A 56,356-nucleotide genomic window follows, 5' to 3' on the forward strand; every position below is an offset into this window, starting at 1 on the left:
TTGGCGACGGTCGCCGCCGTATGGGCCAGGTGCTGACCCAGGGCCTGCATCATTCGCGGGTCGCTCAGCGCTTCACCGAAGGCGGCGAAGCTGCCGATCAGCCACAGCGGGCGGAAGGCCTGGCGACGCAGGATGTAGAGCGCGCGGTGGCGGTGCGGGCCGTCGAGTACGGAGAAGGCAATCACGCAGATCGCCGAGAAACAGGTGCCGACCACCAATGCGTAAGCCAGCACCATCGCCAGGGATTTGCCCAGGGACGAGGGCAGCACATAGCTCAGGTAAACTGTGATGACCAGGGCAATCAGCCATGGCCCCAATTTGCGCAGGGCGAAGCGCAGCATGTCCCAGGTGCGTGGGTGTTGCGGCAGTTCCTCGGGCAAGCCGAAACGCTCGCGTACGCGGTGGCTGAGCCAGATCAGGGCGGCGGCCAGCAGGCTCCATACCGCCAGGATCACGGCAAAGCCGAAAATGATCGGCAGCCATTCACTGGCCGGCATCATCAGCGCGCCGAGTTCATCCTTGGCCAGGTCAACTTCGTTGGACCAGCGCCCCAGCGGGCTGTCTGCACCGGAAAACTGTGCCTCAAGGCCGGCCAGGGTGCCGCCGATCAACCCGAGAACGCCTTGTTCGGCGGCGGGTTGGGCCTTTTGCGTGGCTTCGCGCAGCTTCTTTAAATCGCTCAGCAACTGGGTGCGCTGCCGGTCGTTTTCCAGGGTTTTGATGACCTCGTCCAGCGACTGTCCCAGCGGCACATCGGCCTGGGGTTGGGGCTTGTTGGTGCTGCCCAGCAAGCCGGGCAAGCCCACGGCTTGGGCAGGCGTGAGCGGCAGCAGCATCAGCAGGGCGATCAGGAAACAGCAGGGCAGGGCACGAAGACGGGAAAGCACGAGGCGGTCAACCTTGGAAACGACGAGTTGACCGAGTGTACGAGGCCGTTATGCCCAATGCGAGTGCATTTGTCATTCCGCCAGTTTGGCGAGGATTTTGTAAACCACGGTTCCCAGGATCAGCAGCATACCGACCCACATGCCAAACACGCCGACGGGCTTGTCGCGAAAGTTGAAGCCGGTCGCGAGCAGGATCATGCCGATCAGGATGGGGATAAGCATGGCGTGGAAAGAGGACATGGAGATCATGGGGCGACGGCCTTGTCAGAGTGGGAATACTGACAAGTCTAGGTCGGATTATCAGAAGTGCAGATGATGCAGGTCAGTTTGCAGGCCAGGTGTACACAAAACCCAATGTGGGAGGGGGCTTGCTCCCGACGACAGTCTATCAGTCACTAAAATGTTGACTGACCCACTGCTATCGGGGCAAGCCCCCTCCCACATTTTTGACCGAGTTGCCCTGCAAATTCAGGGCAGGTCGCGGCTCGCGTAGAACGCACCCAGTACCTTCACCAAATGCGCCAGGTCATGGCTGCCGCACAGTTCACGGATGGAGTGCATGGCAAACGTCGGCAGGCCGATGTCCACGGTGCGTACGCCCAAATGGCTGGCGGTGATCGGGCCGATGGTCGAGCCGCAGCCCATGTCGCTGCGTACCACAAAACTCTGCACCGGGACTTCCTGGGCCATGCACAGGTGGCGGAAGAAGCCGGCGGTTTCGCTGTTAGTGGCGTAGCGCTGGTTGCTGTTGACCTTTATCACCGGGCCCGCATTGAGTTTCGGGCCATGGTTGGCGTCGTGTTTCTCGGCGTAGTTTGGATGTACACCGTGGGCATTGTCCGCCGATACCAACAGTGATTTCTGAATGGTACGTACGAATTCATCACCTTCCGGCAACAGGCGGCGCAGGGTCTGTTCCAGCATCGGACCATCGGCACCGCAGGCCGAGCAGGAGCCGACTTCTTCGTGGTCGTTGCACACCAGCACACAGGTTTCATCGGTTTCGCTGGTGAGCAAGGCTTGCAGGCCGGCGTAGCACGACAACAGGTTGTCGAGGCGGGCGCCGGCGATGAAGTCGCGATTGAGGCCAATCACTGCAGCACTTTGGGTGTCGTAGAAGCTCAACTCGTAGTCGAGTACCACGTCGGCGTTCAGGCCGTGTTCGCGCGCCAGTTGCTCGGTGAGCACGGCGCGGAAGTCCACGCGTTCATCACCGGCGAATTGCGCCAGGATCGGCGGCAGCTCGGTCTGGGCGTTGATCGCCCAACCCTGGTTGGCTTCACGGTTCAGGTGAATGGCCAGGTTGGGGATGATGGCGATGGGCTGCTTGAAGTCGATCAGCTGGCTCTCGACCTTGCCGTCGCGGCGGAAGGTCACGCGGCCGGCCAGCGACAGGTCGCGGTCGAACCATGGGGCCAGCAGCGCACCGCCGTAGACTTCCACACCCAACTGCCAGAAACCCTGGCGCTGCAGCTCCGGCTGGGGCTTGACCCGCAGGCACGGGCTGTCGGTGTGGGCGCCGACCAGGCGAATCCCGCCCTGCAGCGGCGAGTGGCGGCCGAGCTTGAACGCGATGATCGAGGAATCGTTACGGGTCACGTAATAGCGACCGTTGGCCTCGGTGGCCCAGGTTTCGCGCTCGTCGAGACGCTGGTAACCAGCCGCTTCCAGGCGCTGGGCGAGGGCGGCAGTGGCATGAAAAGGAGTAGGGGAGGCCTTGAGGAAGTCGATCAGGCCTTGATTCAACGCTTCGCGCATAAATAGCTCCAGACAGCAATGCGCGGAGTTTACCGTTCGATGGCCAGAAGTGCACATTACAAATGTGGGAGGGGGGGTGCTCCCGATAGCGGGGTATCAGCGAACTATTCAGTGGCTGATACACCTTAATCGGGAGCAAGCCCCCTCCCACATTTTTAATGCATTGCCAACTCAGAAAGGGGCAGGGCACTCAAAGCGCAGCCGCTCACCGCTTTGCGGGTGCGTAAAGCTCAACATGCTCGCATGCAGGCACAGGCGCGGCCAGGCGGCCAGGGCTTGTTCGTGGGCGTACAAGCCATCACCCAACAGCGGGTGGCCGATCGACAGCATATGCACACGCAACTGGTGCGAACGCCCGGTAATCGGCGTCAGCTCGACGCGGCACCAGTCACCGCAACGTTCCAGTACTTTCCAGAAGGTCAGCGCATGCTTGCCGAACTCATGGTCGACCACATGGCGTGGTTTGGTCGGCGGGTCGTAGCGCAGGGGCAGGTCGATGCTGCCGCTGTCCAGTGCCGGCTGGCCCCAGGCCAAGGCGGTGTAGGCCTTTTCGGTTTCGCGATCGTGAAACTGACGGGACAGTTCGCGGTGGGTGTCGGCGTCCCGCGCGAGCAGGATGATCCCTGAAGTTTCCCAGTCCAGGCGATGGACAATGCGGGCCTCGGGGTAGCCGTTTTCCTGCAGGCGGGTGATCAGGCAGTCCTTGTTGTCATCGGCGCGGCCGGGCACCGAGAGCAGCAAGGTCGGCTTGTTCACCACCAGGACAGCATCGTCCTGATGCAGGATATGAATATTGGACAGCGGCATTAAACAGCCTCGTAACAAACGCCAACGGCGGCTCGCTCACCCGGTTCCCGCGAAGGGATCAAGGTGACCGAGCCGCCGTGGCAGCCGCCTTTTCGATTAACGATCAGGCAGGGTGATATTGAGTTCCAGAATCGAGCAGCTGCCGTCGTTTTCCAGGGCGACGTGCACGTCATCGTTGCCGATATTGACGTACTTGCGAATCACCTCGACCAGTTCCTTTTGCAAGGCTGGCAGGTAGTCCGGTGTGCTGCGTTGGCCGCGTTCGTGCGCCACGATGATCTGTAGACGCTCTTTCGCTACCGACGCGGTACTTGGCTTTTTGTTGGCGCGAAAGAAGTCGAGAAATTTCATTGTTTAGTTGCCTCCAAAGATACGCTCGAAGAATCCCTTCTTCTTTACATCGAGGAAGCGATGTTCCACGGTCTTGCCCAGCAAGCGATCTACGGCATCGCTGTACGCCTGGCCGGCGTCGCTCTGGTCGTCAAGAATCACCGGCACGCCCTGGTTGGAAGCTTTCAGCACGGCTTGGGATTCCGGGATCACGCCCAGCAGGGTCACGGCGAGGATTTCCTTCACGTCTTCAACGCCGAGCATTTCGCCGTTGCTGACGCGCTCCGGGTTGTAACGGGTGAGGAGCAGGTGTTCCTTGATCGGGTCCTGGCCATCTTCGGCGCGCTTGGATTTGCTGGCCAGCAGGCCGAGCATGCGGTCCGAGTCACGTACCGAGGACACTTCCGGGTTGGTCACCACGATGGCTTCATCGGCGAAGTACATCGCCAGGTGAGCACCGGTTTCGATACCGGCCGGGGAGTCGCACACCACGTATTCGAAAGTTTCTTTCAGTTCGGCGAGAACTTTGCCTACGCCTTCTTTGGTCAGCGCGTCTTTGTCACGGGTCTGGCTGGCGGCCAGCACGTACAGGTTCTCAAGGCGCTTGTCCTTGATCAGGGCCTGTTGCAGGTTGGCTTCGCCGTTCACTACGTTGACGAAGTCGTACACCACGCGGCGTTCGCAGCCCATGATCAGGTCGAGGTTACGCAAACCGACGTCGAAGTCGACGATGACTGTCTTGTGGCCGCGCAGAGCGAGGCCGGTACCGATAGCGGCGCTGGTGGTGGTCTTACCCACACCACCCTTGCCGGATGTAACCACGAGAATCTTGGCCAAGGTGTTTCACCCCTAAGGAAAAAGGACTTTTCGGTCCCTGAAAAACATCTCTTGGAACTCGCTGCAGGCGGACAGCCTTTGTAGGAAAAAGATGTGGTTCCCGAAAAGGAAAGCCAACTTCTAATTATTCCTACGTAAGTCTTGCCGGTTTCGCTGTGCTATCAGAGTCTAGAGATGCTTGGAAAATGCGGCAGTATCCGTTAAAGACGGATGATGTTCAACACATCGCCCGACAGGCTGACTTGTACCCCGGCCCCCCACAGCGGATCACGGCGCAAATCTTCTGAAACCTTGTACTGGCCTGCGATCGACACTAGCTCAGCGGTCAACTGCTGGCAAAAAATACGCGCTTTGGTATCGCCCTTGATGCCGGCGAGGGCACGTCCGCGCATCGGGCCGTATACATGGATGTTGCCATCGGCCAGAAGTTCCGCCCCCGGGCTGACCGGAGCGATCACCACGAGGTCGCCGCCCTGGGCGTAAATTTGCTGCCCGCCGCGTACGGGGGAGGTGATGATCTTTGTAGGCTTGACCGTGGGTTCCGGCGGTTTTTCCGGTTTTTTCTTCACTTCACCTTCCGTCGGGTCGAGCGGACGCTCGCGGGCACCGGACGGTGGCAGTACTGGCAGTTCAATGGCGATGGCCGCGGCAATGTCTTCGATACGGCTGGCGCGAATTGCCAGGGTACGCAAGCCATGGGAGCGGCACACGCGCATCAGGCCGGGCAAATCAATCGCGCCTTGGCCGGCCGGGAGTTTGTCCAGGGCCAGCACCAGTGGGGCATTGTTGAAAAAATTCGGCGCCAGGGCGACCTTGGCGGCCAGTTGGCGGTCCAGGGCGTCGAGGTCATTGCGGGCCAGCTCCAGCACGGTGATGGCGAGCATGCTGCCTTTCAGCTGGAACACGGGATCTTGGTCTAGCGGTTCGGTTTGGCTCATGGTCGGCAAAAGCGGCTTGTCACGAAAAGTGTCGAGACTTATAACGAGAACATCCACGGGCCGCAAGCCGAGTCGAACCGTTGTAGAATGCGCGGCCCTTGTCTTTACCGGAATCTGTAATGGATCGCCCGCGTTTTCGAGCTGTATTTCTTCACCCGCGTTTTTGGCTGCTATGGCTGGGGCTCGGCTTGCTGTGGCTGATCACTCAGTTGCCCTACCGGGCGCTGTTGACCATTGGTCGATTGCTTGGCGCGGGCATGTACCGCGTGGCCGGTGATCGCCGCCGCATCGCCGCGCGCAACCTCGAGCTGTGCTTCCCGGAAAAGTCCGCCCAAGAGCGCAAGCAGTTGCTCAAGGCAAACTTCGCGTCCACCGGCATCGCCTTTTTTGAGATGGCCATGAGCTGGTGGTGGCCTACGTCGCGTCTGGCGCGCCTGGCCCATGTCGAAGGGCTTGAACATCTGAAGCAGGCGCATCTGGACGGCAAGGGCGTGATCCTGATGGCCTTGCACTTCACGACCCTGGAAATCGGCGCGGCCCTGCTCGGGCAGAAGCACACCATTGATGGCATGTACCGCGAGCATGGCAACCCGCTGTTCGACTTTATCCAGCGCCGTGGCCGTGAGCGGCATAACCTCGATTCCCTGGCGGTGGAACGCGACGACGTGCGCGGCATGCTCAAATTGCTGCGCTCGGGCCGAGCCATCTGGTACGCGCCGGACCAGGACTACGGCGCCAAGCAAAGTATCTTCGTGCCGTTGTTCGGCATTCAGGCGGCTACCGTGACCGCCACCAGCAAGTTTGCGCGCCTGGGCAGGGCACTGGTGATGCCGTTTACCCAGGAGCGCCTGGCCGATGGCAGTGGTTATCGCCTGGTGATCCACCCGCCGATGACCGACTTCCCTGGCGAAACCGATGAGATCGACTGCCTGCGTATCAACCAGTGGGTCGAAGCTTCGGTACGCGAATGCCCCGAGCAATACCTGTGGACCCACCGACGCTTCAAGAGCCGGCCACCGGGTGAGGCTAAGCTGTACGAAAAGCGCCGTCGATAACACTACCTTTCCCCCCATGGAGTGACGCTATGCGCCCAGCCGAACCGGTCACAGGTTTGATTCTTTCCGGCGGTGGGGCGCGAGCGGCGTATCAAGTAGGGGTACTGGCGGCTATTGCCGAACTGCTGCCACCGGGGGCGCCGAATCCTTTTCCGGTGATTGTCGGCACCTCGGCCGGCGCGATCAATGCGGTGAGCCTGGCCAGCGGTGCCATGGACTTCACCGCCGCCATCCAGCGCCTCACCGCCTTCTGGCAGGGCTTTCGCAGCCATTTGGTATTGCGCAGCGACTGGCCCGGTGTCATCCACCAAGCCAGTCGTTTCCTTATCCACAGTCTGCTGGGCCTGGGCGCTCAAGTGCCGGTCGCATTGCTCAACAGTGCGCCGTTGCGGGATTTGCTCAACGACAGGTTGAACCTGCAGGGTATCGACGAAGCCATCCGCAAAAAACACCTGCATGCGGTGGCGGTCACGGCGTTCGGTTACGAATCCGGGCAAGCGGTGACCTTTTACCAAGGTGGCGGCACCATCAATGCCTGGCTGCGTCATCGGCGTATCGGCTTGCCAACCCAACTGACGGTCGAGCACCTGCTCGCCAGCTCCGCGATTCCCTTGCTGTTCGCGCCGGTCAAACTCGACCAGGAGTTTTTTGGCGATGGGGCCGTGCGGCAGTCGGCGCCCATCAGCCCAGCGTTGCATTTGGGCGCAAACCGGGTGCTGGTGGTGGGGGTGAGTGGCAACCCACGGGGTAATGAACCGTCGACCCAACGCACTTACACCGGCCAGCAACCCACCCTGGCGCAGATCGGTGGGCACATGCTCAACAGCACGTTCATTGACAGCCTGGAAGGTGATATCGAACTGCTTGAGCGTCTGAACCCGTTCAGCCATTACGCGCTCGGGTTGGCGGCGGTGGACGTGCTGGTAATTGCGCCCAGCCAGCCGATCGATGAAATCGCGGCGCGGCATCGGCAAGAGCTGCCGGCGGCGTTGCGCCTGTTCTTGCGCGGGCCGGGGGCGACCAAGACCAGTGGGGCAGGGGTGTTGAGTTACTTGCTGTTCGAGGCAGGGTATTGCAGCGAGTTGATTGAGTTGGGGCGCAAAGATGCGTTGGCCAAGCGTGAGGAGCTATCACGATTCCTGGGCCTGGCACCGAGCTGAATGTGGGAGCTGGCTTGCCTGCGATAGCGGTGTGTCAGTCAATGCATTCGGCACAGACGTATCGCTATCGCAGGCAAGCCAGCTCCCACAGGGAGTGGCGGTCAACTGTTAGAAGTGGTACTTGACCAACAAGCTCGCGGTGTCCTGGTTGGTCCTGAACGCGCCGCTGTCTTCAACCCCGTACTTGTTCTTCCAGTAGTCGTATTCGAAACCGACGTACAACTGCTTCGCGCCCCAATGCAGCGCCTTGCCCAAGTCATATTTAACCTGTGGGTTGAAGTGCAGGTTGGCGTGGTAGGTGCCGCGTGGGTTCTTGTCGTTGTCGACGACCCAATCCATGTAACCGTCGATCAGCACATCGGAGCTGCCCACGGGAATGGTGTACGCCCATACCGGGGTGATCTGCCAGATGTTGTTGCCAGGGCGATCGCCTGCCGGGTGGCGCTGGTAGAAGTTCAACTGGAAGAAGTCGAAGCCGGGCACATTCAGGTCAAAGCCTGGGCCGATCAGGTAGGAATTGTTATTGCCCTCACCAAACTCGTAAGTCATTGCCAGCAAGACGTCTTTGATCGGGCCGAACGACATGTCTTTGTCGAAAATCTTGCCGAACGATAAGCGCGGCGTGAACTCACCGTAATACGTATTCGGGCCGAAGTTGCCATCTTCCTTGCCGTTGTAAAAGATGCGGTCGACGAACAGGAAGTTGTCGCCGTACTTCCATGAGTCGGCATGTTCGAACGTGAGGGTTTGCTGGATCGACGGGTTGATGGTGAAGCTCTTGCCATACAGATACGTCAGGCTGTTGTTCTGCCACTGCAACAAATCACCGGCCACTGCCTGGCTACCGGCCAGCAGGGATCCCGCCAGCATCAGGCCTTTGAACATAGGTTTCATTCGGTTGCTCCCGAGTTAAAGTTTTATGGTTTTTTCTTCTACGCAGACGCTCTGGTGTGGCGCCTTTTGGTTCGCTGCAAAAATCGTCTGTTCGGTCAGCTTTAATGCTTTTAGCAAGAGCTGCGCCAAGGTGTTTAAAAAGCCAAAAAATCCCCGTCGGCTGCATCGGATGCAGTCGAATTCAGAGGGTTTTTGCGCACGTTGGCAGCTGCTGCGAGGCCGGGATAAGTTGGCCTTGCAGTCAGCTTTAACATTGGCTGTTTTTTTTGAGTCGATTCGAGCGGGCGCGGAGAATACTGGCTCACAAGCCTTGGCTCAAGTGCGCTGTAAAAGAGCGCGTGGGGCAAGAATGGGGCGCGGCGTGTGGCCGGCCCCAGGTGAAGGGTGTGCATGCGGGTGTTCCCTGTTCGTTATTGTTTTTGTTGTTCTTATCAAGAGCAGGCAGGAATCAATGCGTAGGGGCGGCCACAGGGCGTTCAGAGCCACCGAGGATGTTGAACAGTACATTCAGCGACAACGCGCTGAGGGTGGCCATGGCAATCCCGCTGTGGGTTATCGGGTTCATCCACAGCGGCAGTTGCGCGAAGAAATCCGGGCGCACCACCGGGATCAGGCCCATGCCGATACTGACCGCCACCAGCAATTGGTTGCGGCGGTCGGCGATGTCGGCTTCCTGCAGGATCTTGATGCCGGTCGCCGCGACCATGCCGAACATGGCAATCGCCGCACCGCCTAATACTGCCGGTGGAATTGATGCCACCAGAAACGCAGCTTTGGGCAGCAGGCTGAGCACAATCAGAAAGGCCCCGGCCATGATTGTCACCGAGCGGCAGCGCACGCCGGTCATCTGCACCAAACCGATATTCTGGGCGAACGAGGAGTGGGTAAAGGTGTTGAAGAAACCGGCGAAGAACGACGCACCGGCATCACACAACAAGCCACGGCGGAGCATCTTCGGCGTGACTTCCTGGCCGGTAATCTTGCCCAGGGCGAGGAACATGCCGGTGGACTCGACGAAGATGATCACCACCACCAGGCACATCGACAGGATCGGCGCCAACTCGAATTTAGGCAGGCCGAAATGCAGCGGCGTCACCACTTGCACCCACGGCGCCTGGGCCAGGCCGCTGAGGTCGACCATGCCGATCATGCCGCAAAGGCCGTAGCCGAGTGCCATGCCGATCAGCACCGAAATATTCACCCAGAAGCCGCGCATGAAGCGGTTGATCAGCAGGATTGTCGCCAGTACCAGCGCGGCAATCGCCAGATAAATCGGCGAGCCGTAGGTGGCGGCAGCGCTGCCGCCACCGGCCCAGTTCACGGCCACTGGAAACAGCGACAGCCCGATCGCAGTGATGACGGTGCCGGTTACCAACGGTGGAAAAAAGCGCACAACCTTCGACATGAACGGCGCGATGACGAGGCCGAAGAACCCGGCGGCGATGGTCGCGCCGAAGATGCCCTGCAAGCCGATCCCCGGCATGCCGGCCATGGCGACCATGCTGCCGACGGCGGCGAAACTGGCGCCCATCATCACCGGCATGCGAATGCCGACGGGGCCGATACCGAACGACTGCACCAGCGTGGCGATACCGGCGACGAGCAGGTCGGCGTTGATCAGAAAGGCGATTTCTTCACGGCTCAAGCCAGCGGCCTGGCCAATGATCAGGGGGACGGCGACGGCGCCGCCGTACATCAGCAAGACGTGTTGCAGGCCTACCAGAATCAGTTGCAAGAGGGGCAGCCGCACCATGGCGGGCGCAGCAGGAGTCTGCGTTTCTAACTGGGACATGCAACACCTCGGATCTTTTTATTGTTGTGTTGTTCGGCAGTCAATTGCCGGGTGGAACGCAATCTTCAAAGCACCACAAATCCCCCGTGGGAGGGGGCTTGCTCCCGATAACGGTGTGTCATTCAACATATCGGTGAATGAACCACCGCTATCGGGAGCAAGCTCCCTCCCACATTGGAGCTCTGTGAATCAGTTAATTGGTGCGAGCCCCCTGATTGATCCAGGTGCCAATCAAATCCCGCTCCTGCTGGGTCATCTGGGTGATGTTGCCCAGCGGCATGATCTGGCTGGCCACGGCTTGCGCTTGAATGCGCGGCGCCATTTGCTGGATCTGCTGCGGGGTGTCGAACATCACGCCAGCCGGTGCCGTGCTGAACAGCGGGCTGGTGGGCTTGGCCGAATGGCACACGGCGCAGCGTTCCTGGATCACCCCATGCACCTTGTCGAAATCAATCGATGCCTGGGCGGGCGCAGGTGCGGCGGCAGGTGTGGCAGGTGTGGCAGGCGCTGCCGGTGCGGCAGGTTTCAAACCGCCACCCAAGGCGGTTTCGGGCAATGGCTGGTATTCGATCGCGGCAGGCGCCTTGGCGACATCCGGTGCAGTTGCCACGGGTTTCGGGCCGGTCACGTATGCCAGGCAAATCATCGCCAGCGCGCCAACCGGCAAGGTCCACGCATATTTCTGGCTGTTGTGACGGGTGTTGAAGTAGTGACGCACCAACACGGCCGCCACGGCGATACCGGCCAGGATCAGCCAGTTGTATTGGCTGCCGTAGGTGCTCGGGAAGTGGTTGCTGATCATGATGAACAGCACTGGCAAGGTGAAGTAGTTGTTGTGACGTGAACGCAACAAACCCTTGGCCGGCAACGCCGGATCGGGTGTGCGGTTCTCCGCGATCGCCGCCACCAGCGCGCGCTGCGCGGGCATGATGATGCGGAACACGTTACCGACCATGATAGTGCCGATCACGGCGCCCACATGCAGGTACGCACCGCGGCCGCTGAACACTTTGCTGAAGCCGTACGCAGCGGCAATCAACAGCACGAACAGGATCAAGCCGAGCAGGGCGGGGCGCTTGCCCAGTGCCGAATCGCAGAGAAAGGAGTAGATGAACCAACCGGCCAACAGCGAGCCGAGGCCCAGCAATACACCTTCCGGACCGCTGAGGCTGCTGCCCGGGGCCAGCAGGTACAAGGTCGGGTTGGCGTAAAACACCACGCACAGCAGCGCGATGCCGGACATCCAGGTGAAATAGGCTTCCCATTTGAACCAGTGCAGGTTGTCCGGCATGGTCGGTGGGGCCAGTTTGTATTTCTCCAGGTGGTAGATACCGCCACCGTGGATCGCCCACAAGTCACCGGCGAGCCCGTCCTTGGGGTTGACGCGATTGAGGTTGTTTTCCAGCCAGACGAAGTAGAAAGAAGCGCCGATCCACGCGACGCCGGTGATCATGTGAACCCAGCGTACGCTAAGGTTCAGCCATTCCATCAAATGTGCTTCCACAGTCTTTACCTCTCGCCTGTCACTCTGTTGTCGAGTGATCAGACCTTCTCTTATTGGTGGGGGGCGAGGATCAACCGCTCATCCTCTTTGAAAAAATGCTCATCGCAGTTATTGCCTGTGCCACTGCGATCAACCACCAGGAAGTCATCCCGCTTTTCGATCGTCAGCACCGGGTGGTGCCAGACGCCGCGATGGTAATTAATGCCCTGCCTGCCGTTGGTAACGAAGGCGCGGACCAAGCCTGATACAGGTTCATCGCCAACTGGCGCGACCACGATCAGAAAGGGGTTGCCGAGCAGCGGAATGAAAGCCTGGCTGCCCAGCGGGTGTCTCTCCAGCATGCACACGGTCAGCGGCATGTCCTGCGCGTCGGCGCGGAAGATGCTGATGATGGCGTTGTCTTCAGGCGTCGCGGTTTCGACCGTCGCCAGTTTATGAAAGCGCATGGTCGACCCGTTGTTGATCATGAAGTGATCGCTGCCGTCGGTTTCGATAACGTCACCGAAAGGGGCAAAGGCTTCTTTGGTCAGGGGTTCGATCATCAGTGTGCGCATGGCTGTCTTCTTATCCGAATGCTGTGTTGTTTGGTCTATTGCTATCGCGGGCAAGCCCGGCTCCCACATTTAACCGCGTAACCCTGTGGGAGCTGGCTTGCCTGCGATCGGGTTAACCGCTTACTTGGCGACTTTGCCCAGGACTCGCAGGCGGCTCACACCACCATCCGGGAACACGTTCAGGCGGATGTGGGTGATTGGGCCCAGTGCCTTGATCTGCTCGGCGAAGGTGTGTTCGGCGTGCATCTCCAGTTTCTGCGCCGGCAGCAGTTCGCGCCAGAACAGCGATTGGGTTTCGATCTGGCTGTCGGTACCGCCCTTCACGAACGCGCCCTGAATCGAGCAGGTGTCCGGGTAGTTGCCCTTGAAGTGCAGGGTGTCGACCACGATTTTCTCGATCTCACCCGGGTGGCCCAGCGCGACGATCACCCAGTCATTGCCCGGTGTACGACGACGGGCAGTTTCCCAGCCGTCGCCCATGTTGATGCCACGGCCCGGGTTGAGGATGTTGCTCATGCGCCCGAAGTGTTCATCGGAGCAAGCGAGGGCACGACCGCCGTTCAAGGCTGCAGCCAGGTCGACTTGTTCGTTGTCACCCACCGACGACCAGTCGCGGAACGGCACACCGTACACACGCAGACGGGCCACGCCGCCATCCGGGTAGATGTTGAAGCGTAGGTGGCTGAAGGCTTTGTCGTTGTTGATCTCGTGGTAGTGGTGGCTGTTGCCTTGCAGCTCGACGGCCGAGAGCACTTCCACCCACTGGGTGTTTTCGTCAGGATCGCCCGAGGCCAGGAAGCAGGCTTCCAGGGAGGCCGACGGCGGGAAGTTGCCGGTGAAGAATGAAGTGTCGATGTCCACGCCTTTGATCGAGCCCGGTACGCCCAGGCGGATCACCGCGCTGTCGTAGCCTTCGAAGCGCTTGCGGCGCGACTCCCAGCCGTCCATCCACTTGCCGTTGTCATCGAAAACGCCCTCCTTCCACACGGCCGGAGTCGGCTGGAACAGGCGGTTGGCGTCTGCGAACCAGTCATCGGTCACCGAAAGAATCTTGGTGCCAAGACGGGCGTCGGCCAGGTTGACGAACTTCTCGAAAGGTACGGCGTAAGCTTTCATTCTTCTTGTCTGCCTTGAGTTAAGTGGCTTGGGATGCTCGCCAGGCCCTGGGCGTCATGAGCGCTCGGGCCCGGTCTGCTAAAGGGTCAGTAATCGGAACAACGCGATTTTATTGATCTCGGCCAGCGCGCATTTGAACTCGGTGTCTGCCGGGTTGTGAATGCGCGTTTCGAACGCGGCCAGGATCTGATGCCGGTTGCTGCCTTTTACCGCCATGATGAAGGGAAACTTGAACTTGGCTTTGTAAGCGTCGTTCAGCTCGGTGAAGCGCGAAAACTCGTCGCTCGAGCATTGGTGAATACCGGCGCCAGCTTGTTCATTCGTGCTGGCTTCGGTCAACTCGCCCTGGACGGCGGCTTTGCCGGCCAGGTCCGGGTGAGCGTTGATCAGCGCCAGCTGGCTGGCATGATCGGCACTCAACAGGATGTCGCTCATGCGCTGGTGCAGGGTTTCGATCTCATCGATCGAGGCGTCCTGGCCCAGGTCGAAGGCCTTTTCGGCCACCCATGGCGAATGTTCGTAGATGTCGGCGAAGGCGTTGATGAATTCATCGCGGCTCAGGGTCGACGGTTTCAAGGTTTGGAACGCAGTCATTTCGCCGCTCCCGTGTACGGATGGGTGTCGTGCCAGTGGCGGGCAATGTCGACTCGGCGAGTGAACCACACCTGTTCGTGACTTTTGGCGTACTCGATAAAACGCTTCAGGGCAGCCAGGCGGGCAGGGCGGCCGATCAGGCGGCAATGCAGGCCGATGGAAAGCATTTTCGGGGCTTCAGCGCCTTCGGCATAGAGCACGTCGAAGGCGTCTTTGAGGTACTCGAAAAAGTCGTCGCCCTTGTTGAATCCCTGGACCTGGGTGAAGCGCATGTCATTGGTGTCCAGGGTGTAGGGAATCACCAGGTGCGGCTTGCCGGTGGGGTTGTTCGGTTCCCAGTAGGGCAGGTCGTCGTCATAGGTGTCGCAGTCGTAGAGGAAGCCGCCTTCCTCCATCACCAGCCGCCGTGTGTTGGGGCCGGTGCGCCCGGTGTACCAGCCCAGTGGGCGCTCGCCGGTCAGTTCGGTGAGGATGCGGATGGCTTCGAGCATGTGCTCGCGCTCCTGGGCCTCGTCCATGTATTGGTAGTCGATCCAGCGATAGCCGTGGCTGCAGATCTCGTGACCGGCGGCGACCATCGCGCGGATCACATCCGGGTGGCGCTGGGCGGCCATGGCCACGGCGAAGATGGTCAGCGGGATATCGAATGCTTTAAACAACTTGAGGATGCGCCACACACCGGCACGGCTGCCGTATTCGTACAGCGACTCCATGCTCATGTTGCGCTCGCCTTGCAGCGGTTGGGCCGAGACCATTTCCGAGAGGAAGGCTTCGGACTCTTTGTCACCGTGCAAAATATTGCGCTCGCCGCCTTCTTCGTAGTTCAGTACGAAAGACAACGCGATGCGCGCCTTGCCCGGCCAGTGTGGGTGAGGAGGGTTACTGCCGTAACCGATCAGGTCGCGTGGGTAGTCAGCGCTCACTGCAGTCTTCCTTCTTGTTCGTGGTAGCGGTGTGTGTGGCGTCCGGGCAGTGAAAAGACTGGGTGGCGTCACAGCGATGAGTGATTGTATACAACTTATCGCTAACTTTGTAAGCCCGCATTTCTGCATTTTTTCTGCAGCGTTCGGTGAATATGGCGTAGCAAGAAACTTGCCTAACTGGTCAGCTAATGGACAAAAGGTCGTTTGAAAGCAAGGATTACCCATCAATTGCCCTACCGATTAACCCCACCGGGAGGATCGCAAGGTTTGTGATTTTTATTGTGTACAATTTTTTTAAAAAGTGTCTTAATCAGCCATCGCCGGCTTTTTCGATGCCCTGAAAAAGTGCAGGTTCTCTTCTACTGACTTCAGGAGGCGCGTAGACGCCATGGGACGTTTGACCACACACGTTTTGGACGCCGCACACGGCTGCCCCGGCAGTCACATCAAGGTCGAGCTGTACCGCGTCGAAGGCGCGCAGCTGGAGCTGGTTGCCACCGCCACTACCAACAGCGACGGCCGTTGTGATGCGCCACTGCTGCAAGGCGACGATTACGTCAGCGGTGTCTACCAGCTGCAATTCAACGCCGGCGACTACTACCGCGCCCGTGGGGTGCAATTGCCTGCACCTGCGTTCCTCGACGTGGTGGTGCTGCGCTTCGGCATCAGTGCCGAACAGGATCACTACCATGTGCCACTGCTGATTTCGCCTTACAGCTACTCCACCTATCGCGGTAGCTGAGCGTCACCTCGCTTCACACCCCCAAAGCTCTTCGTTGGTTTTTCGCCCGCCCACACTGCGGGCTTTTTTTTGCCTGTTCCCGTGCAACTATCTAGTGCCAATGGAACCTCGGTGGTGCCTAGGCTGGGTGTTTTCCTCATCGAGAGAAAACACCATGACCTCTTCCCAAGATTATCCCGACGATTCATCTGACAACGCCGACGCTGACGTCGCTGCCGAAGCCGCGTTGCAGGGCATTCGTGATGAGTTAAGGCAGCGGGTTAATGTGTCTACCCACCCCAGTCGCCTGATCAATCAGATCGGCCTTGCCGACTGGCGCTGCCACGCGTCGACGCAGGCGCTTATACGCCTGATAGGGCGCTCGCCAAAAGTCTTGAAGGTGATCCGTACCGAACTGCGCAACGCATTTGAGATTGACCCCGACAGCCTGCTGTTTACCGAACACAGCCCCTCCAACCCGCCAGGCGTATCCGAGAAAGTCGACAGCTTGACCGATCGAGCGTTGTTGCTGCTGGTTCAGCCCTGGGTGCCTATTAATACCAATCTATTCACTGGCTTGAGTGTCAAGGGCGAGCCGAGTCGTCGGTTGCCTTATACACCGTTGCAAGCACTGGAGCGCGTTGTCGCGCTGACGCTTTTTGACCGGCTGGCCCGCGCGCATACCGAGTATTGGGACACGCTGGCGCAGGGTTCCTGGCGTACACGCCGGGAGCGTTGGAGTGAGTTGCACGCGGAACTCTTCGCTGACCGCGCCTTTCTGGCGCGGCAACTGAACGAGCTATCGAGTGCAGGAATGGCCCTGGTTCAGGCAGTGATCGATGCCCCGACCGCTGAGGCGCGCCAGCGTGCAGGTGGGGAGTGGGCCTGCGTGCGGGTAGGCCAGGTGATGTGGCCCGGTACGCCTGCAGTGGCGATCCCCGGAGCATTGCATTTTTACCGTGAGGGCGACCCTGACGGTGTGCCTCATGTCGTTTACCTGCCGGGTGTGCCCCGTCACTTCTATGAGTACCCATCCTTCGTCTTGCTTCAATGTGGCGTGCTGACGCTGAACCGATCGCTGTTCCATGATCTCTGGCAGTGCCTGCCGTTAAGTCGTCGCAATGCGTTATGCCGGCCTGCGGACTTGTCCCCGGCGCTCAGTGTTGTCCGCGGTCTGGAGATCAAGGGTGATGCGCTGGCGTTAGGCGCGCAGGCGTTGCTGAGTGAGCAATGGGGAAACGAATTGGCCTGTGCCGTGATGATCAATCACGCCCACGTATTTTCTAAACAACGGCCTCGGCCTCAGCCGTTGGAGGCCGTGTCGTTTCTCGCGCATGTAGAGAAGGCCAGGAAGCAACTGGTCGGTGGCGCTCGGCTCGGCGTCCTTCGGGAGCAATTGCTCAAATGGGACCAGCAACGGCGAAGCGAAGAAATCATTTTTGCCAGCACGGCGCCCGGCCTGGCGCTGCGCACCACAGAGCAGCAGGTCAAGCGTTACGAAAAAGGACTGCTTGCGCTGTTGAATCCGGATGACCCCAGCGCAGAGACGCCTGCGTATCAGGAATTCGTGTCGCTGGTGAATCAACTCAAGGTCCATGCCCAGGCATTGGATACCTTGATGCAGGGTGCGCAGCCACGGCTGCGCGATTTGGCTTTTTGGACTGAGCGCCCCGGTGGCGCGGGCACGCTCAGGCGTGGTTCCCTGTTCATGAACGCGCAAAACGAAGCGCTGCGCTGTGAGGTTCAGTTGCAACACCGGCTCAAGCTGTTAAGCGCAGCCCATCGGGACTTGGTTATGGAGGTGGTGGAACAGCCTTTGCCGTCTAAACGCCCAGGCAGTGAAACCCAGGTGCTATGGATCGCGGTGGGCAGCGAGCCAGACGCTTTCTACTCACTCCATAACGTGTGGGTGGTGACGACAGCGGCGGCAGTGAGGGTTCCGACCCGCCAGCGTCCGGTGGTCCTGTACGCTTTCGGGGTAAAGGGTGGGGTGCAGGCTTTTTCCGGGCTGGATGCATTGACTCGAAGCATCAAGGCAAGCCTGAGCAGTCGGGATGACTCCGTGCTGTGGGGCTGTGTCGAGCGCGATAAACGTAACGACTTACGCGCACATGCGATGCGTGACACCTTGGCCGTGCGCTACTTACCCATCGAGCGCAAGCCCGCGCTGGCCGCTGTGCAGAAAATGCTTGGGACCTACACTCGCTTGCACAAAAGCACTGAGGACATCACGCGAATTTTCAGTGAGGTCAAGGACGCCGAGCTGAGCCGCGCGCTGCTGACGGTTGAGCTGGAAGAACAGCTGAAGGTTCCCGTCAATAGTGCCCTGAGCCAGGCCCAGGCCAATATTGAGTTGCTGCGCAAGGCTGCGTCTGAAGCGAAAAAATGGCCGGCATGGTTGCCGGATGCAACGCGTGCCCAGCGTAAAAAATTCAGGCGCTCGCAGCGTCTTTATCTGAGTAGCGTGTTTGCCTATAAAAACCGGCTTGAACAACATCTGCCCGACCTGGAGACGTTCGCCCGCTGCGCCTTGACCGCCCGTTTGAGTCAGGACGGTATCTCGCCGCAATGGGATATTGACCAACCCTTTATTGATATGCCTGATGATGTTCAAGGCAGCTTTTGTGGGGGAGCAAGCGCCTGTCCCGTGGGCGATAACAAAATAATACTGACCCCGAGCCCTACGCGTACAACCTTCAGTCTGCTGCAATTGGTGCTGCATAACCTGGACCCGTTGGCGCCCTGGACGCAGTGGCGATTGAACCGCGCGCGCTTTCTGCAACCTGACGCGAAACAACAACTCAACGCCGCTTATCTGATCCGTATGGTGTCCTCGCTGGATATCGGCGGCCAGTACGATGCGTTGATCAACCAGGCGTTTTATCCGCGTATTGGCGCCAACCACACGCTCAGCGAAGGGCGTATTCCCGAGTTGTTGAATCGCGCGTTGCAAGCCGGCGTTGCGCATCATCTTTTTTCGGCGATTCAACGCGGGCTGACGGCGGTTGCACAAAGCGTATTCAGCACCGCGATGGCGGCCCGAACGCCGCAAGACCTGCTGAAAAACCAGCATGAACTGCAACTGTACGTGGTTCATCTGGTGGGTCACACGATGCAGCATGATCGCTATATCGCAGGGATAGTGCTGGTGCACGACAAGCGCTCCGGGCTGTGCCTTGTCTATTGGCCCCAGGCCACGCACGCGTTGATCCTCACCGAGTACACCAGCCTGCAACAGGCCCATGCTGAATTGAACCGTATCGGCGCATTGCCGGATAACGCCAAGGCGCTGGCGCGGCAGGTTGCACCCGGCTGGGCATTTGAGGCGCTCAATTACCCTCTGGCTAACGTCGATGAGGGCGTCCCGGCCTGGAATATACTCATGCCTGCCAATGTTCTGGTGAAAGGGATTTGGCAGGGGGTTGAGTTCATTCGCTCGTTCCGCATCAAACATCTGGAGCCGACGGCGCTTGCTGATGAGATCGAAAAGCAAACCCTTGAGCAGATTGCCAGTGATCCGCAGGACTGGTTGGCGATTGTCGCCACGCCCCACAGCAATGCTCAGGCGTTGCTGTACCACGCCAGCGTGCTTGAACTGCAACGCCGAACCCAGGCTGCCAGCCATTCCGGCAAGGCGCTTGAGGAATACCGGGTCCGCCGCCTTGGCGAACAGCACGACGCCACCAAACGCAGGTTGGTCGGTTTTTTCAGTCCTTTTTTCGGGCTGTTAAATGACGTCTATGAGCTGTTGCTGGTGGCGCGGCGTTATCACCGCTATGGAGACCCCCACGATGCGGTCGATGTGGGCTTTATGAGCGCCTTTTTGGCGACTGATTTGTTATCGAACTTTGTACCTGGCCCCAAGAAGGTGGGCGGTGGTGCGACTCGCATTGCGCGGCCTGCACTGAGGCCAGCCTTGGGGCGAATACACCGTTTTCGTATGACGACGAGCGAGGTTCCTCACCAAACGCAGTCAGCCGTGCCTCAACTCAAAGCCCTGGCGCCATTTAAAATCAAGGGTGTGCCTGAGGGGGCTGTAGCCTTGAAAGGGCCGGGTAAGAACGGTGTTTACGTGAAAAATGCCGAGCCATTTGTGGCGGATGACACACACCATTACCCACTTTATCGGCGCCGGAACGAACAGTCGTTTCGCCTGCAAAACAAGCAGGCACCGGGGCAAGACGAACTGATCCTGAACATCCACCAGCCCAGGGAGTGGTTGCTCGCAGCGGACGCACCGCAACCGGGGCCGAGCTCAGGGGTACTTAACCCATGGCGCGCTCCCTTGCCGGATTGGCAACCACCTGACCCGCGTACGGCGACTGAGCCGCGGATTCTTCAGTCGCGCACTACGGATACCCGTTGGCTGGATTGGCGTACTCAAGTTCATCCCAATCAAATAGTGAGCTCCCCGGTTCCCGGGGTATTTGAGGTGGGTATGGCGCCAACAGGGGCTGGGCTCAATGCCAGGTTCTTGCGCGTGGCTCCTCCTAATACCTCCATCCTGGATCCGGACAGTGGTTTTTACAGGATGCTCCCCCAGAGTCATCAAGCACGGTCGACCGATATCTCGTTTATCACCCGAAATGAGCCCCTGGTGTCATTGGCTGAGGTCGATATCGTGCGTTGGACAAGCACTGATATTCTCGACCAGCCCATTCCAGTATCACGCACCCCGACAGGTGGATGGCAAAACCATCCGGCATTGTTCGACAGGCCTTTGGAGCAATATGTGGGCGAGGCTTTTCCCACCATGACGAATAAAACACGGGAGTTTATGGTCAGGAGGATGATTGAGCTGTCAGGTCCGCGACGCCCGGTAACGGCAAGTCACATGCTTGGCATCCATGCGACGCTGGACGGGTGGTTACCCTCGGCCCCTGCCAGGCGGGGTCAAACGGATGATTTGCTGAGGATGTTACGGCCAATTCAAAGAGGAGGGCAATCAACACTTGTCAGCTACCAAGGTGCGGCACCGGGTTTTGAACGCATCGACTTTCTGCCACCGGTCATGCTGCAGCCCGGGCTTCACCGAGGCGGGACACCTGTTGGGGCGGATAGAAATACCGCGCAGCGTGCGGCAGTCCGAATTGTTTTGGAGCAGCAGGGTTTCACTGTTCAGGACCTCCAGGTTAAACGTTACCGAATGAGGCCCACTCATGAATCGGTTGCTATTCATCCCAATTCGCCAGATCGCATCTATTACATTTCATATGAATGGGTCGAGATGGGCCATGTCCGCTTGAACACCAGATTGAAGAATGGCTGGTTTTATATAGGGTTCAAGTCCTACACAGATGCTGCGCTGGCGGTTACGGTCAGCAAAGCGCTGCAGGAAAATCGCCTGGTTCGGATCCTGGCGGGCATCCAGTGGCCTATCAAAGGCGACATCTCGCCAACCGTTTATTTCATTAAATTGGCGCCTTCGCCTTGAGCAGCGACACCACACCGGCGCAACTGAACAACGCGGCGCTGACACGATTGAACCAGCTCTGGCCGGCGCCGCTGCGCAAGTAGCGCGCCGCGCCATGGGCACCCAGGCCGTAGGTCAGCTTGCACAGCAGGTCGAGCACGGTCCAGGTGGCGATCATGATCAGCAACTGCGGCAGGAACGGCTGCTGACTGTTGAGAAATTGCGGCAAGAAGGCGGCGAAAAACAGGATGTCCTTGGGGTTGCTGGCGCCCAGCACAAAGGCACGCCCAAACAAGGCGCTGAAGCGCGGCACCGCCGGTGCTTGCGGGACTTCGGCAGCGTGGGCCGGTTGCCGCGATTGCTGCCAGCTTTGCCAGGCAAGATAAAACAGGTAAAGCGCACCGACGATCTTCAAGGCACTGAACAACTGCTCCGACGCCAGCAATAGAGCGCCCAGGCCCAGAGCCGAAGCACTCAACAAGCAAATTGAGGCAAACACGCCGCCGAGAAACGCCGGGTACGCGCGGCGCAGGCCGTAGTTGAGGCTGTTGCTGATCATCAGCAGCGACAGCGGGCCGGGAATCAGGATCACGATCAAAGCAGCGCCGCTGAACAGCAGCCAGGTTTCCAGGGTCATTTACAGTCCTCCATTCGTGCAAAAGCCCCACCCGAAGGTGAGGCGGTTTTCAGCCATTCCCGAACTACAGGAAGATGAATTTCGCGACGAAAATCGCGCACAACACCCACAGGCTGATGGAAATCTCGCGGTACTTGCCGGTGCCGGCCTTGAGCGCCACGTACGTGATAAAGCCCAGGGCGATACCGTCGGCGACCGAGAAGGTCAGCGGCATCATGATTGCCGTGACAATCGCCGGAATGCTGTCGGTGGCTTCATCCCAATTGATATGGGCCATGCTCGCCATCATCAGCATCGCCACGTAAATCAGTGCGCCTGCGGTGGCATAAGCCGGGATCATGCCGGCCAGCGGCGCAAAGAACATAGCGGCCACAAACAGCACGCCCACGGTCACGGCGGTCAGCCCGGTGCGACCGCCGGCGGCTACACCGGCAGCACTTTCCACATAGCTGGTCACGGGTGGCACGCCGACCATGGCACCGAACACGCTGGAAGCGCTGTCGGCCTTTAACGCGCGGGACAGGTTATGAATCTTGCCATCCGCACCGACCAGGCCGGCGCGTTGTGCAACGCCCATCAAGGTGCCGGCGGTATCAAACATGTGCACAAACAAAAAGGCAAACACCACGCTGATCATGCTGACATTGAACACACCCTTCACGTCCATGGCCATCCAGGTCGGTGCCAGGCTCGGTGGGGTAGAGAGAATGCCGTTGTAGTGCACCAGGCCCAGGCCCCATCCGGCCAGAGTCACGGCGATGATGCTGATCAGGATGGCGCCGAATACCCGGTGGTAGCTGAGGATCGCAATCAGCAAAAAGCACACCGCCGCCAGCAGCGGGGCGGGCTCGTGCAGTGAGCCGAGTTTGATCAACGTGGCCGGGCTGTCGACGATGATGCCGGCGGTTTTCAGGCCAATCACGCCGAGAAACAACCCGACACCGGCACCCATGGCGTGGCGCAGGCTAACTGGAATGCTGTTGAGCAGCCACTCACGCACGCGGGACAGGGTCAGGCCCATGAACAGCACGCCCGAGATAAACACCGCACCCAGCGCCGTTTCCCAGTGATAGCCCATGGTGCCGACCACGGTATAGGTGAAAAACGCGTTCAGGCCCATGCCCGGCGCCAGGCCGACCGGCCAGTTGGCGTACAGGCCCATCAACAGGCAACCCAGTGCGGCGGCGATACAGGTGGCGACAAACGCTGCACCGTGATCGATACCGGCGTCGGCCATGATGTTGGGGTTGACGAAGATGATGTAGGCCATGGTGATGAAGGTGGTGAGGCCGGCAATCAGCTCGGTCTTCACTGTGGTGCCATGCAAGCTCAGTTTGAACAGGCGTTCCAGCCAGCCGCCTTGCGGTGCGGCCAGGTCCAGCGTTGGGGCTTCGGATTTGCGGCTTTCCACAGCGAGTACTCCTCAAGAGTTTTATTGTTATTTCCAGCGCCGGTCACATGAGTGGGCAACGGCGCTTTGAGGTACTGGCGGGTTTTGTTGACCATAAGGTCAGGAACTCGCACGAAGCGAATTATGCTTTTGTATACAAATAAAGCAAATAATGTTTTCTATTATGTGCGCAAAAGGGGATGAAAGGCTAATTCGCGGCACTCAGCGCCTGGTTGACCGCCAGCCATCCCGCCACCGCGTCTTCGCCGGCTTCGCTGAAGGCGCGTTGCAACAACTTCACTTGTTCGCGGCGCAGTGACTGCTCGAAACGCACGCCTTCCTCACTCAATTCCAGCAGGCGTTTGCGCTTGTCGGTCTCGGACGCGACGCTGTTGACCAAGTGCATTTCCTGCAATTGGCGCAATGGCATGTTCAGCGCCTGTTTACTCACGCCGAGCAACTCCAGCAGTTGGGTCACGCTCAAGGCGGGGTAGCGCGCGATGAAAAACACGATGCGCTGGTGCACGCGGCTCAGGCCACGGCGCTCCAGCATTTCATCGGCCTTGGCGGTGAACGCCTGATAGCCGAAGAAGAAGGCTTCCATGGCTTGCTGCTGGCTGCTCTGGTTTTTAAGGTCAAGCATATTGACGTATCTACCCAGGTCGTCGTAATTTCGGTCAAGTAGTTTGACGTATTTCCTGCGCGCTTTGCCACCGGTGACCTTATGGCCTTCTCTGAACGTGTTACGCGCCTCAAAAGCTCCTTGATCCGTGAAATCCTCGCCGCGGCCCAGCGCCCGGAAGTGATGTCGTTCGCCGGCGGCCTGCCGGCCGAAGCCATGTTGCCCGCGTTGAACTGGGACTGCATGCCGCTCAACATCGGCCAATACGGCATGAGCGAAGGCGAGCCGCACTTGCGTGAATTGCTCGCCGCCGAGGCGCGCGCACTGGGCGTGCCCTGCCAGGCCAGCCAGGTGCTGGTGGTCAGCGGTTCCCAGCAAACCCTGGACCTGGCGGCCAAGTTGTACATCGACCAGGGTACGAAGATCCTGCTGGAAGGCCCGACTTACCTGGCCGCGCTACAGATTTTCCAACTGTTCGGCGCCGATTGCCTCACCGTGCAACTGGAGGCCGACGGTCCGGACCTGGCGGCGCTGCGGACCACGCTTGAACAGCAGCGTCCGGCGTTCATCTACCTGATTCCGACGTTCCAGAACCCGTCGGCCGTGCGCTACAGCGAGGCCAAGCGCGAGGCTGTCGCCGCTTTGCTCGATGAGTTCGGCGTGACCCTGATCGAAGACGAACCCTACCGCGAGCTGACTTTCGATGGCGGCAGTTCGCAGCCGATTGCCGGCCGCCTGAAGAAAGCCAGCTGGATCTACACCGGTACGGTCTCCAAGACCTTGTTGCCAGGCTTGCGCGTTGGTTACCTGATCGCCAGCCCGGACCTGTTCCCGCACCTGCTCAAGCTCAAGCAATCGGCGGATCTGCACACCAATCGCGTCGGCCAGTGGCAGGCAATGCAGTGGATCGGCACCGAGCGCTACCAGCAACATCTGGTGGAACTGCGCCGCTTTTACCGCGAACGCCGCGATGCATTTCAGGCCGCTCTCGAGCGCCACTTCGGTGATTTGGCCGACTGGCAAACGCCCCAGGGCGGATTATTCTTCTGGCTGACCTTGAAACAACCGCTCGACACCCGCACCTTGTTGGCGCAAGCATTAGATCAGAACGTCGCGTTCATGCCCGGTGAACCGTTCTTTTCCGAGCCGGACCAGCACCTCGGCTCGTTTCGGCTCAATTTCAGCCATATCGACCCGGCCCGTTTGGACGAAGGTCTCAAGCGCCTGGCCGCGGTGGTCCGTCAAGCACAGCACGCGCAAGCGGCATAAGGGGAGCCTCATGTACAAGGTTTATGGCGATTACAGGTCGGGCAACTGCTACAAGGTCAAATTGATGCTCAATCTATTGGGCATCGCTTACCAGTGGATCGATGTCGACATCCTCAACGGTGACACCCAGACCGCTGAATTCCTGGCCAAGAACCCTAACGGCAAGATCCCGGTGCTGGAACTGGAAGATGGCACGTGCCTGTGGGAATCCAACGCGATCCTCAACTTCCTGGCCGATGGCAGCGAATTTTTGCCGACCGAGCCGCGCCTGCGCACTCAGGTGTTGCAGTGGCAGTTCTTCGAGCAATACAGCCACGAGCCGTATATCGCCGTGGCGCGGTTTATCCAGTTCTACCTGAACATGCCGGAAGATCGTCTTGAAGAGTACAAAACCACGCATAAGGGCGGTTACAAGGCGCTGAAGGTAATGGAGCGTCAGTTGCAAGCCACGCCGTACCTGGTGGGCGAGCAATATTCGATTGCCGATATCGCACTGTATGCCTACACCCATGTGGCCCATGAGGGTGGCTTTGACCTGACGCCTTATCCGGCCGTGCAGGCGTGGTTGAAGCGCGTGGCCAGCCATCCCAAGCATGTGGCGATGCTGGACTGATTCACACCGAGCAATGGTGGGAGCTGGCTGGCCTGCGATAGCGTCACCGTGCAGCATCTGGCCAAACGAGTTGCCTGCATCGCCGGCAAGCCAGCTCCCGGATGGGCCGTACCCCGCTTCAGCTTGGCGGTCTGCCTGACAGTTCTGTATTCAGCAGTTCGAAACAGCGCTGCGCCGCCGGGCTCAAGCGCATCCCGCTGCGACTGATCAACCCGATCTCCCGATTCACCCCGGGATGATCGATGTTGATGCGCTTCAAGCCTTCCAGGCTGTCCGCCGCCGACTCCGGCAATACACTGATCCCCAAGCCCTGGCGCACCAACGCCAGGACGGTCGACATATAGTTGGCTTCCATTCCCGCATTCATCGTCAGCCGCGTCGAATCAAACAATGCGTCCACGTGCTCTCGCACACTGCTGTCGCGCCCGGTGAGGATGATCGGCTGCGCCGCCAATTGCTCCAGGGTCAGTTGACGATGGCGGGCGAGGGGATGCTCCAGCGGCACAAACGCGCACAGCCGATCATTCAACACCGGCACGAATTCCAGGCCATGGCTCAGCCGCGCCCGCACACCGAGGCCGAAGTCCACCTCGCCGGACCGCACCTGCGCGTGAATGCGGTGAGCCACCACGTCATGCAGGCGTACTTCGATCCCGGCAAAACGCTCACGAAACAGACGCAAGGCCGGGGGCAGGGCGCCGGCGCACACCGAGGGCAGCGCGGCGATGGTGACCACGCCTCGGCGCAAGGCGGCCAGGTCGCGTGAACCGGTGACGATGTTGTCCAGGTCCAGCAGCAGTTTTTCCATGGGTGCGCGGGCGTCTTCTCCGGCAGCGGTGATGCTGACATGGCGCGGGCTGCGGTCAAGCAGGGCGACGCCCAGCCAGTCTTCGAGTTGCTGGACTTGTACGGTGAGTGCCGACGGCGACAGATGCAGTTCGTTGGCCGCCTTGGTAAAGCTGCCGGTGCGGGCAACCGCCAGGAACGCTTGAATATGCTGGATCGAGTTTTTCATGTTGTTATCCGATCGTTTTGTTTTTACGAACTTGGACGGCTGAATATTCCAATTTACAAAGACTAACGCGCTTCCAATACTCCAGGGAAAACAATAACCGGCCACAAAGGCCGCTCTGGAGTAACCCATGCTCGCTACCCTGGGTGTCATTACCATCCTGTGCCTGCTCGCTGCCGTCATGAGCAAGCGGCTCTCGCCGCTGGTGGCCCTGATCGCCTTGCCGATCATCGCTGCGTTGCTCGGCGGATTTGGCCTGCAAACCAGCGCCTTCATCATTACCGGCATCAAAAACGTCGCCCCTGTGGTGGGCATGTTTGTGTTCGCAATTCTGTTTTTCGGGATCATGACGGACGCCGGCATGCTTGACCCCATCATTGACCGCATCCTGCGCACGGTAGGGACGCGTCCTACACGGATTGTCGTCGGTACCGCGACCCTGGCGTTGCTGGTGCATCTGGACGGCTCCGGCGCGGTGACCTTTCTGGTGACGGTGCCGGCGATGCTGCCGCTGTACACGCGGCTGGGCATCGACAAACGCATCCTTGCCTGCGTTTGCGCGATGGCTGCCGGGGTCAACTTCCTGCCGTGGACCGGCCCGGTGCTGCGCTCGTCGGCGGCGCTGCATGTGCCGGTGGCCGACCTGTTCCAACCGCTGATTCCGGTGCAGATCGTCGGTCTGATCTTCGTATTCGCCTGTGCCTGGTGGCTGGGCCATCGCGAAGAAAAGCGCCTGGGCCTGGGGGCCGGTTCCACGGTCGATGCGGTGCCGCAACGGGTGCTCAGCGCCGATGACATCAAGCTGCGTCGCCCGCGCCTGTTCTGGGTCAACCTGATGCTGACCGTGCTGGTGATGGTGGTGATGATTGCCGGCTGGGTCGATCCGGTGGTGATGTTCATGCTCGGCACCGTGGTCGCGCTGTGTATCAACTACCCCAATGTGGACGCGCAGCGCGCACGCATTGACGCACATGCCAAGACGGCGTTGACCATGGCCAGCATCCTGCTCGCCGCCGGGGTATTCACTGGCATCATGCAAGGCACCGGCATGCTCAAGGCCATGGCCGAGGTGGCGGTGGCGCAGATTCCGGCCGGCCATGGCAAGCTGATCCCGGCGGTTGTCGGGTTCATCTCCATGCCGCTGAGCCTGCTGTTCGACCCTGACTCTTATTATTTCGGCGTGATGCCGGTGATTGCCGAAGTCGGCAAGGCCCTGGGCGTCGACCCTCTGCAAGTGGCCCAGGCCTCGTTGCTGGGTGTGCACACCACCGGGTTTCCGGTCAGCCCGCTGACTCCCGCGACCTTCCTGCTGGTGGGGCTGTGCAAGGTCGAACTGGCCGATCATCAGCGCTTCACCATTCCTTTTCTATTTGCCGCGTCGGTGTTGATGACCCTGACCGCTTTGCTCCTGGGAGTGATTTGAGATGAAAACCCTACGCATCGGTTCTGGCGCCGGCTATTCCGGCGACCGCATTGAACCTGCCGTGGAACTCGCCGAGCAGGGTGACCTGGACTACCTCGTGTTTGAATGCCTGGCCGAACGCACCATCGCCTTGGCGCAACAGGCGCGCATCAGTGATCCACAGGGCGGGTACGACCCGCTGCTGAGTGAGCGCATGCGCCGGGTGTTGCCCTTTGTCGGCCGGCCTGACGGTCGACGCCGCTTGCGCGTCATCACCAACATGGGCGCGGCCAACCCGGTGTCGGCGGCCATGGAAACGCGGCGGATTGCCAGTGAGTTGGGCCTGAACCTCAAGGTGGTGGCCGTGGTGGGCGATGACGTGTTGGCGACCTTGCAGCCCGAGCAATTGCTGGATAACGGTCAGACCCTGGGTTCCCTGGGCGAGCGGCTGATTTCTGCGAATGCCTACCTGGGGGTCGACGGCATTCTTGAGGCCCTGCACGCCGAAGCCGATGTGGTTATCACTGGGCGTGTGGCCGACCCGTCGCTGTTCCTGGCGCCGCAGATGTTTGAGTTCGGCTGGGCGGCAGATGATTGGCAGCGCCTGGGCCAGGGTACTTTGGTCGGGCATTTGCTTGAGTGTGCGGGTCAGGTCAGCGGTGGCTATTTCGCAGACCCTGGTTTCAAGGACGTGGAGGATTTGGCGCGGCTGGGCTTTCCCCTGGCTGAGGTGAATGCCGACGGCGCAGCCTTGATCACCAAGGTGGCAGGTTCGGGCGGGCGGGTCAGCCGTGCTACCTGTACAGAACAATTGATCTATGAAGTTCACGATCCTGCGGCTTACCTCACGCCGGACGTAACGGCCGATTTTTCCCAGGTGGGGTTTGTCGAGGAGGGCGTTGATCGCGTGCGCGCCCAAGGTGCGGGCGGCCGTGCGCGGCCCGAACAGTTGAAGGTCAGTGTCGGTTATCTGGACGGTTGGATCGGCGAAGGGCAGATGTCCTACGGTGGACCGGGTGCTGTTGCACGGGCGCAACTGGCACGGGATGTCGTACTCAAGCGCCTGGCGTTGATGGGCGTCAACATGCAGGACGTGCGCGCCGAGTTGATTGGCATGGACTCGCTCCACGGCCCACGCAGTAACGTCGAACCTTGGGAAGTACGCCTGCGCGTGGCCGCTCGCTGTGAAGCACGCAGCGAGGCGGTGCGGGTCGGCAATGAAGTGGAAACCCTCTACACCAACGGCCCGTCCGGCGGCGGTGGTGCGAGCAAGAGCGTGCGGCAAGTGGTGGCGGTGGCGTCGTTATTGCTGGCGCGTAGCGCTGTAAAACCGAGGATCGAAGCATGAAATTGCACACGCTGGCCCATTCGCGTACTGGCGATAAGGGCGACACCTCGAACATCTCGATCATTGCCTATCGCGCTGAAGACTACCCACTGCTGTGTGAACAGCTGACGGCCGAGCGCGTCGCCGAGTTTTTTGCCGGCTTGCGTGAACCCGGCGCGGCGCCAGTGCGGCGCTATGAGTTGCCCAACGTGCAGGCGCTGAACTTTGTGTTGCCCGGAATCCTGCGCGGCGGCGTTACCCGTTCGCTGGCGCTGGATGCCCATGGCAAGTGCCTGGGCTCGGCTTTATTGGATCTAGATGTGACAAGCCACACTTAAAAACACCACAGAGCAAATGTGGGAGCTGGCTTGCCTGCGATGGCATCACCTCGGTACTCCTGAGAGACCGAGTCGCTTGCATCGCAGGCAAGCCAGCTCCCACAAGGGATACCCGTGTTTGTCAGATCGCAGCAAACCGCTTGTCCAGGTAGTCGATGATTACCTTGGAGTCATACATCCAGGTGGTCTGGCCATTTTCTTCGATGCGCAGGCACGGCACTTTGATCTTGCCGCCTTGTTCCAGCAGGGTCTGGCGGTCTTGCGCGTTGTTCTTCGCGTCCTTCAACGCCACCGGCACATTCAGGCGGTGCAGCGTACGGCGGGTCTTCACGCAGAACGGGCAGGCGTGGAACTGATAGAGGGTCAGGTCCTTGGCCGCTGCGTTGACTTGTGCCTGTTGTTCGGCAGGGCGCTGCTTTTTGCGTGGGCGGGTAAGGAAGTCGCCCGCGATGATGACGTGGCCGAGGCCCACTCGAAGTGCTTTGACGAACATGGCTGAAACCTCTTGCCCATGACAGAAGGGGCCGCAGCTTACCTTAATTCTGCAGGCGAAAAAAAACCGGCGATGAACGCCGGCTTTTTCCTGCGCAGCCTGTTACTTGATCAGGCTGAGGAATTCGCTGCGGGTGGCCGCGTTTTCGCGGAACTCACCCAGCATCACCGAGGTGATCATCGACGAATTCTGTTTTTCCACACCGCGCATCATCATGCACATGTGCTTGGCCTCAATCACCACTGCAACGCCCAAAGCGCCGGTGACCTGCTGGACCGCATCGGCAATCTGACGGCTGAGGTTTTCCTGGATCTGCAGGCGGCGGGCGTACATGTCGACGATACGTGCAACCTTCGACAGGCCCAGCACTTTGCCGCTCGGGATATACGCGACGTGGGCCTTGCCGATAAACGGCAGCAGGTGATGTTCGCACAGCGAGTACAGCTCGATGTCCTTTACCAACACCATTTCGCTGTTGTCGGAGCTGAACAAGGCACCGTTGGTGACTTCTTCCAGTGTTTGTTCATAGCCGCGGCAAAGGTACTGCATCGCCTTGGCGGCACGCTTTGGCGTGTCGAGCAGGCCCTCGCGGGAAACGTCCTCGCCGAGCTGGCCGAGGATCGCGGTGTAATTCTGTTCCAGGGACATGAAACTACCTGTGGGATTTTCGCAAAGCGCAAGGTTACGGTGGCGGACACATCGCTGCAAGCCTGACGATGGCACTTGTTACTCGTCACGCCCTTCCATCATGGTGCGCTTGAGCATCACGTACACCGCACCGGCGCCGCCGTGGCGGGCCTGGCATGAGGTAAAACCCAGCACTTGGGCATGTTGACGCAGCCAGGTGTTGACGTGGCTTTTGATCATCGGCCGCTTGCCATCCAGCCGCACGGCCTTGCCGTGGGTGACGCGCACGCAGCGGATTTCGAATTTGGTTGCTTCGGCCAGAAAGGCCCAGAGGGTTTCGCGGGCTTTTTCCACGTTCATACCGTGCAGGTCGAGGCTGCCTTCGAACGGGATCTGACCGATCTTGAGCTTGCGCATCTGGCTTTCCTGCACGCCGTCGCGGGCCCACATCAGCTCATCTTCGGGGCCTACGTCGATCACGAACTGGTCCGAAAGGCCGTCCACGGTAGTGGCATCGGTGCGCACGGTCGCAGCCTGGCGCAGTTTGGCGATCTGTGCCCGGTCGGTCTTGGGTTTGCCGGTGTCGGCGCGGTCGTGCTTGATCGGCTTGACGCCGCGCAGCTCGTTTTTGAACAGGGAAAAATCGTCGTCTTGCATGTCAGCCTCCGCGAAGGGCGGGCAGTTTACCTAAATCGCGGCGGCCAGGGCGCAGGAAACGCTATCCATGCGCCATCAGTCGTGCTTTTTCATCAGGTGCGAAGCGATGTTCAGCGACAACGGCTGGCGCATGCGCCGACGGCTGCGACGCCACAACCATACGCCCAACCACAGCACCAGCAGCCCGATTCCCAACAGAATAGCCGAGCCGCCCGGGCTGGCATTCAGCTCGCCGAGGGCCGGCGAATGACCAAACAAACCGGCGCCACCGGCACCCGCCAGCAGCAGACCTACAATTGCCAGCAGCGCGGCAAAGCCGGCCACCAGGCGCAGACGCCAGTTGCTCGGCCCCTTTGGGCGCAAGCGACGAGCATCAAAACCATCGGATATCTTCATTCCGACCTTTCCTCCAGGGTATCGGCCCTTCGACCGGAAGATACACAGGTTGTTCCTGTGCCTGAGGCAATTGCAGCAAATGACAGGCATTTGCGGATGAGCGGGGCAATAAACACGCCGCGCCGCTCATCCGAGGGGCGATCAGATCAGATCTTTGGTTGACGCGAGGGTAGCGAAGTTGTCAGCCATGATGGCCATCTCAGTCTGCTGTACGTGCTCGGCACTCAGGATGCCGCCTTTGTAGGGCAGGTCGCGGGTGGCGCAGGCGTCTTCCACCAGGGTGCAGCGAAAGCCCAGGTTCTTGGCGGCGCGCACGGTGGTGCTGACGCTGGAGTGGCTCATGAAGCCGCAGACGATCAAGTCCAGGGAGCCCAGGTCTTGCAAGTGCTTTTCCAGGCCGGTGCCGTGGAAAGCGCTCGGCAGCAGCTTGCCGATAATGGTTTCGTCACCGAGCGGCTCCAGGCCGGGAATGAATTCGCCACGCTCGCCCTGCGGGTCGAACAGGCCACCGACGGTGCCCAGGTGACGTACGTGCACGATCGGGCGCCCGGCGTTGCGCGCTGCGGCGACCAGTTGCTGGATGTTGGCGACCGCCGCGTCCATGCCTGAGAGGGCGAGTGGGCCGCTGAGGTATTCCTTCTGGGCGTCGATGATCACGAGGGTCGCATGGTTCAGGTTGGCTGCTGCATAACCGCGACCGCTGAGTTGAAACATCGTCTTTGGAACGGACATTCTGGGGCTCCTGTGAGGGGGGCTTTTGTGACATTGTCCACTGGCTGAGCGGTTCTGTGAATCGCTACCATCGTAAGGTACGCCGTTGTTGGCTCACAGCCATGTCAAGTGGGCGGCTTGTTTAGTGCAACGATGGCAAATTGGATGAATTCCGACGGGTGGCGAAGGGTTTTCATCCATCGTCGGTACAGGCGAAGGCTGTTAGAATCGCCAGTCGTTTTTTCCAGGAGCTTGCCCCCGTGATCACATCCCGCCTGCGCACGTTGCGCGACCACATCCGTTGGGCTGTCAGCCGTTTCCATGGGGAAGACCTGTTTTTCGGCCATGGCACCGACAACGCCTGGGACGAAGCCCGGCAATTGGTGCTCGGCGCCTTGCACCTGCCTTGGGAAATCGCCGACAGCTACCTGGACTGCAACCTTGAAGAAGAAGAAATCTCCCACGTGCAGCGTTTGCTGCACCGCCGTATCCATGAGCGCGTGCCTACCGCTTACCTGTTGAAGGAAGCCTGGTTCTGCGGCATGTCGTTTATTGTCGATGAGCGTGTGTTGATCCCGCGCTCGCCGATCGGCGAACTGATCGAAAACCGCTTCGAACCGTGGCTGGCCCAGCCGCCGGCGCGCATCCTCGACCTGTGCACCGGCTCCGGTTGCATCGGCATCGCGTGTGCCTATGAGTTCCAGGACGCTGAAGTGGTGCTGGGCGACTTGTCCTTCGAAGCGCTGGAAGTGGCCAACCAGAACATCGAGCGCCATGGCGTTGATGAGCGCGTGTACACCGTGCAAGGCGATGGCTTTGATGGTCTGCCCGGCCAGCGTTTTGACCTGATCGTGTCCAACCCGCCTTATGTGGATGCCGAAGACTTCGCCGACATGCCGGATGAATACCAGCATGAGCCGGAACTGGGCCTGGCCTGCGGTGATGATGGCTTGAACCTGGTGCGACGCATGTTGGCCGAGGCCGCAGACCACCTGACCGAGAAAGGCTTGCTGATTGTCGAAGTCGGCAACAGCCAGGTGCACGTTGAGACGTTGTACCCGGAAGTGGACTTTGCCTGGCTGGAATTCCAGCGCGGTGGGCATGGCGTATTCATGTTGACGGCTGAACAGTGCCGGGAACATCAGGCAGTGTTTGCGGCGCGGGTTTAACCCGATTCAGCTGAAGAAACTGGATCTAAATGTGGGAGCGGGCTTGCTCGCGAAAACGGTGTGTCAGTGGCAGATGTAATGCCTGACACTCCGCCTTCGCGAGCAAGCCCGCTCCCACATTCTTGAATGCATTCACCCCGCTATCAGCGGTGTGTCGCAATCCAGATCAGCAACCCGGCCTGAAACACGGTAAACGCCACCAGGCAGGTGATGGTAAAGCGCAAACCGCTGTCCTCACGCTTGAACTTGGTGACCTTTTCCTCTTCCTTGCGCAGCTTTACTTCCTGCTCGGCGAGGTTCTGTTCAGCTTGCTGGAGCATTTGCGCAGCTTCGATGATTTCCACGAACTGCACCTTCTCGGTGTTCCAGCTGTCCAGCACTTCGCTGACCTTGCCCGGCTGCACATTGCCTTTGAGGTGCTGTACATCGGCATAAGCCACATCAAAGCCCTGGATACGCAGGAAGTGATCGCGGCGCAGGCGCGTAGCTTCGTTGAGTGCATCCTTGTTAGCCAGGTCCACACCGTCGACGCGGTAATGTGACCATTTCTTTTTTGCCCACGCCGCGCCTTGTGCGACGAGGAAACGACCGATACCCCGGTTGGCCGGTTCGATTTCCAGGCTGTTGCCCGGACCGAAATGCACGCGGTGCGTATCGTGATCGACCCAGATATCCAGGTGGTTCTGCTCGCGACGTACTCGCTGGCCTGGCAGTTGGATGACCATGCGCAACAGGCTGTGGTGTTTATCATTGCGCTCGGCATAGCCGAATTGCACGAAACGCAACGGCCGCACGCCGGTGGCGCGATCCGTGGCCAGGGGCGCCAGGCGCAGCATCTTGAAATGTTCGGCCTGTACGTCCGCCCACGGCAGTGCCGCTGCCTCGACGGCCTCGGTTTGTTCAGCCGGGGTGTCGGCGGTCGATTCGGGTGTTGCTTCGGTGGTTGTCATGCGGCGCGATCCTGTCCAAGCCCTGCGAGTCGACAGTCTTTTTACTGTTGACCCTGGGCTTATCGGCCGTTTTTTGCAGGACTGGAGGCAAATAGTCGCTTAATGGGGTTGAAGTCCGTCGATAAAGCGCACGATGCGCTGGCCCAGCTCAGCGGCGAGGGGCAGTTTCGGATCGTTGTAGGACTCCAGTTGCTCCTTCACGTCCTTGGGCACGATGCGCATCACATGGTTCATGCCTTCGATTACCGTCAGTTGCGCGTCCGGCTTGGCATTTTTCAGTTGTCGGGCATCGGCCACGCCTACCTGAATGTCGTTGGTACCCTGGATAATCAGCGCCGGCATGCTCAGTTTGGCGAAGGCAGCCGACGGATCGGCGCGAAACAGGCTAATAAGATAAGGCTGCACGCTGGGCCGGAAAATACCTTCCAGCGGGCGCGGTACATCGGCATCCACCTGGCCGGCCTTGAGGTGGTCGAGAATTTCATTGCTGCGCAGCAACAGGGCAGGGGGCAGGTGATCGGCCAGTTGCTGGCGAATCACCTGGTCCACCGGTCGTGCGCTGCCGGACAGGGAAATAACGCCAGCCGGGTCGAGTTGCGGTGCGGCGAGGGCCGCGACCAACGCGCCTTCGCTATGGCCCAGCACAATCAGCGGGCCCATCCGGTTATCCGCCTTGAGCAGTTTGCCCCAGGCGACGGCGTCGGCCACGTAGGCATCCAGGGTCAGGTTGCGCTCATCGGGGGTGGCAGCAAGGCTGGCGGCCACGCCGCGCTTGTCATAGCGCACGCTGGCGATGTTATTGCGGGCCAGTACCCAGGCCAGGCGCTTGAGGCTGTCGTTACGCGCGCCATCTGCACTGTTGCCGTTACGGTCGGTCGGGCCGGAGCCGGCGATGATCAACACGACGGGCACGGGTTTGTCGGATTTGGGCAGCAAAAGCGAGCCAAACAGCTCGCCGCTGCCGGTGTCCAGGCTGATAGGCCGTTGCAGCACGACAGGGGAGGCGGCGAAGCCAATACTGGAAAACAGGGTAAGGGTCAAAAGCAAAACTCGCAGCATCATCGCGCCATCATTGGGAAGGTGCCGGTTGGACCAACGTCTACCGGTAAGGTTTCGAGGATGAACTAGTCGGTTAGCCTGCGTATACTGGCGGCCTTAAGTTATTACGGTTGACTTGATTCAACTGATTTCACGGAGCGCCCTGCATGTCCGGCAATACCTTCGGCAAGCTGTTCACTGTCACCACCGCGGGCGAAAGCCATGGCCCGGCGTTGGTCGCCATTGTCGACGGCTGCCCGCCCGGCCTCGAGCTGTCTCTGGAAGACCTGCAGCGTGACCTCGATCGCCGCAAGCCCGGCACCAGCCGCCACACGACCCAGCGCCAGGAGCCCGACGAAGTCGAGATTCTCTCCGGCGTGTTCGAGGGCCGCACCACTGGTTGCGCCATTGGCTTGCTGATCCGCAATACCGACCAGAAGTCCAAGGACTACTCGGCAATCAAGGATCTGTTCCGCCCGGCCCACGCCGACTACACCTACCACCACAAATACGGCGAACGCGACTACCGTGGCGGCGGCCGCAGCTCGGCCCGCGAGACCGCCATGCGTGTGGCCGCCGGTGCCATTGCCAAGAAATACCTGGCCACCCAGGGCATTGTTGTCCGTGGCTACATGAGCCAATTGGGCCCGATCGAGATCCCGTTCAAGACCTGGGACAGTGTGGATGACAACGCGTTCTTCAGCCCCGACCCGGACAAGGTGCCGGAGCTGGAAGCCTACATGGACCAGTTGCGTCGCGATCAGGACTCCGTCGGCGCCAGGATCACTGTCGTCGCCGAAGGCGTGAAGCCTGGCTTGGGCGAACCGATCTTCGACCGCCTGGATGCCGAACTGGCCCACGCGTTGATGAGCATCAATGCGGTCAAGGGTGTGGAAATCGGCGCCGGTTTTGCCTGTGTCTCCCAGCGTGGCACCGAGCATCGCGATGAGCTGACACCGCAAGGTTTCCTCAGCAACAACGCGGGTGGCATCCTCGGCGGTATTTCCTCCGGCCAGCCGATTGTGGCGCATCTGGCCCTCAAGGCGACGTCGAGCATCACCACGCCGGGCCGTTCGATTGATGTCAACGGCAACCCGGTCGACGTCATCACCAAGGGCCGCCACGACCCGTGCGTCGGCATCCGTGCCACGCCGATTGCCGAGGCGATGATGGCGATCGTGTTGATGGATCACCTGCTGCGCAACCGTGGGCAAAATGCCGATGTGCGCGTGAGCACTCCGATACTGGGCCAGCTGTGACGGCTTGACCGTGACAGCGCTCCCGTACTGGCGACTCTCCAGCTTCTACCTGTTTTACTTCGCCCTGCTGGGGGCGACGGCCCCTTTCCTGGCGCTGTACTTCGATCACCTGGGGTTCTCCAGCGCGCGTATCGGCGAACTGGTGGCCATCCCCATGCTGATGCGCTGCGTGGCGCCGAACCTGTGGGGGTGGTTGGGCGACCATACCGGCCGACGCCTGGCCATCGTGCGATTTGGCGCGGTGTGCACCCTGGCAAGTTTTTCGCTGATTTTTGTCAGCAAGACCTATGCCTGGCTGGCGTTGGTCATGGCGTTGCACGCGTTTTTTTGGCACGCGGTGTTGCCGCAGTTTGAAGTGATTACCCTGGCGCACCTGCAAAAGCAGACCTCGCGCTACAGTCAGATCCGCCTGTGGGGCTCGATCGGTTTCATTCTCACCGTGGTGATCATGGGCCGCCTTTTCGACTGGCTGAGCCTGGACATTTACCCGGTGGTGGTCGTGGTGATCATGGCCGGCATCATCGGCGCCAGCCTGTGGGTGCCGAATGCGCAGCCTGTCAGCCATGGCAATCGTTTGGCCGGCGACGGTTTTCTCAAGCAGCTGCGCAGCCCCGGTGTGCTGGCGTTTTATGCCTGCGTGGCGTTGATGCAAATGAGCCACGGCCCGTATTACACCTTCCTGACCCTGCATCTGGAGCATTTGGGCTACAGCCGTGGCGTTATTGGTCTGCTCTGGGCAGTGGGCGTTGTGGCGGAAGTGCTGATGTTCCTGGCCATGAGCCGCATCCTCACGCGCTTTTCGGTGCGACGGGTGCTGCTAGCCAGTTTCCTGTTGGCGTCGGTACGCTGGTTGCTGCTGGGCTCATTCGCTGAATTCTTCTGGGTGCTGCTGCTGGCGCAGGTGATGCACGCCGCCACCTTCGGCAGCTTTCATGCGGCGGCCATTGCTTTTGTGCAACGTAGTTTCGGCGATAAACAACAAGGCCAGGGCCAGGCGCTCTATGCTGCCTTGGCCGGTACCGGGGGCGCCTTGGGGGCCCTGTATTCCGGTTACAGTTGGAATCTGCTGGGGCCGACCCTGACGTTCAGCATCGCCAGCATCGCGGCCCTGGCCGCCGCCGTTATCATTGGCCTTCGATTGCAAGAGCCGAACCAAGGAACCGTGCAATGAGTTATGTAGCTGTTTACCACGTCGCCACACCGGACATCCCGAACAAGGTCCTGACCCATTTCGATGATATCGCTGCGGCCCTGGCCGAGCATGGCGTGCGGTTCGAACGTTGGCAGCCCAGCCCCATCGAGAAGGGGGCCGGCGACGCTGAAATGATCGCGGCCTACCAGGAGCAGATCAATGCTCTGGGTTACGCCTCTGTGCAAGTGCTCAGCGTGACGAACGACCATCCACAGAAAGCCGAGCTGCGTGCCCAGTACCTTGAGGAGCGCCGTTACAGCGACGACGAAGTGCGCTTTTTCATCGCCGGCGTAGGCCTGTTTGCTGTGCACGTGGGCGAGTACATATACGCCGTACGCTGTGAGAAAAATGACCTGCTGGTGATCCCGGCCGGAACGCCCCATTGGTTCGACATGGGCGAGAATCCGCACTGTGTGACACTGCGCCTGTTCAACAGCGCTGACGGCGCAGTGCCTGAATTCACCGGCAGCGATATGGCTGCTCGTATTCCCGGATTGGACGACTAAGTACACGTATTTAAATATGCAATCCCGACAATTTGGAAGTTGCTGTGGGAATAAGCCTAATTATCTGTAAGGCGTCGCTGTTTATGCGGCGACTTATGCCTTGATTCCATTCGTTATGTAACTCTCTCCTGACTTGATGTTTATATCACCTGTCAATAGCAGGAATCCGAAAGGTGATAAGGCATCCACTACTACAGGAGAGAGATCAATGAGTGGCCGAGAGGAGTCGTGTCGTACGCCGGTGACCGAGCCTGTGGGCGTTAGAAGACGTCTGAGCCTGGGCGGCAAACCCCTCACACCGACCGAGCTGGAAATCCTGCGGTGGGCTGCTGAAGGCAAGACGGTTTGGGAAATCAGCCAGATTCGCGCCACCTCTGAAGCCACGGTGAAATTCCATCTGCGTAATATCTACGGCAAGCTGGACGTCACCAACCGCGTGCAGGCGATAAATGAAGCGACGCGCCAAGGGCTGTGCTGAACGTATAAAAGGCAGTGCTGAACGTATAAAAAAGGGCCGCGACGCTTAATGGCATCGCGGCCCTTTTTTATCGGTGTTGCTTCGGTGTTTCTTATGCCGAATGGTAAGTCGGCAGGGCAAAGCGGTTCTGGCTTTGCAGCATCGAAATCTGAGGCAAATCGCTAGCTTGTTCGGCCAAGTCGCGGCGAATGGCGCTGATCACCCACGTCAGTTGGTCAGCAGTGTGCAACTGTTGGTACGAGATCGAGCGCTTGACTTGTTTGCCTTCGCTGTTGCGCAGGGTCAGCAGGATACCGCCGTCAGGACGTGGCTGAGTGGTGACGTCGTATTGGGAGAATACAGAAGCGAATTTATCTTGGATCAGGCTCATGTCTATCAGCTCCGTTGGCTCAAGTTGGCAAGCATGGAGAGATAGGTGCAGTGATTGTGCCAGTATTCGGATTTATAAAAAATCGTTGTAAATCAACAACTTGAAAATTTTAAAGATTTTCAGTTTCGTGCAAAATGCATGAATGGCCATCGTGCATCCTGCATTTTGCGTTGTTCGGGCCACCCGTTTCAGCCCTTCATTACTGATAATGACTTTGATGGCTGCGCAAAATTCCTTTTTTGTGGCCGCCGGCACGGGATACAAAACTTTTCAAATCCTGCATGTACAGCCAAAGAATGGCAGGCGTATTTTCCTGCAAGGTATTCAGCGTGCCGCCTACTGGGTCACCGCTGATCCTGGATCATACGAAGAACAAGAAAAAAGGACGTTCCGCCATGAGCCATCCGCAAGACGACATGATCACTTGGGGCAAAATGCTGCGAAAGGTGCCCGCGATTGTTCGCGCCCTGCCGCGCGTGGTACGCGGGATGCGTGCCGCGAATGTCACTGACCCGGGGCAACCCTGCGGCCTCGGGTGGCAGTTCGAGCAGGCTGTGCTGCGTAACCCCGACGGTGCTGCGTTGTTGTACGGCGACAGTGTGCTCAGCTACAGCGAAGCCAACCAGCGCGCCAATCGTATCGCTCATCATCTGCACGCGCAGGGCATCGGCAAGGGTGATGTGGTTGCGCTGTTTATCGAGAATCGGCCTGAATTACTGCTCAATGTATTGGCCGTGGCGAAGCTGGGTGGTATCTGCGCAATGCTCAATACCTCGCAAACCCAGGCGGCGCTGGTGCACAGCCTGAATCTGGTGACCCCGGTGGCCATTGTCGTGGGGGCGGAGTTGGTGCCTGCCTTTTCTGCGGTGCGTGAGCACGTCGCGATCAAGGCCGACCGCACCTGGTTTGTCGCCGATCAACCATCAAGTGCGGTGCCTGAAGGCTACATCGACCTGATGGTGGCCAGCGCCGAATGCGCGGTGAGCAACCCCGCCAGCACCGCGCAAGTCTTTTTCAACGACCCGTGCTTCTATATCTACACCTCCGGCACTACGGGCTTGCCCAAGGCCGGGATCATGAAACACGGCCGCTGGACCAAAACCGCTGTGAGTTTCGGCAGCATCGCCTTGGACATGGGGCCGCAAGATGTCCTGTATTGCACGCTGCCGCTGTACCACGCCACCGGCCTGTGTGTGTGTTGGGGTTCGGCGATTGTCGGCGCGTCGGGGTTCGCCATCCGGCGTAAATTCAGTGCAAGCCAGTTTTGGGACGATGCGCGCAAATTCAACGCGACAACCCTGGGTTATGTCGGGGAGTTGTGCCGCTACCTGCTCGATCAGCCGCCCAGCGCGCAGGACCGTGATAACCGCGTGACCAAGATGGTCGGCAATGGCCTGCGCCCCGGCGTCTGGGCGCAGTTCAAGCAACGCTATGGCGTTGAGCATATCTGCGAGCTGTACGCTGCCAGTGACGGCAATATCGGCTTCACCAATGTGCTGAATTTCGATAACACCATCGGCTTTTGCCTGCAGCACTGGGCACTGGTGGAATACGCCCACGACACCGGTGAACCGATCCGTGGCAGCGATGGTTTGATGCGCAAGGTGCAAACGGGCGGGCAGGGGCTGCTATTGGCCCGGATTGATGAAAAGTCACCCTTCGACGGGTACACCGACCCGGAAAAGAACCGCAAGGTGGTGCTCACGGATGTGTTCGAGAAGGGCGACCGCTATTTCAATACCGGCGACTTGTTGCGCAGTATCGGCTTTGGCCATGCTCAGTTCGTTGACCGCCTGGGCGATACCTATCGTTGGAAGGGTGAGAACGTCTCGACCACCGAAGTCGAAAACGTCCTGCTGCAACACCCGCAGATCGCCGAAGTTGTGGCCTATGGCGTCGAGATCGAAAACACCAACGGCCGGGCGGGGATGGTCGCCATCACCCCGAGCGAATCCCTGGCGTCCCTGGACATGCGTGAATTGCTCCAGTTCGCCCACGGCCAACTGCCGCACTACGCGGTGCCGTTGTTTCTGCGCATCAAAGTGAAGATGGAAACCACCGGCACCTTCAAATACCAGAAGGTGAAGCTCAAGGAGGAAGCGTTTGACCCGGCAAAAGCCGGTAATGACCCGGTCTACGTTTGGCTTCCTGGGTCGGACAGCTATGTGCCGGTCACCGGCCAGCTGTTGGCGCAGATCCAGGGCGGGCAGTTTCGTTATTGATTCTGGCTATGGTCGCTTTTGGCAAAAAAGGCATGACAGTGGGGAACTCCGTCGCGACACTGGGCGCCTATAAAGCACACCAGACCAGGAGCCCTCACATGTCAGACCAGCCCAAACAAATGACCGAAGACGAAGCTGCCGAATTTGCCGAACAGGTCTTTGACGTGGCTCGCCGAGGTGACGCCGCCATGCTCGCTGCGCTGCTGGCCAAAGGCTTGCCGCCCAATCTGCGCAACCATAATGGCGACACCTTGCTCATGCTCGCGGCCTACCACGGCCACGCCGATGCGGTAAAAGTGCTGCTGGAATTCAAGGCTGACCCACAGATCGCCAATGACAAAAACCAACTGCCGATTGCCGGTGCTGCATTCAAGGGCAACCTGCCCGTGGTCAAGGCGCTGATCGAAGGTGGCGCACCGGTTGATGCATCATCGTCGGATGGGCGTACCGCGCTGATGATGGCCGCGATGTTCAACCGCGTAGAAATGGTCGAGTACCTGCTTGGGCAAGGCGCCAATCCCAAGGCGACTGACGCCCAGGGCGCGACGGCATTGGCCGCAGCGCAAACCATGGGCGCGGCGGATACGGCGGCGCAGTTGCAAAAACTGGTGTAGGCTACGCGCCCTTAAAAACCAGCCCGCCACAGGACCTTCCCATGAAAACCGCCCTCGTCGAACTCATCAGCAAAATCAGCGCCGGCGTCATGGGCGAGGACGAGGTGGCGCGCATCGCCGAAGAAGCGGCCCAGGCCTACGCGGACCCTGCGGCCTTTCTGGCGGCCAATCCGGATATCAACTACGACGACTCGTTCCCTATTCCATTGGGTGAGTGGGTGGTGGTGGGCAGCCTGCCGGACACCGTCCTGTTCCAGGCCGACACCTATGGCGATCTGTTTGCGCAGATCGTCGCGTCCTTCGGCCCGGGCGTGGCGTTCAACCTCAAGCCCAAGCAGTTGGCCAAGACCGAAGACCTCACTGCGCTCAATCGCATCCAGATCCAGATGAGCGCCCTGAGCCCGGAAGAGGGCGGCTATGTGCTGCTCAACTTCAGCCAATTGCTCGATGACGAGATCCAGAGCGTGCTGGTGTACGGCAACGACCTGCCGCGCGTGCTGGAACTGTGCGCCCACGTTGGCATCAAGGCTGAGCCGGCCCTGGAAGCGCTGCGTGTTGCGGTGCACGTCTGAAATAAAACGGAACCGCCGCCACGGCTGACTATCCTAAGGAGGCATGCCCTCACTTTAGGAGCGACACCATGGGTTCGACTTTCAATGGTCTGATTGGCCTGATTATCCTTGCGCTGGATATCTGGGCGATTATCAACGTGTTCAAAAGCGGCGCGAGCACGGGCGCCAAGGTGTTGTGGATCTTGCTGATCCTGTTGCTGCCGGTACTCGGCCTGATTATCTGGGCAATTGCCGGGCCGCGCGGGAATGTGCGGATCTGATCACCCGGCCCGCCCCAATCCGGAGTGGGCACTGCACTAAATGCGGGAGCGGGCTTGCTCGCGAAAAGCGGTGGTTCAGTCACTGATGTATTGACTGACGCAGCGCTTTTCGCGAGCAAGCCCGCTCCCTATTTGTCTCCTGCGTATTCTGAGATTTGTGTGTCGAGATTATTCGGTGCACGAAATTTTCACACCTCGTCCAAGACAATTCGCCGGTTTTTAAGGCTCTGCCAAGGCTCTCTATCCAGTGCCATTAACCGCATGGCCGTGGCATATGTTCAGTAATTAATAGCGTTGATGCCGTTGATCGGGCACCATTTGCGCCACCGCGCTAACCGCCTACCCCAGCCAGCCTGGGCGAGGGACGGGCGCCACTGCATTACTTCTAAACTTAAACTTCCAATGGGTCCTGAAACGACATGGCAAACCCGGACGCCCTGAGTCAGCAGCGAGCTTCTAATCGCCTGCTGCAACCGACCGTCAAATCCCATCTGGCATACACGCTGCTTTGCGCGCTGGTCATGATGGTGATGTTCTCCCTGCTGCGCCTGGCGCTGCTGGTCTACAACCGCGAGATGATCCTCGACACGCCGGCCTCGACGTTCCTCGAAGCGTTCGTCAACGGCACGCGCTTCGACATACGCTTTGTGATGTACGCGCTGGTTCCGATGCTGCTGGCCTTGTTCAGCGTTCGGGCCATGGCGGCGCGCGGGTTTTTCCGTTTGTGGCTGACCGTCGCGTCGAGTATTGCCCTGTTCCTGGGCTTGATGGAGATGGACTTCTACCGCGAATTCCACCAGCGCCTCAACGGCCTGGTCTTCCAGTATGTGAAGGAAGACCCGAAAACCGTGATGAGCATGCTCTGGTACGGTTTCCCGGTGGTGCGGTACCTGCTGGCCTGGGCCGTGGGCACGCTGATCCTGAGCATGGCCTTTAAAGGCGCCGACCGTGCGACGCGCCCACGTGGCCCGTTCAGCGGCGGCACCGTCGGCACCCGCCAGGTGGCGCCGTGGTATACCCGCATCGCCGTATTCGTGGTCTGCCTGTTGATCGCCGTGGTCGCCATCCGTGGCACCCTGCGCCAGGGCCCGCCGCTGCGCTGGGGTGATGTCTACACCACCGATTCGAACTTCGCCAACCAGTTGGGCTTGAACGGCACTCTGTCGCTGATCGCCGCCGCCAAGGCGCGCTTCTCCGAAGAGCGTTCGAACATCTGGAAAGCCACCCTGGACCAGCCGCTGGCGACCCAGACCGTGCGTGACATGCTGGTGTTGCCACAAGAGAAACTGGTGGACACGGAGTCGGCTGCCGTTCGCCGGGACTACACGCCACCGGCCGAAAAAACCCTGCCGATCAAGAACGTCGTAGTGATCCTGATGGAAAGCTTCGCCGGTCATTCGGTGGGTGCATTAGGCCGCCCGGGCAACATCACGCCGTACTTCGACAAATTGTCCAAGGAAGGCCTGCTGTTCGACCGTTTCTTCTCCAACGGCACCCACACCCACCAGGGGATGTTCGCCACCATGGCGTGCTTCCCGAACCTGCCGGGCTTCGAATACCTGATGCAGACCCCGGAAGGCAGCCACAAGCTGTCGGGCCTGCCGCAGTTGCTCAGTGCACGCAAGTTTGACGACGTGTATGTCTACAACGGCGATTTCGCCTGGGACAACCAGTCGGGTTTCTTCAGCAACCAGGGCATGACCAACTTCATCGGGCGTAACGACTTCGTCAACCCGGTGTTTTCCGACCCGACGTGGGGCGTGTCCGACCAGGACATGTTCAACCGTGGCCTGGAAGAACTCAAAGCCCGCGAAGGCGGCAAGCCGTTCTACGCCCTGCTGCAAACCCTGTCCAACCACACGCCGTACGCATTGCCGACGCCATTGCCGGTCGAGAAAGTCACCGACCGTGGCAGCCTCAACGAGCATTTGACGGCCATGCGCTACTCCGACTGGGCCTTGGGCCAGTTCTTTGAAAAGGCCCGTAAAGAGCCTTACTTCAAGGAAACCCTGTTTGTGATCGTGGGTGACCACGGCTTCGGTAACGAACAGCAAATCACCGAAATGGACCTGGGCCGCTTCAACGTGCCGATGCTGATGATTGCACCGGGCATGCAGGAGAAGTTCGGCGAGCGTGACCACACCGTGGGCACCCAGATCGACATCGTGCCGACCATCATGGGCCGCCTGGGTGGCGATACCTTGCACCAGTGCTGGGGCCGTGACCTGCTGAACCTGCCGGAAGGCGACAAGGGCTTTGGCGTGATCAAGCCGTCGGGCAGTGACCAGACCGTAGCGTTGGTTACCGCAGACCGCATTCTGGTACTGCCCAAGGACATGCCACCGAAGCTGTGGGAGTACGAACTGGGCGCTGAGCCGACCGGTAAAGTGATTCCCGAGTCACCGGACGAAGCAGCGCTGAAACAGAAACTCGAGTCGTTCCTGCAGACGGCGACCAAGAGCCTGTTGGATAACACCGCCGGTGTGGTCGACGGTAAGCCGGACTAATAAGTCGGGCATAAAAAAAGAGGCCTCAGTGAGGCCTCTTTTTTTGTCCGGTGTTTATATCCGGCCAAGCAACAGCAGCACCAGCAACACCACCAGTACGACACCCAGAATACCCGACGGGCCATAGCCCCAGTTACGCGAGTGCGGGAATACCGGAAGGCCGCCAACCAACAGCAGGATCAGGATAATGATCAGAATGAGGCTCATAGTTTTTTTCCTTATAGGCCTTCTGAAAAGACCGGTGATTAAACAGTAGGCCTGTCAGTTTAAAGACAGACGCCTTATAAAATCCGACTGTGCCATGGGGTAAAAGATTCCGTGTTTTTTTAAAGCATTTTGCAAGCCGGCTTATTTCTTTTAATGCGTTCACACCTGCAGCGTATTAGTTGAAAAAGATTGAACTTACGCAATAAGTCGCTCTCGTACCCGGCCTCAAGTTTGCCCGAGGCATTCATCAATTGGATGGTGCGTGGGTCGCGGAAAAACCTTCGCTACACTGCCGATCACTTCTTCCGTGAACCACAAGGCAGCTTTCCTATGCAAAATCGCATGATGATCACCGGCGCCGGGTCCGGCCTGGGTCGCGAAATCGCTCTGCGCTGGGCCCGCGAGGGTTGGCAATTGGCCTTGTCGGACGTCAGCGAGCCGGGCTTGCTTGAAACCCTCAAGCTCGTGCGCGAGGCGGGTGGCGATGGGTTTGTCCAACGCTGCGACGTGCGCGACTACAGCCAGCTCACGGCCTTTGCCCAGGCCTGTGAGGTGAAGCTGGGCGGCATTGATGTGATCGTCAACAATGCCGGTGTCGCCTCGGGTGGCTTCTTTGCTGAGTTGTCCCTGGAAGACTGGGACTGGCAGATCGCGATCAACCTGATGGGCGTGGTCAAGGGCTGCAAAGCGTTCCTGCCGCTGCTGGAGAAAAGCCAGGGCCGGATTATCAACATCGCCTCAATGGCCGCATTGATGCAGGGGCCGGCGATGAGCAACTACAACGTGGCCAAGGCCGGTGTGGTGGCGTTGTCGGAGAGCTTGCTGGTGGAACTCAAGCAGCAGGAAGTGAGCGTGCACGTGGTGTGCCCGTCATTTTTCCAGACCAACCTGTTGGATTCGTTTCGCGGGCCTACACCGGCGATGAAGGCGCAGGTGGGTAAGTTGCTTGAGAGCTCGCCGATTTCGGCGGCGGATATCGCCGATTACATCTACCAACGCGTGGCTGAAGGCGAGTTCATGATCTTGCCTCACGAGCAGGGGCGCATGGCATGGGCGTTGAAGCAGAAGAATCCGCAGTTGTTGTATGACGAGATGACGCAGATGGCCGACAAGATGCGGGCCAAGGCGCAGGCGGTTAAGGGCTGATGCTGGTCCAAATTTGAAAGAGGGCTTGCGCCCAACGGCGCAGTGATCGTCAACCTATCACGGCTATCGGGAGCAAGCCCCCTCCCACCTGTTTAAGCGTTTTTGCTTGGGATTTTTATGTGGTCTGTCAGGCAAGTTACCCGTTTATGTAGGTCTCGCCTGATTTAGAGGCAAGCCATTGCTGCTCCCCAGCTAATCACGCATGGTCAACGTCCTGTCACTCCAAAAGGATACCCCGCCATGCTGGTCTTAAGCCGCGCCCTGGGCGAAGTCATTTCCATCGGCGATGACATTACGTTGCACATCCTCGAGTTGAACGGTTCCCAGGTGAAATTCGGCGTCGACGCGCCGGCTGGGGTGCGCGTCCATCGCTCCGAGGTTTACCAGAAAATTCTCGACCGCCCAGGCACCGCCACCCCTCCGGTGGCAGTCCCCAATCCCTGAACCCCCCTCAGTCGAACAGATGCTTGGGCACGTCGTGCTTGAGCATCAACTGGCATTGCTCGCTTTCAGGGTCGAACACGATCAGCGCCTGGCCCTTGGTCAGCGCCTGACGCACGCGCAATACGCGGGTTTCCAGCGGTGTTTCGTCGCCATTGTCGGTGCCGTCGCGGGTAACGAAGTCTTCGATGAGGCGGGTGAGGGTGTCGACTTCAAGTGCGTCGTAGGGAATCAGCATACAAGCCTCAGAGGTAGGAACCCGGCGATCCTACTGCGCCGGGACCGTAGTTGCCAGTGTCAGGACTTCTGGCCGACCAGGCTGTCCACCGACGGCACGCGTGTGTCGCTCTCCATCTGTGTCTCATGCTCGATCTGATGGCTGAAGCGGTCCAGCGAACCCTGCGCCGGTTGCGCGTCGCTGGCGAATACCGGCGGGCTGAGAATGTAGGCACTCAACAAGCGACTCAGCGCAGCCAGGCTGTCGATGTGCGTGCGCTCGTAGCCGTGGGTGGCGTCACAACCAAACGCCAGCAGGGCTGTGCGAATGTCGTGGCCGGCGGTTACGGCAGAGTGGGCGTCGCTGAAGTAATAGCGAAACAGGTCGCGGCGCACGGGCAGGTCGTTATCCGAAGCCAGGCGCAGCAGGTGACGGGACAGGTGGTAGTCATACGGCCCGCCGGAGTCCTGCATCGCCACGCTCACGGCATGCTCGCTGGAGTGCTGGCCGGGTGCGACCGGGGCGATGTCGATGCCAACAAATTCGCTGACATCCCAGGGCAGGGCAGCCGCGGCACCACTGCCGGTCTCTTCGGTGATGGTGAACAACGGGTGGCAGTCGATCAGCAGCGGTTCGCCGCTGTCGATGATGGCCTTCAGCGCGGCGAGCAGGGCCGCGACACCGGCTTTATCGTCCAGGTGTCGGGCGCTGATATGCCCGCTTTCGGTGAACTCGGGCAGCGGGTCAAAGGCGACATAGTCACCGATGCTGATGCCCAGGGAATCGCAATCGGCACGGGTCGCGCAGTAGGCGTCCAGGCGCAATTCCACATGGTCCCAACTCACCGGCATTTCATCCACGGCGGTGTTGAACGCGTGCCCGGAGGCCATCAACGGCAACACGCTGCCACGGATCACGCCGTTATCGGTGAACAGGCTGACGCGGCTGCCTTCGGCAAAGCGGCTGGACCAGCAACCCACGGGGGCGAGGGTCAGGCGGCCGTTGTCTTTGATCGCACGCACGGCGGCACCGATGGTGTCCAAGTGTGCGGACACGGCGCGGTCGGGGCTGTTTTTCTGGCCCTTGAGGGTCGCGCGAATGGTGCCACGCCGGGTCATTTCAAAGGGGATGCCGAGTTCTTCCAGGCGCTCGGCGACGTAGCGCACGATGGTGTCGGTAAACCCGGTGGGGCTGGGAATGGCGAGCATCTCCAGCAGCACTTTTTGCAGGTAGTTGAGATCCGGTTCGGGGATGGTTCGGCTCATAAAGACTCCTGATGAAGTGTGGCGAGCGGGTTTGTTGTGGCGAGCGCGCTTGCGCCGCGTTGGGTCGCGAAGCGGCCCCAAACCTGCCAATGAGTTCTGCCTGAAAGACTGCGGTGCCTGGGTCAGGGCTGCTGCGCAGCCCAACGCGGTGCAAGCCCGCTCGCCACAGGGTTATTGAGCAGTCGGCTGGCTATGCGGAAATAACAAATCCACAAACTTCTCCGCAGTCGGTTGCGGCTCGTGATTAGCCAGCCCGGCCCGTTCGTTAGCTTCGATAAATACGTACTCGGGTTGGTCGGCGGCGGGCACCATCAGGTCCAGGCCCACCATGGGAATATCGAGGGCGCGAGCGGCACGCACGGCGGCGTCCACCAGCGTCGGGTGCAGAATCGCCGTGACGTCCTCCAGGCAACCGCCGGTGTGCAGGTTGGCGGTGCGGCGCACGGCCAGGGTTTCACCGCGCGGCAGGATGCTGCTGTAGTCGTAACCGGCGGCGTGCAGGGTGCGTTGGGTTTCGGCGTCCAGCGGGATTTTGCTTTCGCCGTCGGTAGCGGCTTGGCGGCGACGGCTTTGGGCTTCGATCAAGGCGCCGATGGAATGCTGGCCGTCACCGGTCACCTCGGCAGGACGGCGAATCGCGGCGGCGACCACCTCAAAGCCGATCACCAGGATGCGCAGGTCGAGGCCTTCGTGAAAGCTTTCGAGCAACACACGGCTATCGAACTGGCGGGCCGCTTCGATGGCTTTCTGCACGTCTTCGATCGTCTGCAAATCCACCGCCACGCCTTGGCCTTGCTCGCCGTCCAGCGGCTTGACCACGACGCGCTGGTGTTCGTCGAGAAACTCCAGGTTGTCGTCGGCACTGCCCGCCAATTGTTGTTGCGGCAGTTTCAAACCGGCGGCTTTGAGCACCTTGTGGGTCAGGCTTTTGTCCTGGCATAGGGTCATGCTGATGGCGCTGGTCAGGTCGCTCAAGGATTCACGGCAACGCACGCGGCGTCCACCATGGCTGAGGGTGAACAGGCCGGCACTCGCGTCGTCCACGTGCACATCAATGCCGCGTCGATGGGCCTCTTCGACAATGATCCGCGCGTAGGGGTTGAACCCCGCCTGCGGCCCGGGGCCGAGAAACAGTGGCTGGTTGATGCCGTTCTTGCGCTTGATCGCAAAGGTGGTCAGCGCGCGAAAACCCAGCTTGGCATAGAGGCTCTTGGCCTGGCGGTTGTCGTGCAACACCGACAGGTCAAGGTAGCTCAGGCCACGGCTCATAAAGTGCTCTACCAGGTGGCGCACCAGCACTTCACCCACGCCGGGCCGGGTGCATTGCGGGTCGACGGCCAGGCACCAGAGGCTGCAACCATTTTCCGGGTCGTGAAAGGCTTTTTGATGATTGAGGCCCATCACGCTGCCGATCACCGCGCCGCTGTCTTCGTCTTCCGCCAACCAATACACCGGGCCGCCTTGGTGGCGTGGCGTCAGGCGTTCAGCGTCGACCGGCAGCATGCCGCGCCCTTGATAGAGCACGTTGACCGCGGCCCAATCCGTCTCGCTTTGTACGCGCCGGATACGAAAACCGCGAAACACCCGAGTCGCCGGCCGGTAGTCACTGAACCACAGGCGCAGGGTGTCGGACGGGTCGAGGAACAACTGTTGCGGATCAATCCCGAGGATCTGCTGGGGCGCCGCCACGTACAGCGCGATATCGCGCTCGCCAGCCTGCTCGTTCAGCAACTCCTCGGCCAGGCTGGCAGGGTCAGGGAACGTGTGGCCGATCAACAACCGGCCCCAGCCGCAATGCACGGCAATCGGCTCGGCGCCCAGTGGGCTGCCATCTTCAGCCAGGCGGGCTTGCAGGCGTTCGTAGGTCGGCGCCTGGCCCTTCAGCAAGCGTTGGCTGTAAGCCGCTGCAAGAGGTTTCATCAATCAGATTCCTTGTTCGCTGAGCCACAGGTTCAGCGCCGCCAGTTGCCACAGCTTGGAGCCGCGCAGCGGGGTCAGTTGGCCTTGCGGGTCGGTCAGCAAGCGATCAAGCATGGCGGGGTTGAACAGGCCGCGATCCTGGCTCGGGTCCAGCAGCAGCTCGCGCACCCAGTTCAAGGTGTCGCCCTGCAAATGCTTGAGGCCCGGCACTGGGAAGTAGCCCTTTTTGCGGTCAATGACTTCGCTGGGGATGACCCGGCGCGCGGCCTCTTTCAGCACCTGCTTGCCGCCGTCGGGCAATTTGAATTTACCCGGCACGCGTGCCGACAGTTCGACGAGGCGATAATCCAGAAACGGTGTGCGCGCTTCCAGGCCCCAGGCCATGGTCATGTTGTCCACGCGTTTGACCGGGTCATCGACCAGCATCACCGTGCTGTCCAGGCGCAAGGCCTTGTCCACGGCGGCGTCTGCGCCTGGCATTGCAAAATGCTCACGCACAAAGTCACCGGCAGCGTCATTGGCAGTCAGCCATTTCGGTGCAACGGTGGCGGCATAGTCGTCGTAGCTGCGGTCGAAAAATGCATCGCGGTATGCGGCGTAGGGGTCGCTGGCGCCATCCACTTGCGGGTACCAGTGGTAACCGGCGAACAACTCGTCGGCACCCTGGCCGCTCTGTACCACCTTGCAATGCTTGGCCACTTCCCGCGACAGCAGGTAGAAGGCGATGCAGTCGTGGCTGACCATCGGCTCGCTCATGGCGCGGAACGCGGCCGGCAGTTGCTCGATGATTTCGCTTTCGGCGATGCGCAGTTGGTGGTGACGGGTACCGTAGTGCTTGGCAATCAGGTCCGAGTACTGAAACTCGTCGCCGCGCTCGCCACCGGCATCTTCAAAACCGATCGAGAAGGTCGACAGGTCCTGTACGCCGACTTCACGCAACAGGCCGACGAGCATGCTCGAATCGACGCCGCCGGAGAGCAGCACGCCGACATCCACGGCGGCGCGTTGGCGGATGGCCACGGCTTCGCGGGTGCTGTCGAGTACGCGGTCGGTCCAGTCTTCCAGGGTGAGATTTTGCTCATCTTCACGAGGGCCGTAGGGCAGGGTCCACCAGGTTTTCTGTTCGGTCTTGCCATTGGCGTCGATGCGCATCCAGCTCGCTGGCGGCAGCTTTTCAATGCCCGCCAGCAAGGTGCGCGGTGCAGGCACCACGGCGTGGAAATTCAGGTAGTGATTGAGCGCCACCGGATCGAGGATCGGGTTGATATCGCCGCCCTTGAGCAGTGCCGGCAACGCCGAGGCGAAGCGCAGGCGCTGGCCGGTACGCGACAGGTACAACGGCTTTACGCCCAGACGGTCACGGGCGATGAACAGGCGCTGGGCGTCACGCTCCCAGATCGCGAAGGCAAACATGCCGTTCAGCTTGGGGAGCAGTGCTTCGCCCCAGGCGTGGTAGCCCTTGAGCAGCACTTCGGTGTCGCCACCGGAATAGAAGGCGTAGCCCAGGGCTTCCAGCTCTTTGCGTAATTCCGGGAAGTTGTAGATGGCACCGTTGAACGCCAGCGACAGCCCAAGCTGGGCGTCGACCATCGGTTGGGCCGAGCCGTCCGACAGGTCCATGATCTTCAGGCGCCGGTGGCCCAGGGCAATCGGCCCTTGGGCGTGGAAGCCCCAGGCGTCGGGACCGCGTGGGGCCAAGTGATGGGTGATGCGCTCAATGGCCGCCAAGTCGGCAGGTTGGGCATCGAAACGTAATTCTCCAGCTAATCCGCACATAAATTCCTTACCGGTTTTTCCGTTGGGGAGGGGTCAATATTCAATGCGCCAAAAGGGCGCGTACCCAGAAACTGACCCAGTGCTATCCGTGGAGTTTTAGACCGATAAGTTATAAGGCAAATAGCCGTGATGGCTTTAAAGCCGCCCTTTGCTTGCCGCTGACTTGCCTTTCACCAACGCGCGCAGGGCAAACCGATTCGGGTGGCAGGCCTCGGCCACACTGGTCGGAACCGGCAACGGCTCAGCATTCAGCCAGGCCGCAATCAGCTCGCCGCACAGGGGCGCGGTGATCAGTCCGCGTGAGCCGTGGCCGCTGTTGATGTACAGACCCGGCAGCCAGGGGCAAGGCGTATCCGGTACTTGCCGGGCGTCTTTGCCGAGTACTGCATACGCCTGTTGGAATGCTTCGTGGTCGGCCAACGGCCCGACGATCGGCAGGTAGTCAGGGCTGGTGCAACGAAACGCCGCCCGACCCTCCAGTTGCTCAGGGGCCAGGTGATCGGCGCCCAGGCGTTGCAACAAATCTTCGGAAATCTCCCGCAGCATCGCAAGGTTGCCGGCATGTTCGGTGACGGTGGGCGTGAGGTCTTCATTGGTGAAATCAAAACTCGCGCCCAGGGTGTGTTCACCCAGCCGGGCGGGTGCGACGTAACCCTCGGCGCAGACCACCGTGGCCAGCCCCTCACTCGCTGCCGTTTGCGCCAGCCGGGTGATTTGCCCGCGAATTCGCTTGAGCGGCAAGTCGGCGCTGGGGGGGAATCGCTTGATCTCGGCGGCGCCGGCGAGCACCACCACACTCGCGCTGGCCAGCACGCGGTCGGCGTCGCGCGCCTGCCACTGATCATCGACCCGGTGCAGCTCAAGGGCATCGTGATGGGTGAGCACTTCAATCAGTGGATGTGCCGCCTGCCATTGGCACAGCGCCGGTGGATGCACCCAGCCGCCTTCCGGGAAAAACAGGCCGCCCTGAGCCAGGTCGACCCCGGCCCGTTGTTGCGCCTGCTCACGGTCCAGCAGGTGCAAGAGTTGGGGCGCAAAGGCCTCGGCCAGTTGCGCCTGGCGCTGAGCTTCCTTGGCGTCAAATGCCAGTTGCAGCACGCCACAGCCATCCCAATCAACACCTCGGTGCAAGTGTTCCAGCAGGCGCCGGGTGTGACCGAAACCGCTGAGTATCAGCTGCGACAGTGCCGTTCCATGCGCCGAAAGCTTGAGGTACAGCACGCCCTGCGGGTTGCCCGACGCTTCTTGAGCCAGGGCGGCGTGGCGCTCCAGCAGGCTGACACGCCAACCACGTGCGGCCAGGCTCGCAGCGGTGGCGCAACCGGCCAGGCCGGCACCGATGACCATCGCATGGCGTTCGCCCTCGATAGTCGCCGGGCGGGCGAACCAGGGTTTGGGTTTGGCCGGCGGTGGCGTGTCTTCGGGCCAACCGAGGAACTCACCGCGCAGGATCTCCCACTTGTGGCCGATGCCCGGCGTGCGTTTCATCTTGAACCCGGCGGCATTGATCAGGCGGCGCACCCAACCGGTGCTGGTGAAGGTGCTGATGGTCGAGCCCGGAGCCGCCAGGCGCGCCAGTTCGGCAAACAGCTCGGCGGTCCACATGTCGGGGTTTTTCGCCGGGGCGAAGCCGTCGAGAAACCAGGCGTCGACCTGTGCATCCAGTTGCGGCAATTGCTCCAGGGCGTCGCCGACCAGCAGGGTCAGGGTGACACGGCCGTTATCCAATACCAGGCGCTGGAAGCCTTGATGGATCGCGATGTACTGCGCCAACAGGGGCTCGGCGAAGGCACTGAGTTCCGGCCAGAGGGCCAGGGCGCGTTGCAGGTCGGTGGGGCTCAGTGGGTACTTTTCCACGCTCACAAAATGCAGGCGCGCACCGGCCACTGCGTGTTGCTCGAACAGCTGCCAGGCGCAGAGGAAGTTCAAGCCGGTGCCGAACCCGGTTTCTCCGATCACCAGCCTGCCACCCACGGGCAGGGCGGCAAAACGCTCCTGCAAGCGGTTCTGCTCAAGGAACACGTAGCGGGTTTCTTCAAGGCCCGACTTGTCGGAGAAGTACACGTCGTCGAAGACCCGTGAGTGCGGGCGACCTTGGTCATCCCAGTCGAGCTGGGCGTGGGTTACGGGGTTCATGGGCGGCTCATAAAATAAAAGCGGGCAAAGGCAAGGTGGCCATTCTAGCCGAAGGGGGTAGCCCCATAGTTTTTACATGGAAAAAACTGCTGCGCGCGTCCTTCCACCCATCAACAATCAGCGTTAATTCCGTGCAGGCGGCCGCGGTATCGTAATGCCTTGATTTATAGGCAATAAAGGATATTGCTGATGCGCACCCAGGATGATTTGAACAACAAGCTGAACCAGTTGACCCAGAGCCAGTTGCAAGCGGCCTTACTGGAAATGACGGGTGATCTGGACAAAGCCCAGGTACTGCAAAAGAAGCTGCCGGGCTGGATGGTCAACGCGCCGCCGGGTGTGTTGGATGCACTGACCCGAGATGCCGCACAGGTGGCAGATGCCCAGGCAACCGTCGCCGAGTGCTTGAAGCCATTGCGGGCGCTGGATGAGTTTTGCAATGAGCGGCTCAAGGACTATTGCCTGACACGATGGCAACTGACCGTGGAGCCGAAAAAAGATCTTTTTATTCGTGCGGTCAACGAATACGAGAAAGAAGTCTTGCCATTGAAGTACGTGAAAACCGTGAGGCTGGTGCAGGACAGCCTGCTGCAGGTGGCGATGCAGAATTTCTCCGAGGATGAAGCTCGAGCGCAATACTTTCCGGCCGGCTCGCTGTTGCAGTCGGGGTCCGGCGCTCGTGGGGTGATGGGCATTACGCCCCTCGAGTTTGCCCAAGGCTGTCGTGCCCTGGACCTTGGCCGCTTGTATCAGCAGCACCTCAGTGAAGTGCTCAAACTGGACAGTAACCTCACAAGCGATAAGCCCTACGTCAATGCTGTTGCGAGCGATATCGGTCGGATGAAAACCCTGGACGTGAAAATCGACGCCCACATTGCCTTGATGCGGGGAGATATTTCACAGGACACCTACAAGATGGTGTGCACGTTGCTGGACCGCCAGCTCACACCGTCCCAGGCTCAGGCCGCAGGGGTGGTGTTTCAAGGGCGGCCGGTCACTTGGCAAGGGCTGAACACACAGGGCGGCTGCCTGTGGAGCATCCTGGTGTTTTCCAGCCGGTCGATTGCGCAATACCCGCAAGAACCCTGTGTGGTTTACATGCCCAATGAGCCGGAACGGCCATTTTTTGAGTATTCCTCGCTGGATGACTTTCAGGTCTACCTAAAGGGCAAGCTTGAAGTGGCCGCGTATCGGGCCTTCTTTACCCGGTACCTGAGCCAGGGCGACCGGGTCGGGTTCTTCAACCGTTTTGATCAAGCCCGTACCCTGGGGATGCTGGACGCCAACCTCATTACGGTCAGCCTCGCGAGGCACTTTTTTGATACCTACGCAGC

54 protein-coding genes (2 of these 54 cut by a window edge) are annotated in these 56,356 nt (G+C 60.1%); 22 read left to right on the forward strand and 32 right to left on the reverse strand.

Going from position 1 to position 56,356, the window contains the following annotated elements; translation table 11 throughout:
• The 7 genes from ACLBW8_RS02335 to minC form a co-directional block, all read right to left on the reverse strand.
• On the reverse strand, window positions 1–887 hold the start of the coding sequence (locus ACLBW8_RS02335) for a mechanosensitive ion channel family protein (RefSeq protein WP_064453405.1). The gene continues 1,279 nt to the left of window position 1, outside the view; the window shows 887 of its 2,166 coding nt (coding positions 1–887); it begins with the start codon at window positions 885–887; its stop codon lies off the left edge, out of view.
• A gap of 72 nt (window positions 888–959) precedes the next feature.
• Entirely contained in the window at window positions 960–1,127 is a 168-nt protein-coding gene (locus ACLBW8_RS02340; protein WP_162232027.1) for a hypothetical protein, read from the reverse strand.
• 228 nt (window positions 1,128–1,355) lie between these two features.
• On the reverse strand, window positions 1,356–2,645 hold the full coding sequence (locus tag ACLBW8_RS02345) for a M18 family aminopeptidase (protein WP_447804472.1): 1,290 nt from the start codon (window positions 2,643–2,645) through the stop codon (window positions 1,356–1,358).
• Between the two features lie 171 nt (window positions 2,646–2,816).
• Complete coding sequence (locus ACLBW8_RS02350; protein WP_003192838.1) at window positions 2,817–3,452, reverse strand: RluA family pseudouridine synthase; 636 nt, start codon at window positions 3,450–3,452, stop codon at window positions 2,817–2,819.
• 96 nt (window positions 3,453–3,548) lie between these two features.
• A complete protein-coding gene (gene minE / locus ACLBW8_RS02355; RefSeq protein ID WP_003175252.1) occupies window positions 3,549–3,803 on the reverse strand; it encodes a cell division topological specificity factor MinE in 255 nt (84 codons plus the stop codon).
• Window positions 3,804–3,806: 3 nt separating this feature from the next.
• Window positions 3,807–4,619: a septum site-determining protein MinD gene (minD, locus tag ACLBW8_RS02360; RefSeq protein WP_057011745.1), complete on the reverse strand. Its 813-nt coding sequence runs from the start codon at window positions 4,617–4,619 to the stop codon at window positions 3,807–3,809.
• A gap of 200 nt (window positions 4,620–4,819) precedes the next feature.
• The gene (minC, locus tag ACLBW8_RS02365) at window positions 4,820–5,557 is read right to left on the reverse strand and encodes a septum site-determining protein MinC (protein ID WP_053257249.1); all 738 of its coding nucleotides are present in this window, start codon (window positions 5,555–5,557) and stop codon (window positions 4,820–4,822) included.
• Window positions 5,558–5,676: 119 nt separating this feature from the next.
• Between minC and ACLBW8_RS02370 the strand changes: the two genes are divergently transcribed.
• Window positions 5,677–6,612: a lipid A biosynthesis lauroyl acyltransferase gene (locus ACLBW8_RS02370; protein ID WP_447804473.1), complete on the forward strand. Its 936-nt coding sequence runs from the start codon at window positions 5,677–5,679 to the stop codon at window positions 6,610–6,612.
• Between the two features lie 29 nt (window positions 6,613–6,641).
• Window positions 6,642–7,772: a patatin-like phospholipase family protein gene (locus ACLBW8_RS02375; protein WP_447804474.1), complete on the forward strand. Its 1,131-nt coding sequence runs from the start codon at window positions 6,642–6,644 to the stop codon at window positions 7,770–7,772.
• Between the two features lie 108 nt (window positions 7,773–7,880).
• Here ACLBW8_RS02375 and ACLBW8_RS02380 read toward each other — a convergent pair whose 3' ends face one another.
• From ACLBW8_RS02380 to puuE, 7 genes are all read right to left on the reverse strand, one after another.
• Complete coding sequence (locus ACLBW8_RS02380) at window positions 7,881–8,666, reverse strand: outer membrane protein OmpK (RefSeq protein WP_447804475.1); 786 nt, start codon at window positions 8,664–8,666, stop codon at window positions 7,881–7,883.
• A gap of 448 nt (window positions 8,667–9,114) precedes the next feature.
• The gene (locus ACLBW8_RS02385) at window positions 9,115–10,458 is read right to left on the reverse strand and encodes a nucleobase:cation symporter-2 family protein (protein WP_447804476.1); all 1,344 of its coding nucleotides are present in this window, start codon (window positions 10,456–10,458) and stop codon (window positions 9,115–9,117) included.
• A gap of 193 nt (window positions 10,459–10,651) precedes the next feature.
• Entirely contained in the window at window positions 10,652–11,962 is a 1,311-nt protein-coding gene (locus ACLBW8_RS02390) for a urate hydroxylase PuuD (RefSeq protein ID WP_064453400.1), read from the reverse strand.
• Between the two features lie 50 nt (window positions 11,963–12,012).
• The gene (locus ACLBW8_RS02395; protein ID WP_447805007.1) at window positions 12,013–12,516 is read right to left on the reverse strand and encodes an ureidoglycolate lyase; all 504 of its coding nucleotides are present in this window, start codon (window positions 12,514–12,516) and stop codon (window positions 12,013–12,015) included.
• Window positions 12,517–12,636: 120 nt separating this feature from the next.
• Window positions 12,637–13,632: an allantoicase gene (alc, locus tag ACLBW8_RS02400; protein ID WP_064453399.1), complete on the reverse strand. Its 996-nt coding sequence runs from the start codon at window positions 13,630–13,632 to the stop codon at window positions 12,637–12,639.
• Window positions 13,633–13,710: 78 nt separating this feature from the next.
• Entirely contained in the window at window positions 13,711–14,226 is a 516-nt protein-coding gene (uraD, locus tag ACLBW8_RS02405) for a 2-oxo-4-hydroxy-4-carboxy-5-ureidoimidazoline decarboxylase (protein WP_447804477.1), read from the reverse strand.
• Window positions 14,223–15,149: an allantoinase PuuE gene (gene puuE / locus ACLBW8_RS02410; protein WP_064453397.1), complete on the reverse strand. Its 927-nt coding sequence runs from the start codon at window positions 15,147–15,149 to the stop codon at window positions 14,223–14,225. Before puuE ends, uraD begins: the two co-directional genes overlap by 4 nt.
• 388 nt (window positions 15,150–15,537) lie before the next feature.
• Between puuE and uraH the strand changes: the two genes are divergently transcribed.
• Both uraH and ACLBW8_RS02420 read left to right on the forward strand, forming a co-directional pair.
• A complete protein-coding gene (gene uraH, locus ACLBW8_RS02415) occupies window positions 15,538–15,891 on the forward strand; it encodes a hydroxyisourate hydrolase (protein WP_064453396.1) in 354 nt (117 codons plus the stop codon).
• 154 nt (window positions 15,892–16,045) lie between these two features.
• Entirely contained in the window at window positions 16,046–21,304 is a 5,259-nt protein-coding gene (locus tag ACLBW8_RS02420) for a dermonecrotic toxin domain-containing protein (RefSeq protein ID WP_447804478.1), read from the forward strand.
• Here ACLBW8_RS02420 and ACLBW8_RS02425 read toward each other — a convergent pair.
• The 3 genes from ACLBW8_RS02425 to ACLBW8_RS02435 all read right to left on the reverse strand — a co-directional run bounded on the left by ACLBW8_RS02425 (window position 21,282) and on the right by ACLBW8_RS02435 (window position 23,953).
• Window positions 21,282–21,920, reverse strand: coding sequence for a LysE family translocator (locus tag ACLBW8_RS02425; protein WP_064453394.1), 639 nt, complete (start codon window positions 21,918–21,920; stop codon window positions 21,282–21,284). The genes ACLBW8_RS02420 and ACLBW8_RS02425 overlap by 23 nt on opposite strands.
• Before the next feature lie 64 nt (window positions 21,921–21,984).
• Complete coding sequence (locus tag ACLBW8_RS02430; RefSeq protein ID WP_447804479.1) at window positions 21,985–23,331, reverse strand: NCS2 family permease; 1,347 nt, start codon at window positions 23,329–23,331, stop codon at window positions 21,985–21,987.
• 187 nt (window positions 23,332–23,518) lie between these two features.
• Window positions 23,519–23,953 (reverse strand): MarR family winged helix-turn-helix transcriptional regulator, encoded by a 435-nt coding sequence (locus ACLBW8_RS02435; protein ID WP_064453392.1) that lies wholly within the window; start codon window positions 23,951–23,953, stop codon window positions 23,519–23,521.
• 81 nt (window positions 23,954–24,034) lie between these two features.
• Here ACLBW8_RS02435 and ACLBW8_RS02440 point away from each other — a divergent pair, with 81 nt between their 5' ends.
• Both ACLBW8_RS02440 and ACLBW8_RS02445 read left to right on the forward strand, forming a co-directional pair.
• On the forward strand, window positions 24,035–25,201 hold the full coding sequence (locus tag ACLBW8_RS02440) for an aminotransferase-like domain-containing protein (RefSeq protein ID WP_447804480.1): 1,167 nt from the start codon (window positions 24,035–24,037) through the stop codon (window positions 25,199–25,201).
• A gap of 10 nt (window positions 25,202–25,211) precedes the next feature.
• Entirely contained in the window at window positions 25,212–25,814 is a 603-nt protein-coding gene (locus tag ACLBW8_RS02445; protein WP_064453390.1) for a glutathione S-transferase family protein, read from the forward strand.
• Window positions 25,815–25,932: 118 nt separating this feature from the next.
• Here the strand turns inward: ACLBW8_RS02445 and ACLBW8_RS02450 are convergent, their stop codons facing one another.
• Window positions 25,933–26,829, reverse strand: a complete 897-nt coding sequence (locus ACLBW8_RS02450) for a LysR family transcriptional regulator (RefSeq protein ID WP_447804481.1) — start codon at window positions 26,827–26,829, stop codon at window positions 25,933–25,935.
• Between the two features lie 127 nt (window positions 26,830–26,956).
• On the opposite strand from ACLBW8_RS02450, the gene ACLBW8_RS02455 reads away from it, so the two are divergent.
• The 3 genes from ACLBW8_RS02455 to ACLBW8_RS02465 are packed head-to-tail and all read left to right on the forward strand — an operon-like array spanning window position 26,957 to window position 29,893.
• The gene (locus tag ACLBW8_RS02455; protein WP_447804482.1) at window positions 26,957–28,249 is read left to right on the forward strand and encodes a CitMHS family transporter; all 1,293 of its coding nucleotides are present in this window, start codon (window positions 26,957–26,959) and stop codon (window positions 28,247–28,249) included.
• A 1-nt stretch (window position 28,250) separates the two neighbouring features.
• Complete coding sequence (locus tag ACLBW8_RS02460) at window positions 28,251–29,576, forward strand: acyclic terpene utilization AtuA family protein (RefSeq protein ID WP_064453387.1); 1,326 nt, start codon at window positions 28,251–28,253, stop codon at window positions 29,574–29,576.
• Window positions 29,573–29,893, forward strand: coding sequence for an AtuA-related protein (locus ACLBW8_RS02465; protein ID WP_064453386.1), 321 nt, complete (start codon window positions 29,573–29,575; stop codon window positions 29,891–29,893). The genes ACLBW8_RS02460 and ACLBW8_RS02465 overlap by 4 nt, the downstream gene beginning before the upstream one ends.
• A 121-nt stretch (window positions 29,894–30,014) precedes the next feature.
• Here the strand turns inward: ACLBW8_RS02465 and ACLBW8_RS02470 are convergent, their stop codons facing one another.
• From ACLBW8_RS02470 to ACLBW8_RS02490, 5 genes are all read right to left on the reverse strand, one after another.
• Complete coding sequence (locus tag ACLBW8_RS02470; protein WP_064453385.1) at window positions 30,015–30,386, reverse strand: glutathione S-transferase N-terminal domain-containing protein; 372 nt, start codon at window positions 30,384–30,386, stop codon at window positions 30,015–30,017.
• 102 nt (window positions 30,387–30,488) lie between these two features.
• Window positions 30,489–31,034 carry a GTP cyclohydrolase I FolE gene (folE, locus tag ACLBW8_RS02475; RefSeq protein WP_003204506.1) on the reverse strand — a complete coding sequence of 182 codons (546 nt, stop codon included), beginning with the start codon at window positions 31,032–31,034 and terminating at the stop codon, window positions 30,489–30,491.
• A 78-nt stretch (window positions 31,035–31,112) separates the two neighbouring features.
• Window positions 31,113–31,670, reverse strand: a complete 558-nt coding sequence (locus ACLBW8_RS02480) for a Smr/MutS family protein (protein WP_064453382.1) — start codon at window positions 31,668–31,670, stop codon at window positions 31,113–31,115.
• Between the two features lie 75 nt (window positions 31,671–31,745).
• Window positions 31,746–32,066 carry a hypothetical protein gene (locus ACLBW8_RS02485; protein ID WP_064453381.1) on the reverse strand — a complete coding sequence of 107 codons (321 nt, stop codon included), beginning with the start codon at window positions 32,064–32,066 and terminating at the stop codon, window positions 31,746–31,748.
• A 141-nt stretch (window positions 32,067–32,207) separates the two neighbouring features.
• On the reverse strand, window positions 32,208–32,798 hold the full coding sequence (locus ACLBW8_RS02490; protein ID WP_064453380.1) for a cysteine hydrolase family protein: 591 nt from the start codon (window positions 32,796–32,798) through the stop codon (window positions 32,208–32,210).
• A 239-nt stretch (window positions 32,799–33,037) separates the two neighbouring features.
• Between ACLBW8_RS02490 and prmB the strand changes: the two genes are divergently transcribed.
• Window positions 33,038–33,946 carry a 50S ribosomal protein L3 N(5)-glutamine methyltransferase gene (gene prmB / locus ACLBW8_RS02495; protein ID WP_064453379.1) on the forward strand — a complete coding sequence of 303 codons (909 nt, stop codon included), beginning with the start codon at window positions 33,038–33,040 and terminating at the stop codon, window positions 33,944–33,946.
• Between the two features lie 143 nt (window positions 33,947–34,089).
• Here the strand turns inward: prmB and ACLBW8_RS02500 are convergent, their stop codons facing one another.
• Both ACLBW8_RS02500 and ACLBW8_RS02505 read right to left on the reverse strand, forming a co-directional pair.
• The gene (locus ACLBW8_RS02500) at window positions 34,090–34,896 is read right to left on the reverse strand and encodes a hypothetical protein (protein WP_447804483.1); all 807 of its coding nucleotides are present in this window, start codon (window positions 34,894–34,896) and stop codon (window positions 34,090–34,092) included.
• Window positions 34,897–34,995: 99 nt separating this feature from the next.
• Complete coding sequence (locus ACLBW8_RS02505; RefSeq protein WP_221295308.1) at window positions 34,996–35,958, reverse strand: alpha/beta hydrolase; 963 nt, start codon at window positions 35,956–35,958, stop codon at window positions 34,996–34,998.
• A gap of 143 nt (window positions 35,959–36,101) precedes the next feature.
• On the opposite strand from ACLBW8_RS02505, the gene aroC reads away from it, so the two are divergent.
• From aroC to ACLBW8_RS02525, 4 genes are all read left to right on the forward strand, one after another.
• Window positions 36,102–37,193, forward strand: coding sequence for a chorismate synthase (gene aroC, locus ACLBW8_RS02510; RefSeq protein WP_064453376.1), 1,092 nt, complete (start codon window positions 36,102–36,104; stop codon window positions 37,191–37,193).
• A 10-nt stretch (window positions 37,194–37,203) separates the two neighbouring features.
• On the forward strand, window positions 37,204–38,364 hold the full coding sequence (locus ACLBW8_RS02515) for an MFS transporter (protein ID WP_064454986.1): 1,161 nt from the start codon (window positions 37,204–37,206) through the stop codon (window positions 38,362–38,364).
• Window positions 38,361–38,891, forward strand: coding sequence for a 1,2-dihydroxy-3-keto-5-methylthiopentene dioxygenase (locus ACLBW8_RS02520; RefSeq protein WP_447804484.1), 531 nt, complete (start codon window positions 38,361–38,363; stop codon window positions 38,889–38,891). Before ACLBW8_RS02515 ends, ACLBW8_RS02520 begins: the two co-directional genes overlap by 4 nt.
• A 208-nt stretch (window positions 38,892–39,099) precedes the next feature.
• On the forward strand, window positions 39,100–39,369 hold the full coding sequence (locus ACLBW8_RS02525) for a response regulator transcription factor (RefSeq protein ID WP_064453374.1): 270 nt from the start codon (window positions 39,100–39,102) through the stop codon (window positions 39,367–39,369).
• Window positions 39,370–39,460: 91 nt separating this feature from the next.
• Here the strand turns inward: ACLBW8_RS02525 and ACLBW8_RS02530 are convergent, their stop codons facing one another.
• The gene (locus ACLBW8_RS02530) at window positions 39,461–39,739 is read right to left on the reverse strand and encodes a DUF3509 domain-containing protein (protein WP_048721059.1); all 279 of its coding nucleotides are present in this window, start codon (window positions 39,737–39,739) and stop codon (window positions 39,461–39,463) included.
• Window positions 39,740–40,134: 395 nt separating this feature from the next.
• On the opposite strand from ACLBW8_RS02530, the gene ACLBW8_RS02535 reads away from it, so the two are divergent.
• The 5 genes from ACLBW8_RS02535 to ACLBW8_RS02555 all read left to right on the forward strand — a co-directional run bounded on the left by ACLBW8_RS02535 (window position 40,135) and on the right by ACLBW8_RS02555 (window position 45,914).
• Entirely contained in the window at window positions 40,135–41,961 is a 1,827-nt protein-coding gene (locus ACLBW8_RS02535) for a long-chain-acyl-CoA synthetase (RefSeq protein WP_447804485.1), read from the forward strand.
• 98 nt (window positions 41,962–42,059) lie between these two features.
• Window positions 42,060–42,575, forward strand: coding sequence for an ankyrin repeat domain-containing protein (locus ACLBW8_RS02540; RefSeq protein ID WP_447804486.1), 516 nt, complete (start codon window positions 42,060–42,062; stop codon window positions 42,573–42,575).
• 41 nt (window positions 42,576–42,616) lie between these two features.
• Window positions 42,617–43,147: a hypothetical protein gene (locus ACLBW8_RS02545; RefSeq protein WP_447804487.1), complete on the forward strand. Its 531-nt coding sequence runs from the start codon at window positions 42,617–42,619 to the stop codon at window positions 43,145–43,147.
• 68 nt (window positions 43,148–43,215) lie between these two features.
• Window positions 43,216–43,407, forward strand: a complete 192-nt coding sequence (locus ACLBW8_RS02550) for a PLDc N-terminal domain-containing protein (RefSeq protein ID WP_003172956.1) — start codon at window positions 43,216–43,218, stop codon at window positions 43,405–43,407.
• A gap of 419 nt (window positions 43,408–43,826) precedes the next feature.
• On the forward strand, window positions 43,827–45,914 hold the full coding sequence (locus ACLBW8_RS02555; RefSeq protein ID WP_064453370.1) for an LTA synthase family protein: 2,088 nt from the start codon (window positions 43,827–43,829) through the stop codon (window positions 45,912–45,914).
• Between the two features lie 54 nt (window positions 45,915–45,968).
• Here ACLBW8_RS02555 and ACLBW8_RS02560 read toward each other — a convergent pair whose 3' ends face one another.
• Complete coding sequence (locus ACLBW8_RS02560; protein WP_015885095.1) at window positions 45,969–46,121, reverse strand: DUF3309 family protein; 153 nt, start codon at window positions 46,119–46,121, stop codon at window positions 45,969–45,971.
• 330 nt (window positions 46,122–46,451) lie between these two features.
• On the opposite strand from ACLBW8_RS02560, the gene ACLBW8_RS02565 reads away from it, so the two are divergent.
• Complete coding sequence (locus ACLBW8_RS02565) at window positions 46,452–47,267, forward strand: SDR family oxidoreductase (RefSeq protein WP_432750886.1); 816 nt, start codon at window positions 46,452–46,454, stop codon at window positions 47,265–47,267.
• Window positions 47,268–47,507: 240 nt separating this feature from the next.
• On the forward strand, window positions 47,508–47,711 hold the full coding sequence (csrA, locus tag ACLBW8_RS02570; protein WP_447804488.1) for a carbon storage regulator CsrA: 204 nt from the start codon (window positions 47,508–47,510) through the stop codon (window positions 47,709–47,711).
• Window positions 47,712–47,718: 7 nt separating this feature from the next.
• Here csrA and ACLBW8_RS02575 read toward each other — a convergent pair whose 3' ends face one another.
• The 5 genes from ACLBW8_RS02575 to mnmC all read right to left on the reverse strand — a co-directional run bounded on the left by ACLBW8_RS02575 (window position 47,719) and on the right by mnmC (window position 55,022).
• Complete coding sequence (locus ACLBW8_RS02575) at window positions 47,719–47,946, reverse strand: YheU family protein (protein ID WP_064453367.1); 228 nt, start codon at window positions 47,944–47,946, stop codon at window positions 47,719–47,721.
• 59 nt (window positions 47,947–48,005) lie between these two features.
• A complete protein-coding gene (locus tag ACLBW8_RS02580) occupies window positions 48,006–49,190 on the reverse strand; it encodes an osmoprotectant NAGGN system M42 family peptidase (protein WP_064453366.1) in 1,185 nt (394 codons plus the stop codon).
• Between the two features lie 171 nt (window positions 49,191–49,361).
• Window positions 49,362–51,110 (reverse strand): N-acetylglutaminylglutamine synthetase, encoded by a 1,749-nt coding sequence (gene ngg, locus ACLBW8_RS02585; RefSeq protein WP_447804489.1) that lies wholly within the window; start codon window positions 51,108–51,110, stop codon window positions 49,362–49,364.
• A gap of 3 nt (window positions 51,111–51,113) precedes the next feature.
• Window positions 51,114–52,886, reverse strand: a complete 1,773-nt coding sequence (locus tag ACLBW8_RS02590) for an N-acetylglutaminylglutamine amidotransferase (protein ID WP_447804490.1) — start codon at window positions 52,884–52,886, stop codon at window positions 51,114–51,116.
• A gap of 135 nt (window positions 52,887–53,021) precedes the next feature.
• Complete coding sequence (mnmC, locus tag ACLBW8_RS02595; protein WP_447804491.1) at window positions 53,022–55,022, reverse strand: bifunctional tRNA (5-methylaminomethyl-2-thiouridine)(34)-methyltransferase MnmD/FAD-dependent 5-carboxymethylaminomethyl-2-thiouridine(34) oxidoreductase MnmC; 2,001 nt, start codon at window positions 55,020–55,022, stop codon at window positions 53,022–53,024.
• 189 nt (window positions 55,023–55,211) lie between these two features.
• Here mnmC and ACLBW8_RS02600 point away from each other — a divergent pair, with 189 nt between their 5' ends.
• Window positions 55,212–56,356, forward strand: partial view of an NEL-type E3 ubiquitin ligase domain-containing protein gene (locus tag ACLBW8_RS02600; RefSeq protein ID WP_447804492.1) — the 5' portion only. Its footprint extends 3,703 nt past the window's final position; 1,145 of the gene's 4,848 nt are visible here — the first part of the coding sequence; it begins with the start codon at window positions 55,212–55,214; its stop codon lies beyond the right edge, outside the window.

It is taken from the genome of Pseudomonas sp. M5A4_2d (assembly GCF_053345295.1).

Coding starts and splice junctions, on each gene's coding strand:
- ACLBW8_RS02500 (WP_447804483.1), bottom strand. CDS start 34,896: ATGACAACCACCGAAGCAACACCCGAATCGACCGCCGACACCCCGGCT.
- ACLBW8_RS02350 (WP_003192838.1), bottom strand. CDS start 3,452: ATGCCGCTGTCCAATATTCATATCCTGCATCAGGACGATGCTGTCCTG.
- ACLBW8_RS02440 (WP_447804480.1), top strand. CDS start 24,035: ATGGCCTTCTCTGAACGTGTTACGCGCCTCAAAAGCTCCTTGATCCGT.
- ACLBW8_RS02545 (WP_447804487.1), top strand. CDS start 42,617: ATGAAAACCGCCCTCGTCGAACTCATCAGCAAAATCAGCGCCGGCGTC.
- ACLBW8_RS02485 (WP_064453381.1), bottom strand. CDS start 32,066: ATGAAGATATCCGATGGTTTTGATGCTCGTCGCTTGCGCCCAAAGGGG.
- ACLBW8_RS02540 (WP_447804486.1), top strand. CDS start 42,060: ATGTCAGACCAGCCCAAACAAATGACCGAAGACGAAGCTGCCGAATTT.
- ACLBW8_RS02560 (WP_015885095.1), bottom strand. CDS start 46,121: ATGAGCCTCATTCTGATCATTATCCTGATCCTGCTGTTGGTTGGCGGC.
- ACLBW8_RS02425 (WP_064453394.1), bottom strand. CDS start 21,920: ATGACCCTGGAAACCTGGCTGCTGTTCAGCGGCGCTGCTTTGATCGTG.
- ACLBW8_RS02450 (WP_447804481.1), bottom strand. CDS start 26,829: ATGAAAAACTCGATCCAGCATATTCAAGCGTTCCTGGCGGTTGCCCGC.
- mnmC (WP_447804491.1), bottom strand. CDS start 55,022: ATGAACCCCGTAACCCACGCCCAGCTCGACTGGGATGACCAAGGTCGC.
- folE (WP_003204506.1), bottom strand. CDS start 31,034: ATGTCCCTGGAACAGAATTACACCGCGATCCTCGGCCAGCTCGGCGAG.
- ACLBW8_RS02385 (WP_447804476.1), bottom strand. CDS start 10,458: ATGTCCCAGTTAGAAACGCAGACTCCTGCTGCGCCCGCCATGGTGCGG.
- ngg (WP_447804489.1), bottom strand. CDS start 51,110: ATGAAACCTCTTGCAGCGGCTTACAGCCAACGCTTGCTGAAGGGCCAG.
- ACLBW8_RS02480 (WP_064453382.1), bottom strand. CDS start 31,670: ATGCAAGACGACGATTTTTCCCTGTTCAAAAACGAGCTGCGCGGCGTC.
- ACLBW8_RS02530 (WP_048721059.1), bottom strand. CDS start 39,739: ATGAGCCTGATCCAAGATAAATTCGCTTCTGTATTCTCCCAATACGAC.
- ACLBW8_RS02590 (WP_447804490.1), bottom strand. CDS start 52,886: ATGTGCGGATTAGCTGGAGAATTACGTTTCGATGCCCAACCTGCCGAC.
- ACLBW8_RS02395 (WP_447805007.1), bottom strand. CDS start 12,516: ATGCGCACACTGATGATCGAACCCCTGACCAAAGAAGCCTTTGCCCCT.
- ACLBW8_RS02370 (WP_447804473.1), top strand. CDS start 5,677: ATGGATCGCCCGCGTTTTCGAGCTGTATTTCTTCACCCGCGTTTTTGG.
- ACLBW8_RS02550 (WP_003172956.1), top strand. CDS start 43,216: ATGGGTTCGACTTTCAATGGTCTGATTGGCCTGATTATCCTTGCGCTG.
- ACLBW8_RS02455 (WP_447804482.1), top strand. CDS start 26,957: ATGCTCGCTACCCTGGGTGTCATTACCATCCTGTGCCTGCTCGCTGCC.
- ACLBW8_RS02460 (WP_064453387.1), top strand. CDS start 28,251: ATGAAAACCCTACGCATCGGTTCTGGCGCCGGCTATTCCGGCGACCGC.
- ACLBW8_RS02520 (WP_447804484.1), top strand. CDS start 38,361: ATGAGTTATGTAGCTGTTTACCACGTCGCCACACCGGACATCCCGAAC.
- ACLBW8_RS02505 (WP_221295308.1), bottom strand. CDS start 35,958: ATGATGCTGCGAGTTTTGCTTTTGACCCTTACCCTGTTTTCCAGTATT.
- ACLBW8_RS02435 (WP_064453392.1), bottom strand. CDS start 23,953: ATGCTTGACCTTAAAAACCAGAGCAGCCAGCAGCAAGCCATGGAAGCC.
- alc (WP_064453399.1), bottom strand. CDS start 13,632: ATGAAAGCTTACGCCGTACCTTTCGAGAAGTTCGTCAACCTGGCCGAC.
- ACLBW8_RS02380 (WP_447804475.1), bottom strand. CDS start 8,666: ATGAAACCTATGTTCAAAGGCCTGATGCTGGCGGGATCCCTGCTGGCC.
- ACLBW8_RS02465 (WP_064453386.1), top strand. CDS start 29,573: ATGAAATTGCACACGCTGGCCCATTCGCGTACTGGCGATAAGGGCGAC.
- ACLBW8_RS02470 (WP_064453385.1), bottom strand. CDS start 30,386: ATGTTCGTCAAAGCACTTCGAGTGGGCCTCGGCCACGTCATCATCGCG.
- ACLBW8_RS02575 (WP_064453367.1), bottom strand. CDS start 47,946: ATGCTGATTCCCTACGACGCACTTGAAGTCGACACCCTCACCCGCCTC.
- ACLBW8_RS02420 (WP_447804478.1), top strand. CDS start 16,046: ATGACCTCTTCCCAAGATTATCCCGACGATTCATCTGACAACGCCGAC.
- ACLBW8_RS02580 (WP_064453366.1), bottom strand. CDS start 49,190: ATGAGCCGAACCATCCCCGAACCGGATCTCAACTACCTGCAAAAAGTG.
- uraH (WP_064453396.1), top strand. CDS start 15,538: ATGGGACGTTTGACCACACACGTTTTGGACGCCGCACACGGCTGCCCC.
- ACLBW8_RS02490 (WP_064453380.1), bottom strand. CDS start 32,798: ATGTCCGTTCCAAAGACGATGTTTCAACTCAGCGGTCGCGGTTATGCA.
- minE (WP_003175252.1), bottom strand. CDS start 3,803: ATGAAATTTCTCGACTTCTTTCGCGCCAACAAAAAGCCAAGTACCGCG.
- ACLBW8_RS02525 (WP_064453374.1), top strand. CDS start 39,100: ATGAGTGGCCGAGAGGAGTCGTGTCGTACGCCGGTGACCGAGCCTGTG.
- minC (WP_053257249.1), bottom strand. CDS start 5,557: ATGAGCCAAACCGAACCGCTAGACCAAGATCCCGTGTTCCAGCTGAAA.
- ACLBW8_RS02565 (WP_432750886.1), top strand. CDS start 46,452: ATGCAAAATCGCATGATGATCACCGGCGCCGGGTCCGGCCTGGGTCGC.
- ACLBW8_RS02340 (WP_162232027.1), bottom strand. CDS start 1,127: ATGTCCTCTTTCCACGCCATGCTTATCCCCATCCTGATCGGCATGATC.
- uraD (WP_447804477.1), bottom strand. CDS start 14,226: ATGACTGCGTTCCAAACCTTGAAACCGTCGACCCTGAGCCGCGATGAA.
- ACLBW8_RS02555 (WP_064453370.1), top strand. CDS start 43,827: ATGGCAAACCCGGACGCCCTGAGTCAGCAGCGAGCTTCTAATCGCCTG.
- ACLBW8_RS02445 (WP_064453390.1), top strand. CDS start 25,212: ATGTACAAGGTTTATGGCGATTACAGGTCGGGCAACTGCTACAAGGTC.
- ACLBW8_RS02535 (WP_447804485.1), top strand. CDS start 40,135: ATGAGCCATCCGCAAGACGACATGATCACTTGGGGCAAAATGCTGCGA.
- ACLBW8_RS02345 (WP_447804472.1), bottom strand. CDS start 2,645: ATGCGCGAAGCGTTGAATCAAGGCCTGATCGACTTCCTCAAGGCCTCC.
- aroC (WP_064453376.1), top strand. CDS start 36,102: ATGTCCGGCAATACCTTCGGCAAGCTGTTCACTGTCACCACCGCGGGC.
- ACLBW8_RS02375 (WP_447804474.1), top strand. CDS start 6,642: ATGCGCCCAGCCGAACCGGTCACAGGTTTGATTCTTTCCGGCGGTGGG.
- csrA (WP_447804488.1), top strand. CDS start 47,508: ATGCTGGTCTTAAGCCGCGCCCTGGGCGAAGTCATTTCCATCGGCGAT.